Raw genomic sequence first — 57,671 nt, forward strand, 5'->3', positions numbered from 1 at the left:
AAATTCAGCTCCCGAGACGATGGTTTCTCCGGGATCAGGCAGAGCCTTGCGGTCCACTTTTCCATTTGGGGTGAGTGGAAATTCCTGCATCCGCATGTAGCGAGCGGGAATCATGTATGCCGGAAGAGTACGGGATAGAAAATTGCGCAAATCCACAACAGAGTGCTCCACATCAGACACGTAGTAGGCAGAGAGAAAGTCTGCACCGTCGGATGACTGACGAACCGTCACGGCTACATCGATGATACCCGGATATTCAAGGAGGTTATCCTCAATCTCTCCGAGTTCGATACGGAATCCTCGGATTTTGACCTGCTGATCGATTCTACCCAGGAATTCGATTTCTCCGGAGGGGAGCCAACGTGCCAGGTCTCCGGATCGGTACATTTTCGTTCCGGGGTGGAATGGGTTCGGTACAAACTTCTCTTCCGTCAGATCGGGACGGTTCAGATAGCCTCGGGCCAGTCCCAGTCCTGCAATATGGAGCTCTCCCCGAAGACCGATCGGAACTTGGTTTCCGTGTGGGTCAAGAATATGCACTTGGGTATTGGGCAGCGGTTTACCTATCGTGACCTGATCAAGGTCAGGACTTACCTCAGAGACCAGCACTTCGATGGTTGCTTCAGTGGGGCCATAGGCGTTGAAAAGCTTTTTGTGCTTAGCCCAGGAGGCGGCTGTCTCTTTTTTCAAAGCCTCACCGCCGCTGACTACCACTTCCAGATCCGGAAAATCCGACGGATTCAACACCGCAAGAACAGACGGTGGTGCGGTAAAGTGGGTGACTTGATACTTCCTAAGCGTATCGGTCAAGTTTTGGCCGAGCATCAGGTTTTCAGGCTTGACCATCACCAAGGAAGCTCCAGCGCAAAGGGAAAGAAGAATTTCCCACAGCGAGGTATCAAAACTGATCGAGGCAAACTGGAGAACCCTAGAAGAAGAAGTGATCGAAAACCGTTCTCGCTGCGCCAAAATCAGATTGACCAGCCCGCCATGCTCCAGAAGAACTCCCTTTGGCCTGCCCGTAGATCCCGAAGTGTAGATGATGTAGGCAAGGTCAGAACTGCTGTTGGATATGTTTGGGTTTTGAATAGGTTGCTTTATAAGCTCATCCTGAATATGTTCCCAAAAAACCTGATCCCCTGAATAGTTCCTTAATTTTTCTTCAATTTGTTTCTTACAAGGAAGGTGCGTTAGGAGATAATGACTTGAAGAATCCTCCAACATGAATTTCAATCGATCCGAAGGGTATTCGGGATCAAGGGGTAAATAAGCGGCTCCAGCTTTCCAAATTGCCAAGATGGAAATAATCAGCTCCGAAGATCGCTGCATGAAAACTCCAACAATGCTTTCTTTCTTAATCCCTGATGAAATCAGGTAGTGGGCAAGCTGGTTAGCTTGGTGATTGAGTTGGGAAAAGTTGAGTTCCAGGTTCTCAAAATGCAAGGCAGTTTGATGAGGAAACTCGAGGACTTTTGATTCAAAAAAATGAAGGGTATTTTCGTTTTTGGGAATTTCCTGAGAATCGTTGTTCCAAATTGATAGTGTTTTTTCCTCCACTCCTAAAATCAAAGGAATCGTGGAAACAGTTTTTTGCGGAACATTCACTACTATCCGCAAGACATTCAAAAAGCGATCAGCGAGAAGTTTGATCTGTTCAAGGCTAAAGAATCTGCACTTATACTCAAACTCAAAACCAATAGTTTCCTCATTTTCAAATCCACTCAAGGTTAGGTCAAACATGGGAGTTGTCTCCTTTTTTACACGGAGAAGATTGATTGATTGACCCCCGATTGCCTGATATTCGTAACCCGCCTGAAGGAGTGTAAACATGACCTGAACAGAATTCACATCAAACTCCTTTGCTCTGAGGTCAGAGATCAGTTCGTCATAGGGATAGGCGTCATTTTCAAAAGCAGAGAGTAAAAGTTGCTTGGTGTTTTCCAGAAAAGAACTGAACGGTAAGTCAGGATTTATTTGATTTCGGACGGCCAATGTATTGACAAACATACCGATCATATCCTCAGTCTCAGGTAGATTTCTGCCTGCTGATGTCGTTGCGACTACCACATCTTCAGACTGGACGTATTTCGAAATCAATAATGTGAATGCAGCGTAGAGGTAAATGAAAGGAGTGGTCCCTGTTTCTTTGCAATACTTTTTAACCTCAGCAAACAGCTCTTCCTCAAGATTGAAAAAATAAGTTTCTCCTTCAGAGTCTGGGATAGTCAGAGCTTGAAAATCAACTGGAAACTCGAAAGAGGGTATTCCTTGCGAATACATTGACTTCCAAAATCCAGACTGTTCTATTCGAGCCAATTTTTGATTTTCAGACTGTTGCCAGTGGGAATAATCAACGAATGAAAATGTATCAGCATGAAGCTCTTTTCCCAAATAAGCATCGGATAGAGCTTGAAAAAACGGCACATAGGACATTCCGTCCATGATGATGTGGTGGGTATCGATCAATAAAAATTGCTGACGCTCCGTCTGCCAAATCTCCATTCGAATCAAAGGGGGTCGACTCAGATCAAAAGGCTTTGATCCCCAGTTTTTGAGAGATTCCTCAATTTCATTCTCCAAAACAGTGTGCACAGGAATTTCGACAATCACCCGATCGAGAACCCGTTGCCGCAGAACTTCCCCGTCCATCAGAAACGAAATCCTGAAGGCATCATAGTTGTTAACTACTTCTTGAAAAGCCTTGGTAAGTAGTTGGTGATCAAGTAAACCCTCTACTTCGTAAACTGCCGGCAAATTATACAGCACTGAGTCGGAGCCCTGCTGAAGGGAATGAAGGTAGACCCGCTTCTGGGCTGAAGCCAGCGGATAGGAGTCCAAAACGGGCGCCTTTGTGATTTTTACAGTCTCTGATTTTCCCTTGGAGCTGATCAAGGCAGCTAATCCGCTTGCTGTAGGATTAGTGAAAATATCCTTTACCGAGATAAAAGTCCCAGTTTCCTGCGAAAGCCTTCCTGCTAGCTGGGCGGATTTCAAGGAATCTCCACCAAGGGCTAAGAAGCTATCTTTGGTACTGATCGATTCTGATACTAGACTTAATAGCTGTGCATAGAGTCGTATAATCCTTATTTCTAGTTCGGTTGATGGAGCCACAAATTCAGCCCCTGTCGTAATTGTTTCTCCTGGTTCGGGTAGGGCTTTTCGGTCAATTTTGCCGGAAGGGCTCAGGGGGAGTTTTTCCATGGCCACAAAGCGGGCAGGAATCATAAAGTCGGGCAGGGTCTGGCCAAGGAATCTTCTGAGTTCATCCACGGTCTTCTCTGTTTCAGAGACGTAATAGGCACAGAGATATTTTTCATCCTGGTGATCCTGACGGACGGTGACGGCAGCTTCGGTGATGGCACTCTCAGAAAGGAGCGCACTTTCGATCTCTCCGAGTTCGATGCGGAATCCGCGGATTTTGACCTGTTGGTCGATTCTGCCCAGGTACTCGATCTCTCCTGTGGGAAGCCATCGGGCGAGGTCCCCGGATCGGTACATTTTCGTTCCGGGGTGGAATGGGTTCGGTACAAACTTCTCTTCCGTCAGATCGGGACGGTTCAGATAGCCTCTTGCTAAGCCGGCACCTCCGATGTAAAGCTCTCCGGAAATTCCGATGGGAAGTTGGTTTCCTTCCGGATCCAATATGAGGCATTGGTAGTTTGGCAGAGGAACCCCGATGGTGATCCCGTCTGTTTTAGGATCCACCCTACACATGGTTGCACAGACAGTAATCTCAGTAGGGCCGTAGGCATTGATGAGTGTTTTAGCAGAAGCCCACTTTTGTGCCGTAGTCAGCGGGAGTGCCTCTCCTCCACTCAATACGGTGTCCAAGGAAGGTAGTTGATCAGGATTGAGTTGGTTGAGCGCTGTTGGCGAAAGCAGCGTGATGTTGACTTGGTGGCGATTGATGGTGTCAGTCAGCGCTGTGCCCGGCATGAGGTTTTCCTTGCTTGCCATGACCAGAGCAGATCCTGAGGTTAGCGCCAGAATAAGTTCAAGGACAGAAGCGTCAAAGCTGATGGAAGCAAACTGTAAAACTCTTTCTCCGGGCTTTAGAGCTATAAATTGATGCAGTGCATGAGCTAGATTGACGGCATTTCTATGCTCGATCATCACGCCTTTTGGCTTTCCTGTTGATCCGGAAGTGTAGATAATATAGGAAAGATCGGAATCTTCGATCTGGAGTGCTAAGTCTTGAGTTGGGTAGTTGACTAATTCTTTTTGGAGACTTTCCCAGACCAAAACTTTCCCACTGAATTTTTGAAAAAGTTGTTCAGAAGCAGTTTGGGTTGCACTATGTGAAAGAACGCAGCTGATGCCAGAGTCTTCCAACATGTACTGCAGCCTGTCCTGTGGATAATCCGGGTCAAGGGGTAAATAAGCACCACCAGCCTTCCATATTGCCAAGATGCTTATGATCAATTCCGGAGACCGTCGCATACAAATTCCAACTATACTTTCTTGACCAATACCCAGAGATCTCAGGTATAAGGCCCATTGATTTGCTTGGCCATTTAATTCGGAGTAGGTCAATTCTTGCCCCTCAAAAATTAGGGCGATATTAGAAGGAGTTTCAAGAGTTTGATTTTCGAATAGCTCATGAATCCCCATGTTTTGTTGATTAGTTAAGTTGAAAAGCATCGTATAAATGTTTTAATCTAGGGCTTATGATTTTGATGTGTTAGTTTGGGAGCGTTTTGGATCACAGAGAAATACGTTACCGAGACTGAGATTTAGACTGGGGTTTTCCGTAGTGAAAAACCGGGAGAAGCGGGTAAAAAAAAATGGTTGAGGAAGGGTCTTTGTAGCTTTCATAGTCAGATGGAAATCATACCTCTGAATTTACATTCATTACTTGCGCGCATTTTGAACTTGGGAAGAAGCTACATTTCTTGTCGAAGAAGTGTGAAAAAATGTCAATCCAGCAGACTATAAAATCTTGATCTGGCGTAGTAGCCAACTGTATTGAGGTCTACCAATTGGGATTTCTTTTCCCGCGATTTGGATGGACTCGGATTGGATACATTCAATTTTTTCCAAATTGATCATAAAGGATTTATGTACTCTGGCAAATCGTTTGTTATCCAGCTTTCCTTGCAGCTCCTTCATAGAGGCTCGGATGATATATTTTTTTTCTGTGGTAAAAACCTGAGTATAATTAGCGTCAGCTTCTAAATAGATAATATCCTCTAACTTGAGTTTTATTAATTGGCTGTTAGAACGGATAAACAGGTTCTCTTTAAAAATCAAACCATGGGAAGATTTGGGCTCCTTTGGCTCAATCAAGCTTTGGCAAGAGGATGGGATGGATGACCTATCCTCCGTCGTCTTCAACTGTTCCTTTTTGTCACCGGAATATCTGATGTTTCCATTATTCGATGCTTGCCTGTTTTTGAAATCTTTTGGTTCTTTAAGTAATGGGTTTTTTTCAAAAATAGGGTCAATTCTATTTGTATCGGACTTGATAGAGTTGACTTGGATATCCAAAACGGCAAGGGTAGCTGTGCTATCGTTAATAATTGTTAGTGCATCTTTTTTGGTTAAATCAAACCTTTTCACCGTACATCCAGCAGCGTTAAAAAGATCGCTAAGCAAGTCGAGTTGATTTTCTTCATTGGTTAGGATTATAATTTTAGGTGGCTCCATAGTTTTTCCTTCCAGGAAAATAGTTTTTTGCATGTGTCAGGTTAAAGAATAGGTACCGGGAATTTAGTTTTGGAATACAGGTGGTTGGTAAGAACCGTTGCTGAAAGTAAATTGGATTTGGTTGATTTCAGGTTTGTGACTGTCCATAGCATTTCGGTGGGGTAACTTGGACTTTCCCGTGATTTTCAAATCCAGGAATTGGGATTTCTAACGATTGAGGTAATGCATCAAAATAAAATAATCAGGCATGTGTCCGGAATGGAGAAATCGAGCAAAAAATGGTGGTAAAGTGCTTCTTTGAGGCGGGATTGAGATTTTCATGATTCAATGGATTTAATTTTTTCTTTAAGCCATTGAAACTATTTACAAATTTACCCTACATCTAGGTAATTGGGAGTAACTCCCATAGATTGTGAAAGAACAGACAAAAAATGTCAATTTGCACTTTATAACATTTTGATTTGCTGCAGAAGCCAGCTGTATTGATTTCGACTTATAGGAATCTCCTTCCCTGAGATGTAAACCGATTCGGCTTGAATACTGTCGATTTCTCCCAGGTTGATCAAAAAAGATTTATGAATCCGTACAAAACGATTTGGATCCAATTTTCCTTCCAGATCCTTGAGTGTAGACCGGACCACAAATTTTTTGTCTCTGGTATAAACTTGGGTATAATTTGCATCGGCCTCCAAGTAGATAATATCTTGGAGTTTGAGCTTTACGAGCATCCCATTGGTCCGGATAAATAGGCTATCGCTAAGTACAAAATCCTGTGCGGGATCTTCTTCTTTTTTTCTGTTTTGCGCTTTGCCAAAGTTTGCCATTGCCAGTTCAATCCCTGCTAAAATTTCCTTTTCATTAAATGGCTTGACCAAATACCCGTAGGGATTTACTTCTTTGGCTCTGTTGATCGTTTGGATGTCCGCATGGGAGGTCAACATAAGGAAAGGCAAATGATAATTCTCGTTGATCTCAGCAGCCAGTTCAATTCCGTCCTTTCCGCCTTTGATCTGAATGTCCAACAGGGCGAGATCGGGGGATTTTTCTTCGATTAAAGCCAAGGCTTCTCGACTACTGATAGCAATGCCACAAACCTCATAGCCTAATTCTTCAAGTGTTTCTCTCAGGTCTTCTGCGATGACCAGTTCATCTTCTACAATTAAAATTTTCAGTTTATTCAATTCTGTTGGGTTATAAATGGGTCGCTTTTAGGTAAACTTGTGTTCGGTAATTTCTTTTTCGAACTTAACTGAGGGGTGACAATTTCAACTTCCAAGACTTGGTTTAAAGTCCACTCTACAATGAATTATAGTCAAAACAGGAGTTGGGGGAATTGTCTATCATGCTGCCAAATTCTGCTCGCTGAAGTCGATCTCAAAAGTGGCTCCGGGTTGATTCATAATTCGAAGCTGCCCATTGATCTGCCTAGTGAGGGTTCTGACCAGTTTCAGTCCTAGGGATTTGGTCGTATCGATGTCGAGATTTCCATCCAGGCCTTTACCGGTATCAGTGATCAAAAGTTTAAAATAACCTGATTCCAGTCGAGTAAAACTAATTTTAATCTCTCCGTATTCCCGATCTTCAAAGGCATATTTTAGCGAATTTGATAGCAATTCATTGGTAATTAATCCCAAAGGAATAGCCGTATCCATATCCATATTGATGTCGGCTGCATCGATGGTTATTTTGATGTCTTTATCAGATCGATAGGTCTGTGTCAGGAATTCACTCAACTGCTGAAGGTATTCCTGCATGTTGATCTTGGAGAGGTTTTCGTATTGATAGAGCTTTTCGTGGATGAGGGCCATGGTCTTCACCCTGCTTTGACTTTCCTTCATTGCATCTTTCATTTTATCGTCTTTCAGGCTACGGGTTTGCATACTCAGCAGGCTTGAAATAATCTGAAGGTTATTTTTAACTCGGTGGTGAATTTCCTTCAACAATAATTCCCGTTCGGCATTTTGTTTGGCAATTTCCCTGTTTTTGGTTTCCAGTTCCCCGTTGTATTTTTTTCGTAGGGTAGATTGTCTGTAGAGTAATCCAGCAACTGCCAATAAAATCACCAGTCCACCAATACTTAGGTAGAGCTGCGCTTGTTGCTTTTGAGTTTGCAGCTCTTGAAGCTCCTTTTCCTGTTCTAGCGCGGCAATGGCTTGGTCTTTTTTCTCTGTTTGGTATTGAGTTTCCAGTTCCGCCAACTGTTTGTTTTTGGTTTCATTGAAGACCGAATCTTTGTAGGCCTGATAGAGGGTAAGGTTTTCGAAGGCCTTCCTGTAATCTCCGATGCGTTGATAGGTTTCTGCCAGTCCCTGATAGGACTCCTGAAGGTCTGCCGCGATATTGAGTTTTTTCCTGAGGTCAAGGGATTTTTCTAGAAAATCCAGTGCAGCTTTGGAATCGCCGAGCTTATTGTAAGCAAATCCAATGTTGAATAAGTACCCCGCGTAATCCTGCGAGTTTTGATCACTAAAATTGTCCAAAGCTTTTTTAAAATATGAAATAGCCGGGCCGTAATTTTCTTTCTGAAACTCCACATTGCCCAACATTCCATAAGTAACCCCCACCTCTTCGGTAAACCCGTATGGCTCAAAAAAAGCGAGGCATTTTTGTGCATAGTACACAGCCGAGTCCAAGTTTCCAGAACCGAAATGATAGCGAACAAAAGCTGAATTCAGATTGGCGATATCAAGCAAGTTTTGGCTTTCTTTCAATTTGGCTTTGGCGGTCATCAGGGCTTTATATTCTTTTTGGTCATCGCCCATAAAGCCGTAGGTGCCCGAAAGTTGGTAGTAAATCTTACCGATAAGGATCTCGTTTTTGTTATGCTCAGCAATTCTAAGTGCTTTTAGTAAGGCTTGAAGGCCTTCATTTTGTCGATTTAGTCCATCCAGCGCTAAGTGTATATTGGTGTAAAATCCAACCCATCGGGTGTCAAGCGAATCTAGGTAGGTGGCCAATAATGAATCCGCTTTTGCAAAAAACTCCAAAGATTTCTGGTATTCGGATCTTTTGACATAAGCAAACCCTATATTTTCATTGACACTAGCTAAGGATTCATTATCCTTTTGAATTTCAAAAATGGGTAAAGCCTCCTGATAGTTTAAAATAGCGGAATCAAAAAACCCGCCCTTTTCATGCATTACGCCGATATTCATTGCCATTCCTGCTGTTTGATTGAGCATTTCGGCTTTTGAATAGATAATCTTGGCTCTCTTGAAAGCCTCCTTGGCAGCAGTGATATCTCCTCTGTAATACTCCAAGGTGCCCAGACCAATTTCCAAATTACCCAAAACCTCAGGATATGGAATCTCCTTGGACCTTTGTAAGGATCCCTTGAAGAAATCAACTACCTCTGGGGTCAGCTCTGCAGAACCTTTGTCGATAATAGCATCAACTGTCTCTTTTGCCTCCTTAGACTTTTGGGATTTGACTTGAGACCAAAAGGTTTCTTCATAATAGCCCAAGGAATCTTCAGTCCATGATCTATCTTGTGAAAAAACATCTGTAAACTCTAAAAGCCCTATCATGAGGAGGACATATTTTCCCTTAAGTTTCATAACCTATGGTTTTTCAAAAAATAACATTAAGCTAACTAATATAGGTATTCTATTACATGTTTGTTTGAAATTGAATTTAAAATTAGAACTTTCTAACACATTTGGTAGAACTTTTCCAGTATATCACAAAGTTCTATTTAAAATTAATCTCGCTACTTAATAATAGGTTTTAAACTGGTTTATCTATTCATAACTTTATAACTGTTCTCTTTGTGAAAAGTATCCTTAACTTGATAGTCTGGTAATGCTTCCGGCATTGGGACTAAGGGTCTTTGAGATTTAATCCATCAATAAGTCGCTAGAAATTAATCTGATGGATGTTTAAATCGAAGATCGGTTATCCCAATTTCTCAAATATCCTTCTAAAGCTAGTCGCCTCTGCAATTCTTCCGTGAAGTTCGGCGATCGCTACACGCTCTTGCTCAGTGGTATCACGGTGACGGATGGTGACGGTATTGTCTTCCAAAGTCTGATGATCAACCGCAATACAGAATGGCGTCCCGATCAAATCTTGACGTGCATAGCGCTTACCAATCGAAGCTGCATCTTCATAGATGACGTTGAAGTCATATTTCAGCAATTCCATGATTTCCTTGCCTTTTTCAGGAAGACCGTCCTTTTTCACGATAGGAAAAATGGCGGCTTTCACCGGTGCGATCGCCGGATGGAACTTCAGATAGGTTCTGCTTTTTTCTTCCGAACGCTCTTCAGTAAAGGCATTGCAAAGTGTCAACAGGAACAGTCGATCCGCACCGATAGAAGTCTCAATCACATACGGAATGTAATTCTGATTGATCTCCGGGTCAAAGTATTGCTGCTTTTTGCGGGAAAATTCCTGATGGCTTTTCAGGTCAAAATCGGTACGGGAGTGGATTCCTTCCACTTCTTTGAATCCAAACGGAAACTCAAATTCGATATCCATTGCGGCATTGGCATAATGAGCCAATTTTTCGTGGTCGTGTTTTTTGAGCTTTTCTGCGGGGGTACCCAAAGCCAAATGCCATTTCATACGCGTTTCAGCCCAATAGGTATACCAGTCCATTTCGGTACCGGGACGGATGAAAAACTGCATTTCCATCTGCTCAAATTCCCGCATTCTGAAAATGAACTGACGGGCAACGATCTCGTTTCTGAAGGCTTTTCCGATCTGTGCGATACCGAAAGGAACCTTCATTCGGGCCGTTTTCTGCACATTCAGGAAATTGACAAAAATCCCCTGAGCAGTCTCCGGACGCAAATAAATGGTGGAGGAATCCTCGGCCACCGAACCCACCTGAGTGGAAAACATCAGATTGAACTGACGTACATCCGTCCAGTTGGAGGTGCCGCTGATCGGACATTTGATGCCTTCGTTAGTGATCAGGTCACGCACCCCATCGAGGTCTTCGGCTTCAAGTAATCTTGCTAAAGCAGCAGTAAGTGACTTCCCTTTTTCTTCCTGACCTTCTTTTTCGAGTTTGGCGGCATGCTCTTCGACGAGGACATCAGCACGGTAGCGCTTCTTGCTGTCTTTGTTGTCGATCATCGGATCGTTGAAAGAATCCACATGTCCCGATGCTTTCCAAGTGGTTGGATGCATAAAAATGGAAGCGTCAATCCCGACGATATTATCTTGCACGCGAGTCATGGTTTCCCACCAAAGTCGCTTCAGGTTGTTTTTCAATTCTACTCCGTAAGCCCCGTAATCATAGACCGCCTGCAGGCCGTCATAGATTTCCGAACTTGGGTACACAAAACCATACTCTTTGGCATGGGAAATAATATCTTTCAATTGAGCGTTTTCGCCCGGAGTTTCTGTATTTGCCATAGGCCGCAAAAATAAGGAAACAAATTGATTTGAAAGGTTATCTTCAGTTTTCAAAGGTCTTTAAAGCAGGATTTTTTGCCTTCTTATCTCAGTTTCAGGATCGATTTAGGTTTTAGAGAAAGAGAATTCGGCCTGTAAATTTTATTCAGAAAATTGTTAAAATTTTAAACTAATAAGTACAACCTCCGTTGGTGCAGATATTATTTAACTAAATTCCACACTACATGCACCAAAGACTTCTTTTCATTTTACCACTTTTGCTGCTTTCTTTTGGCAGCTTTGCCCAATTCGAGAAAGGAAATAAGCTGCTTGGAGGAACGCTAAATTACTCCTCTTCAACTTTTAATCCAGGATTGCCGGGCCAAATTAGTAAAACAAACAGTTTGAATATCAGTCCAATTTTGGGAGTATTTGTGTCTGATCGGACACTGGTCGGTTTGGTTTTCGATGCTTTATCTTACAATAGTGAAAACTCCTACAATGGGCAAGAATCTAGTTACGAATCCAATCGATTCGGTTTTGGGCCTTTTGTTCGACGATATTTTCCTGTCAGAGAATGGGTAGCTTTCTACGGTCAAGCCGATCTGGGTTACAGCGCAGGGAAAACCAAACAAACCTATTCTAATTCTCCTAACCAAAATTATGAACGGAGTCTCAACGTTTTTCATATCGGCACATCTTTAGGCTTGGCATTTTTTCCGACTAATTGGATGAGCATCGATTTGTCCATGAATCCGCTTTCATTTTCCCATACAGTGGATAAAAATGAAGTTGGTTCAAGTTTCGCTGACCAGAGAATTAATTCCTTTAATTTTAATCTAAGCACCGATGCATTTTTTATTGGGGCGCACTTTTTCTTGAATAAGAAATGAAGAGAATTACATTAGTTATTTTGGTTTTAAGCCTTTGGTCAATGGAGACCAATGCGCAGATGCAAAAAGGTTTCTGGATGCTGGAAGGAAGTGCGGGATTGGAAAGAAGCAGGATGACAAATCTTGCTGACGATGAAAAGTTTGATCCTACTACAGGTTACTCATTCCATCCAAAAGTAGGCTATTTTGTTGCCAACAACTATGCATTGGGAGTGTCAGGATTATTTGGAAATTCTTGGTTTAGAAACAAAGACTACGATCAGAACTTGCCTAATGAATTCAAAAAGAGCAATGAATTCACTTATGGAGGAGGTCTCTTTCTCCGGAAGTATATGCCAATAAATGAGGATCTATCGTTTTTTGCTGAAGCTGGATCGGAGATTTTCTGGGTTAAACCAAGAGTTGTTTACAATGAGCCAACGGGAGTGGAGTCGGGTCTATCTCGAAGAACCCTATCGGCACAAGCGGTTCTAGGATTGCAGTATTTGATCAGTCCTAAACTTGGAGTTCACATGCAAACCAATTTGATTCATTATGAAAAAACAAAGTTTTTACAAGAAGGAAACAGCTCTCAATCCGAATTCAAGGCTGGGTTTATGATTCAACCCCGTTTTGGAATCACCCTTTTTCTCTGACATGATAAAGCCTCCGAAATTGTCTTTCAGGAGGCTTTCTTCATAAAACGACTTCTAGTTAGTTGGATATCTGCTTTTGCTCTAGAAATGGAGCTAATTCGAGAAAATAAGAGCAAAGTTATATTTCAGCTTTTTCGGCCTATCACCTCCTGTCTTCCCTTCTATTTTTTACCTAAAGGTGTATTTAAATCCAATACCGCCACGCAGGTAGCTGCCGTATTCATCATAAAAGACCGGTGCAGCTTCGATCAAAAATCCAAAATTCTTATTGTCCAGGGGTTTGATCAATACTCCAAATGGAACGACCAAATAGGTTCCGTTATAGTACCTGTCCCGTCTGCTGTAATAATGATCAAAAAGACCGAGACCTACTCCCACATAAGCATTGACATCAGATTTTCTGACAAAATTGTATGCCCCCACCAGCTCCAAACCGATTGCCCTACCCAGTCCTAAGCGGGCTTCGCCGAAAAACTCCTTGTCAGGATCGGTTCCTATTGTGATGAATGTTCGGGTATTTTGAAAGTTGATACCGGCACTCACTTGAGCTTGTGAAATGGAAATAATTCCAAGAAAGAAGATTGAGAAAAAGAACAGCTTTTTCATAGGGTTTACATTACGTTGGTTAGGCCTTGCCTAAGACAAAGCCTAGGCCAAATAAATCACCAGTTGCTTTCGTTACTGGTGATTTTCCTTCCTTCCCCGGCACTTTTAAATGCCGCCTCAATGATTTTCAGTACAGAAATAGTCTGAGGCAAAGTCACTTGCAGTTCTGCCTCTTTACGTATTGCATCGGCGACATTTTGATAAAAAATCCGGTAATCGCCATTCAAAGTTGGGTAAGGAATCGTTTCATTTTCGAGATAAAGCTTTCCCCAGCGTTCTTCCGGATCTACTCCCCAATCCTTTCCTTCGGGAATTCTTCCATCTTTGAAAGCTTGTTCCTGCACATCGAGATAGAACTTTTGATAGCTCCCTTTTTGCCCCAAAAGTAAAAATTTCGGCGTCGGAGCATTTACCAGCACTCCGGCTGTCACCCGAGCTTTGAAGGAGGGATAGAAGAGTGAAATATCAAAATAATCGTCTGCAATGGCGTTTTTTCGTTGTTTCTGGATGTCTGAGAAAATGGAATCCGGCTTGCCAAAGAGCAGGACAACCTGGTCAATCAAATGCGAACCCAAGTCATAGGTTATGCCATTTCCGGGTACATCTTTTTCGCGCCAGTTTTCTGAAACGGTCGGACGAAACCGGTCAAAATGTGATTCCAGATAAACTAAGTCTCCAAGCGTCTGGTCTGCAACCAATTTTTGCAGAGTGCGAAAATCTCCATCGTAGCGACGGTTATGAAAGATGCTGCAGACCAGCTTTTTTTGAGCTGCAATTTCCTCCAATTCGGCTGCTTCATGGGAATAAATCGTAACCGGCTTATCTATAACGACATGCTTTCCGGCCAGCAAACACTGCTTTGCCATCGGAAAGTGAAATTCATTGGGCGTGGTGATGCAGATTAGGTCTGCAAAATCCCCTTCCAATAAGGCCTCGAGACTTCGAAAAGTCCGCACATTGGGGAATTTTTCCTCACATCGATTGCCGTTTCGCTCCACCACTGCCACAAAATCCAGGTCGGGACAGACCGATATCAGCGGGGTATGCATTTTTTCGGCAACGGAACCATAGCCTACCAGGGCAGTTCGAATGGGCGTATTCATAAGATAGGAGGTTAAAGGTGCATCTCGTTGACCTTTTTGATCAGTTCGACGCGGGAAGTGACTTGCAGTTTTTGATGGATATTTTTCCGGTGAGTCTCTATGGTCTGGACACTCAGGCTGAGGTTATCGGCGATTTCACGGTTGAGCATCCCGTCACTGATCATTCTCAGGATTTGGGTTTCACGTTTGGAAAGCCGGTATTTTTCCCGGAATGCATCAAAAAAAGGAGATAAATCAGCTTGCTGGATTACCCGTTGGAAGTCGATAAGATACCGGCCTTCATGGACCTCATTGATGGTGAAGATCAGTTCGTCCGGGTCAGCATCTTTAAGGATGAAAGCCTCTGCACCCAGTTTGATGCATTCCTTGAATATTTTCTCATCGTCATACATGGACAGGACGATGACTTTTAGTTGTGGATGATGTTTCTTGCAATGCCTTAAGACTCCAAACCCGTCGATTATTGGCATATTAAGATCGGTCAAAACAATATCCACGTTTGTTTCGTCAAGAAATTCCAATAATTCTTTCCCATTGGGGAAGAGCCCCTTTACCAAAAAACCATCATGTTCTTCGATGAGTCCTTCCAGTCCTTTTGCAAATAATTTATGGTCATCGGCAAGTGCGATTTGGATCATTTTATTAAGAAAATAGCGTAGTCAGTTGAGAGCGAGTGATTACTAAGGATTTTGGAATTTAAGTCTCTTAATTCAAAATGGCAACTCCAAAGTGATATGAGTTCCGTTTCCGACTTTGGATGTCAGAGAAAAGTGGCCTCCGATGGTTTCCATTCTTTTTTTTAAGTTAATCATCCCGCTTCCCTGGGATTGCTGACTGGTATCAAAGCCGGCACCATCGTCTACTATTTCGATTTTACGCAAGGATCGATTTTTGGCGATATGGATGGAAATCCGATTAGGATGCGCATGTTTTATGGCATTGTTGAGACATTCCTGTATCACCCGGATGAGGACCAGCTTTTGATTCTTACTCAATTCCAGAAAAGAATGGTCCGATTCAAAGGTGGTTTGACAAAACCCGGTGGACTGAATTTTTTCCAGCTGTTGGGAGATGAATTCATCCAAGGTGATGGATTCTACCCAATCCAAATTTAAAGTCTTGGATAAGGCCCTCACTTCTTTGATGATCTGCACGATGTATTCCTTGCCCTCTGCCTGTTTTTCAGGTTTGGAAGAATGTAGACTTATCTTGGCAAGAGATAGAAGCTGTCCTATGTTGTCATGAAGTTCACGCCCGATATGGGAGAGTGTTTCCTGCTGGATTTCATTTTCCACATGGAGGAGCATCTTCTCATTTTCGGCTTTCAGGTGATCAAGTTTCTGTCGATTCTGTACTTGCCGCTGTCGATGTAGTACCACCATCGAAACGATGAATGTGGACATCATTATGATAAGAAAAGCACCTCCAAAAAAAATCAAAGCGATTTGGCTTTCTTGCTCACTCATAAGACAGTTCTTTTGCTTTGAAAAAACGGGTATTTAGTAAAATTGTGAATAAGAACGAACATAAGACCAATATCCATGTGATTTTGGAAATCAGGTATAATGAGGACATGAGATTCATGCTGACACTGATGATATAATTAAAGGAAATTTCGAGTAAAAATTTAAGACTTTTATTAAACAAAATCACAGTTACCTGCCAAAACGAAAAGGCTTTCAAGGGATTGATTTCTAAATACCCGGGATGAGAGATCAATTCCATGAAGTAAAGTCCACAAGCAATAATCACCGCAGAATATCCTACAAAAATCGAGTAGGTCTGTTGCTCGAATAGTGATTCAATCCCCAGCGCCTGAAATATTACATAGGAAAAAATAAAGAAAAGTGACAATCCCTTGATTATGTTCTTTTTGAGGGGACTGAATAAGTAATGATAGATCAGCGCTAAAAAAAGGAGCGAGGTAATGTGATACCCAAAGAAATTATATACCCAGAGGTTGTAATTGTTTTCTTGAGGGTAATTAAAAATCCCGTAAAGCCATTTGTTAATTTCTATAAATTGTACAGTAGCCGCTGCCAAATATTCATAGAATACAGAGAGCAGGATCAAACTAAAGGAGAGGTAATATTCGGGCTTTTTCCTTTTGTTTTTTTCTAAAAAAAAGAATAGGATCACAGCCAGAATAAAAATCCCTGATAAAATGTAGAAGTACCAATTGTTGACTCTAGACCAAAAATCAAGCATTTCTCTTGGTCAAATCAAAATTGACAGGTAGGAGGACATTTCACTCCATCGTTATCATACTCCACATCTTCCTGATTTATTGATTCGACATCAACAGGCTTCCCGTTTTTGAGGTTGGCGGCCTTGAGCACAAGTGTGATACTCCCGCTGTACTCATCCGGATCCTTTGGATGCCACTGATTGGCCAGTGATTCGGTATATTCGGTAAGGTAAAATTTAATTCCGCCTGTTTTTCCATCTTGATCCGCTTGATCCAGGATGTTTTGAAGCGTTTCCCGATCAAAGAATACCCATTCTGTTTGTTTGGTGACATTGCCTTTTGGGTTTTTGCCGGGTTGTCCTTGTCCTACTTCCTCTTTGTACTTCTTCTGCATTTCGTCGAAATCTTTTTTGCTTATTTTCATTTTTGGTTGGTGAGATGAGTGTTGACTGAAAAATAAATTTGATTGTCAAAAGATACTAGATTTTGACGGTATCGAACAATAAAAAAAGGAGCGAGATGACTCCCGCTCCTTTAATTGGTTAGAATAGTATAGATTAAGCTACTTTTTTGGCATCCTTTGCTGTTGTAGCGCCTTCATTTTCGATCTCCCGCTTCATCAAATCCACCACTATTGGAGTGGCAATGTAGATAGACGAATACGTACCTACTACGATTCCGACAAACAAAGCAAAAGAGAACCCTCTCAGCACTTCACCTCCGAATAGTAGCAAGACAATCACCACAATCAAGGTCGTGAAGGAGGTGATCAGGGTTCTGCCCAAGGTCTGGTTGATCGAGTCATTGAAAACTTTCACCAGTTTGATCGTACCTCTGTTTTCGATGTTTTCACGAATACGGTCAAATACGATCACTGTATCGTTGATCGAGTATCCGATCACCGTCAATACTGCCGCAATGAAGACCTGATCGATCTCAAATGTGGCTCCGAATGCACTTGCAATAGCAAAGGCTGCAATTACAAACAGGGTATCGTGAATCAATGCCACGATAGATGCCAGAGAGAATTGCCACTTACGGAATCGCAACAGGATGTAGAGGAAAATCGCAATGAAAGCTACAATCATGGCTTCCAATGAAGAGGTCTTGATGTCATCGGCTACCGTAGCACCTACTTTGGATGAACCGGTGATGGAAAACTGACCGGCTCCAATTTGTTCAGGATTTTCTGCAAAAGTAAATCCGGTCACAGTAGCGATTCCTTCTTTTACTTTTGCTTCCACTTCTTTATTGGAGGCATCATCATCTTCATTGATCAGGTAGGAGGTGGTCACTTTAAGGGTATTGCTGGACCCGTAAGTTTTCACCTCTACTGAACCGTCAAATTCCCCGTCCAATCCTACTTTCAAATCTGAAGGAATTACAGCTTCATTAAATGTTACAATGTAAGACCGTCCTCCGGTGAAATCCACACCAAATTTCAATCCATTGATAGCAGCAATTCCGAGTCCGATTACAATGATGGAAGTGGAAATAAGATAAGCCACTTTTCTTTTTCCCATGAAGTCGATATTCAGACCGGAAAGTGCATTTTTCGCAAAAGGTGCGGTAAAATTGATGTTACTCCTATCGCCTTTGGAAGTCATCCATGATACGATCACCCGTGTAATAAACACAGAGGAAAAGAAAGAACAGGCAATACCGATCATCAAGACAATAGCGAAACCTTTAACAGGTCCTTGGCCCAATGCAAACAGGATTGCTCCGGTAAGGAATGTGGTGACGTTACCATCCAAGATAGCCGAAAATGCTTTGCTGTAACCTGCGTTGATTGCAGCCATAAGGCCGACTCCATTTCTCAGTTCTTCTTTGATTCGTTCAAAAATCAACACGTTCGCATCGATCGACATACCGATGGTCAATACAATACCAGCAATGCCGGGCAAGGTCAAAGCCGTGCCTAATTGAGCGAGGATTCCAAGAATAAAGAAGATGTTGAAAACCAATGCAGCAATAGCCACCAAACCGCCCTTGGCATAATAAGCGACCATGAATAGGACGACTAAGGTAAGTCCTGCAATCATGGAGAATACTCCCTGGTTTTGGGCCTCTTTACCCAATGTCGGGCCGATTATGCTTTCTTCCACAATCTGTGTAGGAGCAGGCAGCGATCCTGACTTTAGAATATTAGCCAAATCCTGTGCTTCCTGAATGGTGAAGTTTCCGGTAATCTCTGATTGTCCACTTGGGATTTCTCCATTTACCACAGGAGCAGTGTATACATAGTCATCGAGGACTACGGCGATTCTTCTTCCTACGTTTTGTCCCGTTAGATTTCTCCATTTTCTGGCGCCATCTGCATTCATCTGCATGGAGACTGCAGGACGTGAAGTCTGATCCAAGGTCTGTCTGGCATCAGTGATTACATCGCCTTCAAGCGGAGCCTGGTCAGATCCTCTGGTTGTTTTGATGGCGTATAATTCCAATAGTTCACTGCCATCTTCGGCCACGACGGGTTTTACACCCCACAGGAGCTTCAGATCTCTTGGGAGAAATGACTTGTATCGTTCATTTTGGATGATTCTGTTGATGGTGATGGTATCACGGACATCGTATACCAGGCCGTAATCAGCTTTGATCAAGCTGATAAGTGGAGAAACATTATTAGCGTTGTTAACTGGATCAAGTTGCTCCAATTGTTTTTCCAATGCGTTTCTTAAGGAATCTTCTGAAGAAACATCTCCTGCAGCAGTGGTATCTACCGATGCGGGTATTGCTTTTTGATCAGCAACCCAAGTGGAGTTGATTGTTTCGATTGATCCTCCATATTCATTTAGCTCCAAAACTTCCCAGAACTGAAGCTTTGCAACGCCCTGAAGCATATTTCTTACCCGCTCCTGGTTATCCACACCTGGAAGTTCGATCTGTATTCTGCCGGATCCTGCTATCCGTTGGATGTTAGGCTGGGAAGTACCGAATCGGTCAATCCGAGTTCTGAGGATATTAAAAGACCGTTCAATTGCATTCTCTACCTCAGTATTGATGATGTCCAGTATTTCGGAGTCCGAGGATTCCAATGATATTCTACCGCGGTTAGCCGCTGTTGCGAAAATACTGCTCAATGATTTACCCGGATTGTTTCGCTGAAATGCCGCGTAGAACAGGTCCACGTATCGGGTGTTGGAAGTTTTCGCTTCTTCGCGCGCTTCCATTACCGACTTGTTGAATGCCTCGTCTTTTGGATTACCGGCCAGTCCTTTTACGATCTCCACCGGAGAAACTTCGAGAGTGACGTGCATCCCTCCTTGAAGGTCAAGACCTAGTCCAAGCTCAGTTTCTTTGACCTCTTGATAAGTGAAATCACCGCCTAGGAAGCTGTATACCGGCTCTCTCCAGACTGAATCCAGATAAGCTCTTTTTTTGGCAAAATCAACGTTGCCGTTAGTGTCTGTGGCAAAAGCCTCAGCTTTTTGCTGAACATTGTTGGATACGAATGTGAACGACAGATAGTACAGACATAAAACTGTAACAAGCACTGTCAAAAACACAACTATGCCTTTGTTTTGCATAAGGGTTTAATTATTAAATTAATTGGAAAATACAAGTGAATACTAAGCCTGAAGAGGTTTAGTAAGAGGAATTAAGAAATGAAAAAAGAATTTCAGGGTCCTTTGGTAGATATGATCCGCTCAAAGAGAATTTCTACCAACTGATTGGGATAGAATGCGGAAACGGCCTGAAGACTGGGTAATTTCAGTTCAAAACTGAATAGTTGATAAATCAGGTAAAGAACCGTATTGGCTACATGAAGCACGAATGGAACCACCGCATCTACCGCTACACTTAAAAAAGTCTGGCTTGGATTTTCTGAAGATTGTTCAGTTTTGGTAGCATTTCCATCCTGAGGGATGTATTCCACACTGGAAATAAACAGGCAAAATAACAATGCCATCATCAGCGTCAGGCGCTGCTGGAATAGATTGTTATGGATGAACCTGTTTTTCACGTGTCTCTAATTTGATTTTCAACGGCCTCACCAGCTATTACCGTCTGGAAGGTGGAGTCTCGCATGATTCAGATCATTCCAGCAAAATATCTGTTGGGATGCTCTATTTCACGCGATGCAAATATAGACATTATTTGAAAATCAAGCTTTTTGAATTGCTTTTTTTGAATTATCTGCTTGATTTCACCCGGAGGTAGGTTCGGATGACATCCAGTGCCATGTCAAAACTTGAATTGTTTGGGACTATTAGATCAGCTTCATTCTTAAATGGGGCAATGTACTTTTCGTAAGTTGGCATTACGTGCATTTCATAGCGGTAGAGTACATCGTCCAGGTCATAGCCGCGCTCTATTTTATCCCGGATGATCCGGCGCTTTAGCTTGATGTGATCTTTTGCATCGATGAATATCTTCAGATCCAGCAGATCTGTCAGTTCGGGATAATAAAGCACAAAAATCCCTTCTACGACTACCACAGGCGCTGAAGAGAAGGTTAGCATTTTCGGTTTTTTAGCGGCGTTGTTGAAGGTGTATTCTTCACGATGGATGGTTTCCCCGTTCTGAATTTTGCGAATATCAATAGCGTATTGTTCAAAATCGATGCTGTGCGGTGTGTCAAAATTGTGAATACCTTGCGAATCGATCGGTTGCTGATGGCGTGGCCTGTAGTAGTTGTCCTGCGAGATGAGACAAATCTCCCCGGGGTCAAAACTACTGAGCAATCGCTCCAAAAATAATGTTTTGCCGGAGGCCGAACCTCCCGTAATCCCGACGATGAATGGTTTTTTCATTGGGGCCAAAGTTAAATCATTTTGGGCTTTATCTCAGTATTTTCTACTGTTAAGAAAGGAAATCAAAGCTTTGACGGCTTTTCCCCGGTGGCTGATTTCATTTTTTTCTGCCAAAGTTAATTGCGCAAAGGTCCGGTTGTACCCACTTGGTCTGAATATCGGGTCGTAACCGAATCCTCCCAAACCGACTTTTTCGGTCAGGATTTCTCCACTTGCAATTCCTTCAAAGGCATACTCTTTCCCGTCCAAAATTAATGCAATGACCGTACGGAAATTTGCATTTCGGTCAGTTTTCTCCTTCATCTTTTCCAAGAGCAGTTCAACGTTCCGCTCATCGCTCCTGGGTTCGCCTGCAAATCTTCCTGAATACACTCCCGGTGCACCGTCCAAGGCATCCACTTCTAATCCTGTGTCATCGGCAAAACAATCTACGCCATAGTTTGATTTGACATACCGGGCTTTTTGAAATGCATTGTATTCTAGCGTGTCACCTGTCTCAGGAAGTTCCTCATGACAACCGATGTCCTGAAGTGAAACGATTTCGAAATCAGCTCCCAAGGCGGCTTTTACCTCTTCTATTTTTTTAACATTATTGGTGGCGAAGCAGATTTTCATGGTTTGGATGTTTACTGTTGGAGTTGAGATTATTCTCACAAAGTTTGTGGAGAATTTGGAAAATGGTAGTGAGCATGTCATTTAATCCAGAAATTTGAATCGAATCGCACCGCTCTAAGTTAAACTTATCGTCAAGTTTATCTTTCAATGACCTTGCATGTCTGTAATGACAAAATCACTTATTTTCGAGGCATGAAGAAAATAACAATCTACTGCGGTTCCAGAAAAGGGAACAGTAGCGTTTTTGAAGCAGGGGCTCGGGCCTTGGTTCATGAAATGATCCGGAGAGACCATTCGCTGGTCTATGGTGCGGGAAGAGTTGGGTTAATGGGCGTAATAGCCGATGAAATGCTGGCAGCCGGCAAGGAAGTGCTTGGGATTATTCCTCAGAAATTGGTGGATCGGGAAGTGGCACACACAGGCTGTACGGAGCTGATCATCGTGGAGACCATGCGGGACAGAAAATGGCTGATGGCAGAGCGAGGGGACGGATTCATTGCCATGCCGGGTGGAATCGGGACGTTGGAGGAACTTTTTGAAATCATGACTTTGAATCAACTCCACTATATCCAAAAACCACTTGCTCTCTATAATGTCAATGGGTACTTTGATAAACTGATCGACTTTTTGAATCATGCCATGGAAGAGGGTTTTCTCTATCCCGAGCAGGAAGAAATGCTGATTATCTCCGATGATCCTGTGGATCTGTTGGATCAAATGTCAGCCTATCAAGCCAGACGGCCCTCGGATTGGTAAGTAATCAGAGATTATAAATTGACCGGATTTTATCCTCTAATCATCCAATTTTATAAGGCTTAGCCTAGTTTCGATTTGCAAATTCCCTCCCGGCTTTTCACAATTGAAAAAGATAAATTGTACTTTTGCCAGAACCCTGATCAAAGCATGATAGATAAGCTTTTTCCGCTGGATAAAAATTACATTCTCAGACAAGCGCAGTTCGTGTTGGAGGAGGAGTTGATGGATCAAATGATCTATGAATTAAAGCGGTCTTACACTTACCTGTATAATCCACTCCAGTTGATGGATCAAACCTACGCCAAGATTTTGGATACGTTTGATTTTCCAAAAGAGCGGGTTCAATTGATCTATCGGCAGCTTTGTGGGATCTATCGGTTCAAAAACCGGGACAATCAACTCGAGTTATTGTTCGATGGTCGGACTCACTTTGACAAGTTTAAAGAAGAATGGGAAGCAGGATTTATTTCCTGGATCAAGGAGCTCGGCCAGCATGAGCAATACGTCAAAACGATGCTTAGAATGACCTTGTTGTACGATACAGAATCCAGGGCAGAATGGGCTGAAAACCACTGCAAGGCCTTCATTAATCACTATTTTGAACTGAAAGTTGTGAAGCGACAGGGTGAACTGTGGCTGAAAGTCGGATAATCAAGGCTCAAAAAACAAAGGAGACAGCCTCTTTGGTTTTTCAATTCCTTAGAAGTTCGGACTCAGCAGGTATTTACCGTAGAACTCATCGATCACTTTTACCGCTTCGGTAGCATCGTCCACCACACAAAATAGATCCAAGTCTTCCTCCTTGATGTAGTTGTTTTCGGCTAGAAGTCTTTTTTTGATCCAATCTACCAGGCCTTCCCAATATGACTTGCCAACAAGAACGATAGGAAATCTGCCGATTTTGTTGGTTTGGATCAGCGTAAGTGCTTCAAAAAATTCATCCAAAGTGCCAAACCCACCGGGGAGCACTACAAATCCCTGGGCATATCGGATAAACATTACCTTGCGTACAAAGAAATAATCGAAGGTTAATAATTTGTCCCTGTCGATGTAAATATTGTTGAATTGCTCAAAAGGCAGAACGATGTTTAATCCAACTGATTTTCCTCCCTCGGAATAGGCTCCTTTGTTACCTGCTTCCATGATTCCCGGTCCGCCCCCGGTGATTACTCCATAGCCATGGCGGACTAGTTTGGCCGCGATTTCCTCAGCGATCTTGTAATATTCATGATCACGTGGAGTCCGAGCTGACCCAAAGATCGACACGCAGGGGCCGATTTTAGCCAGCTTTTCGTATCCCTCGACAAATTCAGACATGATTTTAAAAATCACCCAAGAATCTTCACTCCTGATTTCACTCCAATCACGCTTTTTAAAGGCTTTTCTGATTCTTTCTTCGGCTTCGTTATTTTCCAAATTGCTCATGTTTTTCGATTTTGTCCTCCAAAAAAACGATTCTCCGCATGAAATGATGGCATCTTCCGAGGTGTGGATTTTAAACTGTTGATTATCAGATGGAAAAATTGATGTAGGCCAACCATTTATTGGAGAAATCTTAAGCTACTTTTGTCCTTTGAATATTTAATTCATGAATCTATTTGAAAAATCACAAGCTGTCCGGAAGTTATTTCAGAAATTGGAAGAGGAGTCCAGGCAATTTCACGCCGAGTCGGGAATGGGGTGCATTTCCGGCTGTGGATTTTGCTGTGTCAATCCTGATGTCCCAGCATCTCCTTTGGAATTTTTGCCCTTGGCATTTGATCTCTATGAAAAGGGAATTGCGGAGGAAATCGCCAATCAATTGGCGCTACAGGATCAATTGGGAAACTGCGTAGTGTATCGTCCGCAAAAGGATGATCCGACCAAGGGTTTTTGCGGGAATTATGCCAATAGGGGCTTGATATGCAGGCTTTTTGGTGCCTCTGCCAGAAGAACCAAATATGGACAGAAGGAATTGATTACCTGCAAAATCCTCAAAAAAGAAAAGAAGGCGGCATTTGAGCTTACTGTTTCGAGGATCAATTCAGATCTGGAAATCCCCATGGCTACATCCTATTACACTCAGCTGGCAGATGTGGACGAATATCTGGCCAGTCAGTACCCGGTCAATCAGGCAATTTTGATGGCGCTGGAGTTGGTGTTAAGGTTCAAATTTTACGAAGATGCAGACTGAGGCGAGGTCTTGTGATTTTTTTACGGGTTAGTTTTCCAGTATATTCGATTCATTGAAAGTGAAAAATGGGCTGGAGTCCCTCAAAATTATGTTAAATATCAGCGAAATCGTCCAAACTGTAAAGGGAATCGTGGAGACCCGAATCGGACTCGTCAAGGAGGAAATTCAAGATGAGTTCTTAGGAATCCTTTCAAGAATTATACTTTTGACAGTCATTGGTAGTTTGCTGTTATTGGTTTTTCTGTTTTTGTCACTTTCCTTGGCTTTCTTCCTAAGTCAGGTTACCAAGAGTCCCTACATGGGTTTTTTGATAGTGGCTTTGATCTATTTCTTGATTGTGTTGGTGATGTTTCTTTCGAAAGATTCACTTCAAATACAGGAAAAGACTGAGGGGCTTTTAAAGCGTTTTATTTTTAAAAGGAAAATAAACGAAGACCAAAACAACGATGAGTAAAGAACTAGAAAAGAAGTCAGAAGAGCTCGAGCAAACACTGACAAAGCAGTTGGAATTGCTCAAAAAGGATTCTGAAGAATGGTTAAAGTTAGGTGCAGCGGTAGCGGTCGGAGTGTTGCTTGTCTATGGTATTGCCAAAGTCACCCGGAAGAAAAAAGTAAAAACTACCGACAAAGCCTTGGAAGTATTGGAAAAAGAAGGCTTGCTCAATGAGGAAATCAAAAAACGATTGACACAACCGAAGCCATCCACTTTTTGGCCCAACCTTACGCAGCGGTTGGTCATCCTTGGGCTTGCCTTGGCAAAAGACAAAATTTACAACCAAATTTTTTCTTCTTCAGCAGAAGACAAAGCAGGTGAAAACAGTAAGTAAACTCCTCAAGAACCTTTCAAAATCACGCAGAAAGGGGGTTGCCTGGTTGGTGGATCCTGAAAAGGAACTTGACTTGGAGCAATTTTCCTGGATTGGTAATTCCGGTTTGGATTTGATTTTGGTCGGCGGAAGTAGTTTTTCGGCAGGCTATTTTGACAAGACTGTTCAGCAACTTAGAAAGATAGGCCGATCTATTCCTATTTGTATTTTTCCGGGCTCTTATCTGCAACTTTCCCAAAAGGCTGACGCGATTCTTTTTATGGTTTTGATCTCGGGGAGGAATCCTGAGTTTCTGATTTCACATCAGGTAAAAGCTGCACTTGAAGTGCAGGAGTCGGGCCTCGAAGTGCTACCAACCGGCTACATTTTGGTGAACAATGGCGAGCTTTTAAGTGTCCATTCCGTAAGCCAGACACTTCCCCTCTCCAACGATGACCCTGATTTTGTGAAATCCACCGCTTTGGCAGGGAAATTTATGGGAATGCGATTTTTCTACTTGGATGCGGGAAGCGGAGCTAGTGTTCCGGTAAGTTCCGGAGTGATTTCAGCGGTAAAGAATGCGGTGAAGAGTCCCTTGATTGTCGGTGGGGGATTGACTGATTCAGAAAAAGTAAGAAAGGCTTTTGATGCCGGTGCGGATTTGATTGTCCTGGGCAACGCCATAGAAAAAGACCCCGGATTTTTGTCCGAGGTCTTGGATATCAAGCGGTGGTATAATCACTCACTGAACATTAATTAAGGAATCTCTCCTTCTCATTTTTCCGGCAGGGACCCCATACATCATTTTGAATCGGCGACAGAAATAAGCGGTATCCTTGTAGCCTACTTCTTTACCAATATCCCGGATGGATTTTTTGGATGTTCGAAGCAAAACGACTGCTGCTTCCATTCGCTGGTATTCGATGTAGTCCTGAGGATTAATTCCGGTGAGCATTTTGAAGTATTGCCCGACATAGTCTTCAGAGACATTTGCAACTTTGGCCAGGACCTTGTTTGACAGATCCCCACCGATATTCGCTTTGATGAAATTAAACAGGTCAATCAATCGGGGGTCTTTGAAATAAGTCGAATTGGTAGAGAGCTCTTCGGTGAATAGCCGGTTTTTAAGGATGTGCCTCAACAGTTCAATCACCAGAACCTCTGTCTGCGCTTTGAGCGAGCGTTCCTTTCCGACATTACTGACTTCAAGCTCTTTGATGATGTCTTCCACCAAAGTCGCTACGCGGTCATTGAAACGGATAATGAATGGAGGAATATCAAGGGAGTTAAAGAAATTCACCACGTCAAATACCTTGGACTCAAATTGGATGTGAGAAATGCAATCTTCTTCGGTGGTTTTGATTTCTTTGATGCTGAGGCTTTGAAAAAACTTCCGTTTATTGTCCAAAAACTGTTCGATATCCTGTTCATTTTTCTTCGTACCGGTACCAAAGGTGATTTGCGTTTTTTGACCCTTGGGAAGAAAGAGGACTTCACCTTCATTGACGAGCTCCTGGTCCTCGCCAAATTTCAACGTGCCATGGTGAAGCAAAATCAGTGAGTTTTCGCTTTCTACATAATTGGTCACTGTCACAGGCTTTTCGATTTTGAAGTTGTTGCCTTTCAAAAACCTAACATGTACTGATTCGATGACTTTGTTGTAATAATCCATGATGAACTGATAAAAGCTAAGTTACAAAAATATAATTTTTCCAAAGGTAAAACAGGAATATTTTGGAAATCTATGCAAAAAAATAAAAAAAGGGTATAATAATTTGCAATTATACCCTTTCAATCCTTGGATTTGCCTTTATTTTAATATTTTTCGTGAAATCACAATCCGCTGAATCTCCGAAGTTCCCTCATAGATCTGTGTGATTTTAGCGTCTCGCATGAGCCGCTCTACATGATATTCCTTCACGTACCCATAGCCTCCATGTACTTGTACCGCTTCCACGGTCACGTTCATAGCTACCTCTGAAGCATACAGTTTTGCCATGGCGGAGGCATATACATAATCTTCTCCCTGATCCTTCAGCCAGGCAGCTTTGTAGACTAACAGTCTTGCGGCTTCGATCTGAGTAGCCATATCTGCCAGCTTAAATTGAATTGCCTGATGTTGGCTGATTGGCTTGCCAAAAGCTTTCCTTTCTTTGGAATAAGCCAATGACATTTCGTAAGCTCCGGCAGCAATCCCGAGTGCCTGAGCGGCAATTCCTATTCTACCGCCATTCAGTGTTTCCATGGCAAAGGTAAAGCCAAAGCCTTCCTCGCCGATTCGGTTTTCGACCGGTACTTTCACATCAGTAAACATGAGCGAATGGGTGTCTGAACCCCGGATTCCAAGTTTATCTTCTTTTTTTCCGATGACAAATCCTTCCCAACCTTTTTCCACAATGAATACCGAGATACCCTTATGGCCCAGACTAGGGTTGGTTTGGGCGATGACGAGGTAGATACTTGCAGATGAACCGTTGGTAATCCAGTTCTTGGTTCCGTTGAGGATGTAGTGATCTCCATTCGGTTCTGCGCTGGTCTTTTGGGAAGTCGCATCTGAACCGGCTTCGGGCTCAGAAAGGCAAAATGCGCCCAAAACTTCGCCACTGGCAAGCCTGGTGAGGTATTTTTGCTTTTGGGCCTCAGAACCATACTTTTCCAAACCCCAACACACCAAAGAATTATTTACAGACATTGAAACCGAGGCAGAGGCGTCCACTTTTGACAATTCCTCCATCGCAATCACATAAGAAACAGTGTCCATCCCACCTCCGTTGTACTTGGGGTCTACCATCATTCCCATGAAGCCCAAATCGCCCATCTTTTTGATTTGTTCATGGGGGAATTTTGCCTCTGAGTCGCGCTCTATCACTCCGGGTAGCAGTTCTGATTGAGCAAATTCTCTGGCTGCTTCCTGTACTGCCAGATGCTCTTCAGTCAATTGAAAATTCATAAGGTTAATAAAATTTCGGGTTTAACTTCATCCCGAAAATATAGGCTTAAAAAAGAAAAGGGGCAAAAACTTGCCCCTTTCGGAATTTTATTTTGACCTGGATCAATCCCGATTGCCAAAGAAAACGAAGATGTAGTAAGCCAAGGTAGCTAAAGAAGCCAGTGCTGCAACCACATAAGTCATTGCGGCCCAATGAAGGGCATCTTTTGACATGTCATATTCAGCTCGGTTTACAATGTTTCGGGTCTGAACCCACGCAAGCGCTCTGTTGGAAGCGTCAAATTCAACTGGCAAAGTTACAAATGTAAACAAGGTCATAATTGAGTATGCACCAACTACAATGAAACCGACAGATTCATAGGGAATAATCGATGCAAATCCACCAAGTAAAGAAGCAATCAATACGATATTTAGAAGCTTACCGGAGATATTCTGGATTGGAACAAGTGCGGATCTCATTTTTAGCCAAGCATAAGAGGTAGCATGCTGAACCGCGTGACCACATTCGTGGGCTGCTACTGCTGTTGCCGCAGCATTTCTACCATAGAACACATCAGGCGAAAGATTTACCGTTTTGTTCATTGGATTGTAGTGATCAGTCAGTTGACCTTCGACACATACCACTTGTACATCATGGATATTGCTGTCGGCCAGCATAAGTCTTGCTATTTCGGCTCCTGAAAGGTTGGCCTGAAGGGGTGTCTGTGCGTATTTTTTGAATTTACTTTTCAGCTTGTTGCTGACAAAGAATCCAAGTCCTGCAAATACAACTACGATAACGATTAGAATAATCATCTTTTTATGGTTTAACTGGGTTTGAATACGAAGTTATAGGGTATCGGGTTTATTCCAAGCGGGAATTTTCAGCATGATAATCCAACTTACCAATCCGACGATCATAATCATAATGACCTGTGTTCCGTGGATGATGGCTGCGAAAATCTTTCCGTCAGTTTCCGATACACCAAACTGGATCAAAATGTACGCCACTAGTGCATGAAAGGTGCCGATTCCCCCCTGAACAGGTGCTACCATGCCAATACTTCCCATGACCATCACCAAGAGGACTTCTCCGGGTGCCAAGTTGGCAGTACTTTGGATTCCCAGCGATACGGTGTACATCGTCAGGAAATAGATCATCCAAATCAACACTGAGCTCGACCAGAATCCCAGAGGATTTTTCAGTGTAGAAATACTTTTGACTCCCGTCAGGAGCTGGCGTCCAAAATTTTGAAGTTTGTTGATGAAGCCGTGATTTCTGAACCGTTTGAAGATGAAGTAAAGGAAAATAAAAAAGACAATCAATCCCCCGGCAAAAATTGGAAAATTGTTCAAAAGCCCTTCAGTGAGACTGTTTAAGTCAATTAAATCGCCCGATAGTGCAAGAAACAGTTTGTTTTCAAGAAGAAAGGCGAGGAGGATCGTGCCGGTCAGAAAAAGTAAATCAATACTTCGCTCCAGGATCACTGTTCCGATCAACTGCCCGACAGCAATCCCGTTGGTCCTCGCAAGCACACCGCACCTGGCGACTTCCCCTGCTCTGGGTACGAGGAGATTGACCAGATAGCCGACCATGACCGCATGATAGGCCCTGTTTGCCGTCACCGGCTCCCCTTCATCACTCTGGATCAAAAGCGCCCATCTCCAGCCCCTGATCCAAAACCCAAGAAGGGAAATAACCAGTGAGGAAAGGATCCAAAACCAATTGGAGGACTTCACCTGCTCCGTCAGCGTGGCCAACTCGATGTCCTTGTATAAAAACCAAAAAATCCAGATGGCAACTGCTAGTGAAATTGCGACCTGGATTCCTTGCTTGACTTTTGGGTTGAGCATCAGATTAACTTATTTCTCTCGTCGGGGAAGATAAGAATAGGAGCATGTTTTTTTGCTTCTTCCAAATCCATTCCTGCGTAGGAAATAATAATGACAATATCTCCCACGGAAGCTTTTCTGGCAGCCGGACCGTTGAGACAGACTTGTCCGCTTCCCCGCTCTCCTTTGATCACATAAGTTTCCAACCGCTCGCCGTTATTGACATTGACGACTTGGACCTTTTCATTTTCAATGAGATTGGCAGCATCCATCAGGTCCTCGTCGATCGTGATCGAACCAACATAGTGAAGTTCCGCCTGGGTGATTTTTACCCGATGTATCTTGGATTTTAAGACCTGAATAATCATTGGTTTAGTTTTTCGGCCGCAAAATTAAGAAATTATCGGCATGTTGTCTATCAAACGGATCTCTCCGATAAAAGCTGAAATGCAGACAGAAGATTTTTGGCTGGAGTCGAAGGAAGAGTAAGTTTCAAACGAATCGGGGTGAATCAATTCAAAATACTCCAATTTGGCTACATGCTCATGCTCAAATTCTGATTCAATTTGGCGCTGAATTTCCAGCCAGTTTTTCCCTGAAAATAGTTCGGCTTTTGCTTTTTCCAAGCTGTGAAATAGAATTAGGGCTTTTTGCCGTTCCTCTTGATTAAGTCTCAAATTACGAGAGGACATCGCCAATCCGTCAGATTCTCTTTTCGTAGGAACTACTTCCAGTTTCAGGTCAAATGATAAATCATCTACCAGTCGCTTAATAACAGCGACTTGCTGAAGATCTTTTTGTCCAAAAAAAGCAACTTGGGGTCGGATAAGGTGAAAAAGCTTGGACACCACGATACCGACACCATTGAAATGACCCGGGCGGAACTCGCCTTCGAGCACGTGCTCTAAATCTCCAAAGTCAAATTTCAGCTTGGAGGGAAAAGGATACATGACTTTTTCCGTCGGCAAAAAGACATAATCCACTCCGGCCTGCTCCAATTTTTCAAGATCCTGATCTAGGGTTTTGGGGTATTTCTGAAAGTCCTCCGGATTGTTGAATTGGGTCGGGTTGACAAAAATCGAAACGACGGTCACCTCGCAGGTGGAGCGGGATTTTTTTACCAAATCCAAGTGTCCATCATGCAGCGCTCCCATGGTGGGGACGAGTCCGATTTGCTGATTAGTTCGAAGGTGATTGAGCCATAGGGGGTTCCATTCGGCCTGATTGTGGATTAGCTTCATGCGTAGGTATGATATCGGCTAATTGGCGCAAAACTAGATTAATATCCAGAATTACAATGCATATAGGCTTTTTTTATTTACCTTTGTGCCGTTGTTTATCACGTTCATTAAAATCCCTTTAATATGTCCAAATTACGTATCCTCTACGTTGCCAGTGAAATCAACCCCTTCTTACAAACTTCAGAAGTAGCCAATTTCTTACGATCCCTTCCTCAAGCTATGCAAGAGCGTGGAATGGAAATCCGCATTTTGGTGCCGAAGTTTGGGTTGATCAATGAGCGCAAAAACAGACTCCATGAGGTCGTAAGATTGTCAGGAATTAATATAGCCGTAGGTGAAGAAGAAAAGCCGCTGATTATTAAAGTGGCCTCCATTCCCAATGCCAAGCTTCAGGTTTATTTCATCGACAATGAGGATTATTTTCAGCGAAAGCATGTGTTTCATGATAAGCAGCAGAAATTCTACGAGGACAATGACGAGCGCGCAATATTCTTTTGCAAGGGAGTCATCGAGACTGTCAAAAAGCTCGGTTGGGCCCCGGACATCGTGCATTGTAACGATTGGATGACTTCCCTCATTCCGATGTACCTTAAAACTACTTACAAAAACGAGCCACTTTTTAAGGATACTAAAACGGTGTTTGCGATCTATAACAATGGATTTTCGCATACCTTTGGCGACGATTTGTTAAACAAGGTTAAGATGGTGGATATCGATGACACTATTTTGGCATCTTTGAAAAGCAAAGACTTCGCAGGCTTCATCAAGATCGGAATGGAATATGCCGATCTAGTGGTAAAAGGCAGCGGAATGTCAGCAGAATTAAACCAACTCATCGAGGATTTCTCAAAAGACAAACAGTTTGAAATTAGTATCGAAGAAGAGCAGCAAGCTCATGACGAGCTTTTCGGCATCTATAATAGCCTCGCTGGGTAAACTGGCAATTACCGCATTACTTTCCATTCTTCTTTTTAGTTCGTGCAGCGACCCGGCTTCGGTGGGGCTCGAATTGGCGCCTGGAAATAACCAAATCGGTGTATTTTACAGGGATTTCAACCTGGATGCGCAAGTAGTACTCTTGGATTCGTTTAATACCACTAATTCTACGGTTTTACTGGCAGGGCATGAAACAGATGGTTTTTTTGGTGTGACTGAGGCCGTAGCTCATTCGAGAATGTTCTTCGATGTAACAGTTGACAGACCTCGAAATGACGCAATTTTAGATTCCGCCTTTTTTGATCTGGACGTGGTGAGTGTTAACGGATCTAATTTGGACCAACCAAAAAAGTACGCTATTTACCAATTATCAGAACAAATTCTGGATACGGTTTACTACAATTTTGATCGATTGGCTTTTATGGAGAGCCCTATATCAAGTGGAGAAGTTTTATTCGGTGATGTTAAGGATACGACATTGAGATTTCCGTTGGAAGCTGATTTTTCGGATGAGATGTTTGTGAAAATTCGAAGCTCAAGGGATTTTCTTAACTTATTTGAGTTTAGGGAATATTTCCCAGGGTTTGTCTTAAAAGCAACTGCAGGAGACAATACAACAATAGGAATTGAGCCAGGATCGAATACAAAAATGTCCTTTTTCTATCATTACGAAGGTGATACCACTCCTTCTTCCTATGTGATAACGTGTAATTTTAGTCGCAGATTTAATGGAATTAACTCTGACAGATCGGGTACACCTACGTCAATCGTTTCTGAAAGAGGCAAATTTTACGATGTAGGTAATATTATAGGGATGAAAGCCGGGTTGGCGATGGCAATAAAAATTGATACTAGTCCAATGGATGAATTTCTCGATACCTTGTCGGGCATCACTTTCAATCAGGTTAATTTACGCTTGGGTCCGATAGAAAGTCAGGAAGAAGATAATAATCCGATTTCTTCTATGGTTTTGAAATTTCTTGATTTGAATAATAAAGTAATAAAAAGTACCGTTCCCCCGAATAACAATTTGCATGTTATTACAGACGGTCAGCCACAGGTAATTCAGGATCAAACCGGAAACCAGGTTCCCAATAATTTATTTGCTGCTTCTTCTTTTCTAGAGTACAATTCCGAAACAAAAGAATATTTGGCGAAGATTACCTCTTACACCAATGCTGTTTTTAGAAGTCAGATTCAAAGGCGAAATTGGCTATTGTTTGCTGATTCACCCGGTTCATTCTCTGATGGAGGCTTGAATAATAACAATTCGGACTTAGCAAGATCGTTAAGACAATTCAAGTTGGATAAGAATAAAATAAAGGTTGAAGTGATTTATTCAAAATCCAGGTAATACAAACGATTTCGAATAAGTACTGATAATCCACTCCTTCTTTTTAAGGAAGTGGATTATTTTTTTTGGCACGAAAGCTGTTTCTTTGTGGAAGTTTAAACCAACTTTTAAGAATTTTTCAATATGTGTGGAATTGTCGCGTATGTAGGGCACCAAGAAGCTTTGCCCATTATCCTCAAAGGTCTCAAAAGACTTGAATACCGTGGATATGACTCTGCCGGGGTGGCCCTTTTGGACCAAAATGGTCTGAGTATTTATAAGAAAAAGGGAAAAGTATCCGAGCTGGAAAAGCACCTGAATTCAAATGGGGAGGTAAAATCCAAAATTGGAATCGGTCATACACGTTGGGCAACCCATGGTGAACCCAACGACGTAAATGCCCACCCCCATTATTCCGCATCCGAAAAGTTTGCAATGATCCACAATGGCATCATCGAAAACTATGAGGTTTTAAAGCAAGACTTGCTTCAAAAAGGATACACGTTCGACAGTGAAACGGATACAGAGGTGTTTGTAAAATTCATTGAAGATATCTACGAACACGACCATTGCACTTTAGAGGAGGCACTTCGCCTTGCTTTGCATAAAGTTGTGGGGGCTTATGCCATTGTCTTGATCAACAAAGAAGAGCCAAACACACTCATCGCAGCAAGGAAAGGTTCCCCATTGGTAATAGGCGTGGGAGAGGAAGAGTACTTTCTTGCTTCTGATGCCACCCCGATCATTGAGTACACCAATAAAGTGGTCTATTTGGACGACTTTGAAATAGCGGTCATCCGAGATGGGAAACTACAGGTGAAAACTATCGAAAATGTAGAAACCAGTCCTTACATCAATCAGCTCGAAATGGAGTTGGAAGCAATTGAAAAAGGCGGCTACGATCACTTCATGCTTAAAGAGATCTACGAGCAACCTAAGTCGATTGCCGACTGTCTCAGAGGCCGTTTGGATGCGAAATCCGGTCGGTTGGTCTTAGGAGGTCTTCGTGATTACATGAATAAATTCCAAAATGCAGAGCGTATTATTATCACCGCATGCGGGACTTCATGGCATGCAGGATTGGTAGCCGAATATCTTTTTGAGGACTTTGCCAGAGTCCCTGTAGAGGTGGAATATGCTTCCGAGTTTCGGTACAGAAATCCGGTGATCAGCGAAAAAGATTTCGTAATCGCCATTTCACAGTCCGGTGAAACGGCAGATACATTAGCTGCTATCGAACTGGCAAAATCGAAAGGGGCCACAATCTTCGGAGTTTGTAACGTCGTGGGTTCATCCATTCCCCGAGCTACACATGCAGGATCCTATACGCATGCCGGACCGGAAATCGGAGTAGCCTCCACCAAAGCCTTCACCGCGCAGATCTCAGTATTGGCGATGATGGCCCTTAAATTAGGTTATCAAAGAGGTACTATGCCGGAGAATCGATACATCCAGCTATTGAATGAACTGGAGGCGATTCCGGCAAAAGTGGAGCGGGCATTGAAGACGAATGAACTGATCAAGTACATTGCATCAGAATACAAGGATGTGAGAAATGCCCTGTATCTGGGTCGTGGGTATAATTTTCCGGTGGCATTGGAAGGTGCATTAAAGCTTAAAGAAATCTCCTACATCCACGCCGAAGGGTATCCTGCTGCAGAGATGAAGCATGGTCCGATTGCTTTGATTGATGAGGAAATGCCGGTAATATTCATCGCCACTCAGGATAGTTCCTACGAAAAAGTGGTGAGTAATATTCAGGAAGTAAAAGCCAGAAAAGGTAAAGTAATCGCTGTCGTGACAGAAGGCGACACGCAAGTAAAAGCCATGGCTGACCATGTGATCGAAATTCCTGCAGTGGATGAGGCATTTGTGCCTTTGGTAGCAGTAGTTCCTCTGCAATTGCTGTCCTATCACATCGCAGTGATGAGAGGCTGTAATGTGGATCAGCCAAGAAACTTGGCCAAATCCGTAACGGTCGAATAAATCAAGAGACTGGCAGCAATGTCAGTCTTTTTTGCTACAGGCTCCTGATGTCCAGGATTTAAGCCCCGATCGGTCTGCAGCGCAGGCATTCCCGTAGGTATTGCCATCACATCCGCAAACCGGATTGTAATCCATCGTACAGGGTCCTGATGTGATCCGTTCAGGATCTATGCAATTTGTCATAGGTCTTTCTTCTTCACAGTGTGAAAGCATAAAAAGAGAACCAAAAAAGAAAATAACAGGTAGTTTTCTCATGCTTTCAAGACGGATTTTTCGATTTAAGCGCTACAACTTAGGTGTGTGAGTTGACAAAATTTTAAACTGCCCAGCCGATAAATTCCTTACTTTTGCGCAGCGATTAAAACCCATGCTGGACAAATTACAAGCCCTTAAAGACCGATTTGAAGAAGTAGGTCAACTGATCATCATGCCGGACTCGATGTCTGACATGAGCAAGTACACTAAGCTCTCCAAGGAATACAAAGACCTGGAAAAAATCGTCATAGCCTACGATGAGTACAAGCTGGTGCTTCAGAATATCGACAGCTCCAAAGAAATTTTGGATAAGGAGAGGGATCCGGAGTTTCGAGAAATGGCCAAAGCTGAACTTGACTACCTTCGAGAACGGAAGGAAACGCTGGAAGAGGAGGTGAAGCAGCTATTGATCCCTAAAGACCCAAATGATTCCAAAAATTGTATCCTCGAAATCCGGGGAGGAACAGGTGGAGACGAGGCTTCAATTTTTGCGGGAGATTTGTTTCGGATGTATGAGCGGTTCTGCGAAATGCAGGGTTGGAAGCTTACCGTCCTTGACTTAACCTTTGGATCAGCTGGCGGTTACAAGGAAATCATTGCTACGGTGTCCGGGGCAGACGTGTACGGGATGCTGAAATATGAATCGGGAGTTCATCGGGTACAACGAGTCCCAGCTACCGAATCCCAAGGGAGAGTGCATACTTCTGCTGCATCTGTGGCAGTTTTACCCGAAATGGATGAAGTTGAGGTCCACTTGGACATGAATGAAATCCGAAAAGACACCTACTGCTCTTCCGGACCCGGTGGACAATCCGTAAATACGACTTATTCTGCAGTACGATTGACACACCTTCCATCCGGCTTGGTAGTGACCTGTCAGGATGAAAAGTCACAGATTAAAAACTTTGAAAAAGCGCTCCAGGTATTGAGATCCAGGCTTTATGAAATAGAGCTTACCAAACAAAACGATGCTGTGGGTGCACAACGTAGATCCATGGTAGGCAGTGGCGACCGATCTGACAAGATCAGGACCTATAACTATTCCCAATCCCGTGTCACTGACCACAGAATCAATAAAACCGTCTACAATCTTCCCGAAGTGATGGACGGGCATATTGAAGAATTCATCTCAGCCCTGAGATTGGCTGAAAATCTCGAAAAAATGAAAGCCGGTGGAATCGAGTAAGTGGAATGGACTTTGAAGGATTGATTTAAGGAGGTATATTGAACAAACAAAAAACCAGCGGAAGAATAACCTAAGTACTTTTATGATAATAACCGGAGAAAAAGAAGTAAGCCTAGTCACTTGGAATGACTCCCATTTTCATGCTCTCTATCCGCTGGCAAATAATCCAAAAATCGCAATGAATTTGCGGGATAGTTATCCTCAGCCATATACCATTCATGATGCAAGACATTGGATAGAACATAATCAAAAGTTCAATCCACCACAGAATTTTGCCATTGAATACAAAGGCAAACTTGCGGGGTCAATCGGTGCAGAACGGGGGAAAGATGAGCTCCGTACCAACATGGAATTGGGTTTTTGGGTCGGTGAGCCCTTTTGGGGTAAAGGAATCGCTTCAGAAGCGGTGAAGCTATACACCGATTACATTTTTGAGAAATTCGATATTCAAAGACTTTTCGCTCAAGTCTACGAATTCAACGGAGAATCTATGAATGTCCTGGAAAAAGCAGGTTATATCCCTGAAGCCATACTGAAAAAGGCCTTTATCAAAAGAGGTAAAGTGGGAGATATATTCCAATATGTTAAGATTAGAGACGAGGAGTAATCTTCGTCTTTTTTCTTTGTTACTTCGAAAATCACCTCACCAGCACTTTCTCGGTCACTGCCCCGTTTTTCCCTTGAAGCTGAATCAAAAGTATTCCCCTTGGAAGTCCGTTTAGGAAAATTTCAGTCTCGCCGATCTTGATATTTTGACTTTCAACCAACTGACCCAAAGGATTAAAAACCAGTAGGGTTGACCAATTGTCCAGATTTTCAGAGGTTATGGTCAGGGTTCCGAAGCCGGGATTTGGGTAAATTTTCAAACCAAGATTGGTTTTGGGTTCCAGAGCTGTGATTATGTTGACATTTACTGAAAGGCTCTGTTTTGGGCCAAATCCACATTCGTTTTGAGCTTCCACGCTGAGTCCGAAATCACCCTCTTCTTCCCAATTAACGAGAACTCTGTGGCTTCCCTGCCCGGAGATGATCTTTCCTCCATCAGAAACCGTCCAGCGATAATCTAATTCGGATAGTTCTGCTATTTCATAGTATTGCTCGCCAAGCGCTACTTGACCTTCTCCCAGAATTTCTGAAGGCTGATCAGGAGCTGCCGAGATTCGTACAGACTTTTGAATAGGTTCTGAGGTTCCGCAGCGATTTTCCTGAGTTACTAAGATAAGTTGATCACCACTTTGCTTCCATTTGATGTCGATTTCACTTGATCCCTGACCGGAAATAATTTCACCTCCAGTGACCGTCCAGGTGTAGGCGGTTCCTTCGACGTTTGGCAATGAATAAGTTCCTGTACTTTCTACACATCCAATTCCTTCGCCTGAAACAAGCAGGTCACTCGGAGGCAAGGAAAGGACAATCACTTCCAAAGCAGAAGTTTCCCCATTTCCACAAAAATTTGATCGACTAACCAAAACAGCATTCCTGCCAGGAGCGGTCCATTTCACTTCAATTTGATTGGTCCCTTGACCCGATATAATTTCACCTCCATCCACTCTCCAGATAATCTCTGAACCGGGAGAAGGCATTTCCGAGATAGCGTAAGTTTCATTGGAAATGCAGGATTGCGAATTCCCGGAGATTTCTCCCAAAGACCCTAAAGGAGGAATGCAATTGTAAGTGATGATCGAGCCGTCCTCTCCTACAAAATAGGCCTTCGAATCGGTACCCACGCTAACACCGGAGAAATTTCGCAAGGTTCCGGTTTCTGGCTGAATCCAAGTTTCTCCACCGTCAAGTGTCACCATTGCCTGTCCTTCATCTCCGGCGATAAACCCGACATTTTTACCGAAAAAGTCAATGGAATTCAGATTTTTCAAGGTGCCTGATTCGATGACTCGCCAAGTTTTAGCTTGATCATCGGTTTTTAAAATAGTCCCGGCATTTCCAACCGCGATGGCACTGGTGGTATCCAGTTTTACCAAAGCATTCAGATTTTCGGTGGTCACGGAAGGTAAAGTTTCCCACTCATTTCCTCCAGCACTCCAACTGATTTGACCATTTTCCCCTATGGCAAATCCAATTACAGAATTAAAGAAAGTGATGTCTTTTAGATTTTTTGTAGTATTAGTTTTAATCGATTGATCCCAGGTGGCTCCGGAGTCGGATGATCGTGTGATGTAGCCGGAGTTTCCCACGGCGTAGACTACCGATGGAGCAAAGAGATAAAATCCGGTAAGGGTTCGATTCACCGGTAAAGGCACAGGAACCCATGCACTTCCTGAATTACCGGTTCGATAGACTTTACCTTCGGGAGCACTCGCATAGCCGAAGGATGTATTCCAAAAATCCAGGGTCTGAATGAGAAGAGCTTCGGGAATAGGGCGGCTAATCACCGTGGTGGCACCATTGGTAGTGACAAAAAATGCTCCCTTCTCTCCTCCTATAAAGCCTGTATTTAGGTTTTTGAAGTCCACCGAAGTGAAGTTATTTCGGATGCCTGCAAATTTCTGACTCCAATTGGCACCTGAATTTGCGGAGTTCAGCAAGTAGCCATCCTGTCCGATTGCCGAAGCAAATGCCAGATTAGGTTTGAATGCTATATTTTTGATGCTTCGGGTATTGGTAGCCCCTAAGTTTGGATAAGTGAATGTCGTGCCCGAATTCCCGCTTCTTACGACAGTCGCAGTATCGCCTACTGCTACTACTATCCGGATGTCCACAGGGCTGATGGCCACCTTTCTAAGTGTCCTTCCGGTGTTGATTACCAATTCTGTCCAAGTCTCTCCTCCATCTGTGGTTTTGAGATAGGTTCCATTTTTACCGACCGCATAACCAATCATTTCACTGGAAAATGCAATTCCAAAGAGGTCTTTATTTCCTGCAATAGTTACGGACTGCCAAGTACTGCCTTTATCAAATGACTTTAGGATTCGCCCATTGGCAGCTGCTACAAATGCCGTGTTTTCATTGATAAAAGTGATGTCATTAAGATCCAGGTTAGTTCCGCTGGAGACTTTTGTCCAGGTGGCTCCGGAATTGAACGATTGCAGAATTTCTCCGTTTTGGCCAATTGCCACAAGTTGCGTTGCCGAAGTTTTGGCTACGCTGGTGAGGGTATTTTGGGTGCCTGAATTTCGCTTTATCCAATTATTTCCAAAATCCGAACTGGTATAGATTGTCCCTTTTTCGCCCACCGCTACTCCGTTGCCATCACTTAAAAATGCCACATCGAGCAACCGGGCATCAACTTCCACCAAGACCTCATTCCAGGTTACCCCTCCGTCACTTGTCCGAATGATCAGATTCTCACCCACTGCCACTCCATCGGTTTCGCTTATCCAAACGATGGATTCTAAGTCCAAGCCCCAACTTTGCATTCGAGTCCAGGTTTGAGACCAGGAATCTGTAGTAATCAGGAGGATAAAAAAGAGCACAAGTATGAGTTTTCTCATTGCATAGATTATAAAAACATCCTTAAGATGGCAACTTGATCAAATCTTTGATTCATTAAGTATATCACAAACAGTTTTAAGTTAATCAAGTGTCTTGAACAGTAATTGAAGAATGGTTGATAAATTTAAAGTATAATTCAGATAATTATAATTTCGGGCAATCAGTAAGCCCAAAAACGGGATGATCAGAAGTCAAGCGTCTATCGGTAGCTAGGTTCCGGATAGTTTGTTTGATAGTTGAGAAAAAAATATGGATATGAAAAAAATAGTCGTTTTGGCCAATGCTGCCCTGTTATTGTATTCCTGTGGTCCTCAGGAGCGGGTTTCTAAAGAAACATTTGAAGCAGTCAATCAATCCATGGAAGTAAAACGCCTAACAGAAGTTGAGATCTTGAATGAAGCGATGCTATGGGGTGATTCTATTTCGACAGAGGCTCAAAATCAGTTGATAACCAGGCTCCAAAATGCAGTGGCCGAAAAGGGGGTACCCGGTGCAATAGAATTTTGCAATATTCAAGCCCTGCCAATTCTCAAGGAAGTAAGTCAAAAACATGGTGTAGAAATTCGCCGCGCTTCGAATCGCTATCGCAATCCCGCTGACCAACCTACTGAGGAAGAAAAGCCCCTCTTGGAGGCTTACGAATTTAATGCTGAGAATGGAAGCAAAAGTGATCCTAACATTCAAAAGTTCGAAAATGGTGAAGTCTTTCTTTATACGAAGGCTATTGTGATTCCCGGGGGCTTCTGCCTCAGTTGCCATGGGGAACCGGGGAAGGAGATCAATGAAGAGACCCTTAAAAAACTAGCTGAGCTCTATCCCCAAGATCAGGCCAAAGGCCATCAGGTGGGAGACCTCCGGGGTATGTGGTCAATCAGGATTCCAAAAAAGGAGGTAGTAAAAAGGCTGTAAGTTTTTACTTTGAGGAATTTTTTTTAGAAATCTGAAGTGTTAAATAATTTTTTTCAAATTTTGCCTAAAAGAAGAATAATTTAATTTTTCTAAGATTATTTTAAATTAACTTAATAATAGTTCTCAGAATTGACTTAAAACCCACCATGCCATTCATAGAAACAGCAGAATACAGTCAGTTTTAAGTTGTAAACAGTTAGATTTTTAGGTAAAATATATTGGAAATTGACATATCTATTCAATTGATAATTTTCATTAACCCAAAATTGCCTATGAAAATCTCTACCCCTGCCAGACTCTTAAGTCTGACATTTTTGATGTGCCTATTTTATTTAGGTACTGCACAGGCCCAGACCAAGGAGGTGTCTGGCGTTGTTATATCCGGCGAGGATAATCTTCCCCTTCCGGGAGTCTCGATCCTTGTAAAAGGAACCACTTCTGGTACTGTTACAGATGTTGACGGGAAATTTAAAATTTCCGTTAGTTCTGATCAGTCAGTTTTAGTATTCTCTTTTATTGGATTCCAAACACAGGAAGTAGTTGTAGGAGCCCAAAGCGAACTCAGTATAACCCTCGGAGCCGATATGAAATCACTTGAGGAAGTGATTGTGGTGGGCTACGGCGAGCAAAAGAAGGAGACTATAACCGGTTCTGTTGCCACTGTCAAAGGTGGTGAATTGGCAAAATCACCTGCTGTCAACCTGTCAAATTCCATTGCAGGACGTATGCCTGGTGTGGTTGCAGTCAACAGAAGCGGTGAGCCTGGTTATGATGGTTCGGCCATCCGAATTCGGGGTTCCAACACTTTGGGTAACAACGATGCCTTGATTGTAATCGATGGAATTCCGGCACGTGCTGGAGGTATCGATCGATTGAATCCAAACGACATCGAAAGTATCTCAGTACTGAAGGATGCATCGGCCGCCATTTATGGATCACGAGCGGCAAATGGAGTAATTCTTGTCACTACAAAAAGAGGAAAAAGCGGTGCTCCGGAATTGACATTTCAGGTAAACCAAGGATGGGCACAGCCGACAGTCATTCCTGATTTGGCAAATGCAGCACAATATGCCGGCATGTTGAATGACCTTGACATCTATGCATTGCCTGTAAATGAGTGGGATGCGGCAAATCAAGCCTATAAGCAAAATGGAGAATATCTTCGTCCCAATGGTCAAATCCGAAATGCTCCTTACACGCCCGATGAGTTAGAACTTTATCGGAACGGCTCTGATCCTTGGTTTTATCCAAACACGGATTGGTATGGAGAAACCTTGAAAACCTGGTCTCCTCAGACCAGAATGAATGCCCAATTGGTTGGAGGCAATGACAATGTACGATACATGACTTCGATTGGTTATCAGGATCAGGATGGATATTACAAGCAATCCGCTACCGGATTCAAGCAGTATGACATCCGATTAAATCTGGATGCCAATGTGAATAAATACATTAAAGTAGGTGTTGGTATCCTTGCCCGTGAAGAGCAACGATTCTTCCCGACTCGTGGCGCCGGTGCAATCTTCCGAATGCAGATGAGAGGTAAGCCAAATCAGCCTGCTTTTTGGCCAAACGGTTTGCCAGGACCTGACATCGAAAACGGTGAAAATCCAGTCGTAATCACCACCAATCAAACCGGATATGACCGGGACACCCGAGATTACTTCCAGACCAACGGAACACTGGAAATTAAAATCCCAGGTATAGAAGGTTTAAAAATTGTAGGTACTGCTGCGGTGGATAAGACTATGCAATTTAACAAGCGTTGGGAGACTCCTTGGACCCTGTATCAGCTGGGTTCTGGATTTGAGGATGATGGTGTTACGCCAAAATTGGTGGCTTCCCGAAGAGGACCTGCTGATCCTAGACTTACCCAGGCGAATAACAATACACTGAATATCCTTTTGGGAACAGTGGCAACTTATGAGAAAAAATTTGCTGATAAGCATGCTCTGACTTTACTTGCCGGTTTCAATAAAGAAACGGTTGAGGGAAACAACTTCAATGCCTTCAGAAGATACTTTATTTCTTCCGCTATCGATCAAATGTTTGCCGGTGGTGATTTGGAGAAGAATAACGGTGGTGGAGCATTCGAAAGAGCCCGATTAAACTATTTCGGTAGAGTAGCCTACAATTATCAGGAAAAATATCTGGCAGAATTTCTTTGGAGATATGATGGATCTTATATTTTCCCTGAGAATAACCGTTACGGCTTTTTCCCGGGAATTATGCTGGGCTGGGTAGTTTCCGACGAAAACTTCTGGAAGAATAGCCTTGGAAAAACCTTCGATTTCTTCAAAATCAGAGGTTCTTGGGGTCAACTCGGAAATGATCAGATATTCTTTGGTGGAGCACTACAGGAATACCAATTCCTTTCCACTTATGGATTTAGCTCCTATATCGCCAATGGGACTGAAGTCAAAACGTTGTTTGAGACTCGAGTTCCTAACAACAACATCACTTGGGAAATTGCCAACAACTCCAATTTGGGTTTTGAAGGTCAATTTCTTCAAGGCAAAGTATTCTTCGAGTTTGATCTGTTTTACAACAAGAGAACGAACATTCTTTGGAGAAAAAATGCATCAGTACCGCAAAGTACTGGGTTGATCCTTCCCGCCGAAAACATCGGTGAGGTCGAAAATAAAGGCTTTGATATTAATCTGGGCTACCGTGGAAACATCGGGGATATGACGTTCTCAGTAGGAGTAAACGGGGGTTATGCCAAAAACAAAATCCTCTTCTGGGATGAAGCACCTGGAGCGCCCGAATGGCAACGGTCTACAGGAAAACCAATGAATACATTCTTGGTTTACCAATATGATGGTGTGTTTGCTACTCAGGAAGATATCAGCAACAATCCACTTGACTATCGCGCGATTACCAATAACCTACGTCCTGGTGATATGAAGTACAAGGACATTGACGGAGATGGCAAGATTACACCTGATGATCGAATCAGAATGGATAATAACGATATTCCACTCTTCCAGGGAGGTATGACTTTGAATATGGCTTTCAGAAATTTTGATCTGTCAGTTCTATTTCAAGGGGCAGCAGGCGCCAGACAATACGTAAGTGCAGGTGAATCCGGAAATATTGGAAACTACCTGTTGGAAATTCATGACAACAGATGGACGATCGACAACCCAAGTAGCGTTCACCCAAGAATAGCCAACAGAAGTGATCAATATTATTCGGGAGGCAATACCTATTGGTTTAGAAATACGGATTATATCCGATTGAAAAACCTGGAGTTTGGCTATAATTTTCCGGCTCACATTTCTGAAAAAGTGGGTGTGAGAAACCTCCGCATCTATGCAAATGGACTCAATTTATTGACTTGGGATAAGTTTGGAGCATATGATCCCGAGACCATCAGCTCTACAGGTCAGTATTATCCACAAGCAAGGGTGATCAGCACAGGTATAAATGTCACATTCTAACATTTGACACTCATGAAAAAAATCAATAAATATTTTGCATTTCTGCTCGCTGCATCCTTCATGTTTACAGCATGTAATGATGAGTTTCTGAATACCAAACCATTGGGTGAGGTAGACGAAACAAGCGTTTGGACAGACCTTGCTTTGGCAGAAGCATTTGTAGTAGGAATCTATCAAGGTCTGGGAAATGGTGGATTTGACGAGCAAATGCTTGCATCACTGACAGACGAAGCAATGTTTACGCACCCGGGTCGGGGGATTAATACAATCACAGAGGCCCGTTCTAATCCGGCAGATATCGGTTGGGTCAACAATACCCTGGCATGGAACAACATGTACTCCCGTATTCGGGCTGCCAACCTGGCGATCGAAAAGTTGACGTCGCCGGACTTCCCCCATTCCGGGGAAATGGTAGACAGACTGATCGCTGAGGCTAGATTTATGAGAGCGTATTACTACCAGCAGTTGTTGAGATATTACGGAGGCTTCCCTATCATTGATTTTCCGTATACTTTGGACGCCGAGACATTTGAAATCCCTCGAAACACCTTTGAGGAATGCGTAAATTTCATTGTTGCGGATTTGGATGAAGCGGCTAATTTACTGGTTGGAAAATCAGCGATCAGGGGTCGTGCTACTCAGGCGGCGGCTTTAGCTTTAAAGTCACGTGTTTTGCTCTATGCGGCCAGTGATTTGCATGATGGTCCTACTGCTACCTCAAAGTCTGCCGATTTAGCCGCTTACGGAAATCTTCCGGTTTTAGCTTACACTTCAGGAAACAGAACAGAAAGATGGCAAAAAGCTCAAGCTGCAGCCAAAGCGGTTTTGGATATTACTACCGGAAACCAAATGGGCCTATCTGCTCCGGTTTCGCATGAGGCAGGTATTCAAAACTATATCAATAATGCCATGGCCAGAAATGGTGGAGAGGCAGAGATACTTTTAGGTAGATATTTCATTAACTTGAAAAATGAAAATGGCGGTCGTCAGGGGCTTTTCAATGGACCAAATGGTTACAATAACTGGGCTGGAAATACCCCCGTTCAATTGCTGATCGACGACTACGAAATGATGGACGGAACTTCCTTCTCATGGGATAATCCAACCCATGCGTCGGCTCCTTATGAGAATCGTGATGCCAGATTCTATGCTTCCGTACTCTATGATGGTGCACAGTGGAAGCCAAGATCTTCTGCAAATCAGCCTAGAGATCCATTGGGCCAAATTCAAACAGGAACTTATGAAGTGAACTCAGGTGGAGAGGTTGTACCTCACTTTGGTCTGGACACCAGAAACAGCCCGATTGAGGACTGGAATGGTACCTACACCGGATACTATTTCCGTAAGTTTATTGATGCGAATCCGGCAATTGTGGATCAAAATACTTGGCAACAAGTTCCATGGCCTGTACTGAGATACACTGAGGCGGTGTTGAATTACGTGGAAGCATCTATCGAACTAGGTCAGGAAGATGAGGCTAAGGCCTGGCTCAACCAAATCAGATTCCGAGTAGGTCAGCCGGCAATAACTGAGACTGGAGATGCCCTAAAGCAGCGGTACAGAAATGAGCGAAGAATAGAAATGGCCTATGAGGAACAGCGTTACCATGATGTACGTCGTTGGATGATTGCGCCTGAGACCCTGGGCAGACAGGCAAATGGCATCAATATTACAGGCACGTTCAAGCCAGGCCAATCGCTGGACCGATATAGGTACGATCCTAATATTTACAACTACGTGTACAAAGTGATTGATATGGATCCGGGTAAAGAAAACCGTAAATGGTTGGACAAAATGTATTATCTCCCGATCCATCGGGATGAAATAAACCGAAATGCACAATTGGTTCAAAATCCGGGATACTAAAAATCCTGATTAACTTGTCTGAGCTATCCCAATTGGGGTAGCTCAGACTTTAATATTATGAAGCGATTTCGATTACCCTGCTTGCTTATCACAAGTTTTTGGTTTCTTTTTTCATGTGATAAAGCCGAGCAAAAAAACATTCCCGAAGTTACTATTGCCTCAGATCCTATTTTTCGCTTGCTTTCTTCGGATTCCACGGGAATTTCTTTTTCAAACCTCATTGAAGAAAACCTGAATCTAAACGTATTAATGTATGAATACCTCTACAATGGTGGAGGGGTAGCAGTCGGAGATCTCAATCAAGACGGATTGGATGACATTTACTTTTCTGCGAATGTTGGTCAAAATCAACTTTACCTTAACGAAGGAAATCTCAAATTCAAAGATATAACACAAGCCTCCGGAGCCACAGGCCGGCCGGGTCCTTGGAAGACTGGAGTCGTACTGGTAGATATTAATGGGGATGGGAAGCTTGACATTTACCTTTGTCACTCCGGTACATTACAGCCTGAAAAACGTAAAAACGAGCTTTTTGTCAATCAGGGAAATGACAGTAATGAAATACCTCAGTTTAAGGAAATGGCGGAAGATTATGGAATAGCTTCTGAGGCCACTTCTACTTCTGCGGCATTTTTTGATTACGATTTAGATGGGGACTTGGATCTTTTTCTTCTGAATCATAATACCAAATCCATTCAGAATTTTGATCCAACGGTTACTAAGAAGCTACTCTTGGAAAAGCATGAGGCAGGGTCCCAGCTTTTTGAAAATCAAAATGGAAAGTTTGTTGAAGTCACTGAGAAAGCGGGAATCTCCAGCTCCAGCCTTTCCTATGGCTTGGGAGTATCAGTAGCGGATATAAATGGAGACGGCTGGCCGGATATCTATATTGGCAATGATTATTCCATGCCGGATTACCTGTATATCAATCAGAAAAACGGAAAATTCAAGGATGAAATTCAGTCCAGGCTGGATCATGTTTCCCATTTTTCGATGGGGAATGATATCGCTGATATCAACAATGATGGTTTGCTGGATATTTTTACCCTAGATATGCTGCCTGAGGATAATCTTCGGCAAAAGCTGCTTCTTTCTCCCGATAATTTCGAGATGTTCCAATTGAACCTGGATCGTGGTTTCTACTACCAATACATGAGGAATATGCTGCATATCAATTCAGGTGATGGCACTTTTCGGGAAATCGGTCAGCTGTCAGGTATTTCCAATACAGACTGGAGCTGGTCTGCGCTTTTTTCGGACTTTGATCTGGACGGGTGGAAGGATCTTCACATCACCAACGGCTATCTGAGGGATTACAACAATCAGGATTTTTTGAAATACATGGACAATTATGTCCGAACCGCAGGTGGCCAACTGAAACGGGAAGATTTGCTCAATCTGGTCAAGTCGATGAGTTCGTCCAATTTGAAAAATTATACCTTCAAGAATAATGGAGATCTGACTTTTGAAAACGTCAGTGCCTCTTGGGGACTAACTCAAAATGCCAACAGCAATGGGGCAGCTTATGCAGATCTGGATAATGATGGTGACCTGGACTTGATTATCAACAATATCAACGCTCCGGCCTTCGTCTACGAAAACCTGGCCATACAAAAAGAAAAGGGGAATTTTCTTAAAATCGAGCTAAAGGGCGAGGGCCAAAACACAATTGGACAAGGCGCTTTGGTCAAAGTATTCACAAATGGAAGCATGCAGGTCCAGGAGCAAAACATTTACCGGGGATTTCAATCCTCAGTATCGCCGATTTTGGTTTTTGGCTTGGGGCAAAATACCAAAGCAGACTCGGTTCAAGTGATTTGGCCTGGTGGTAAGTTGTCCCAACTTTCAGCTCCACAGACAAACCAAAAACACGTAATCTCTCAAGCAGAGGCAAGCAAAATCAAACCTAAATCCGTTATTAATTCAATGCCCTTATTGACGCAGGCAGGAAAAATCACAGTACCAAAATCAAGTGAAGTCAATGATTTCAAGCGTCAACCCTTATTAAGTTTTGGAATATCCGGTAATGGCAAAGCACTGGTGGTGGAAGATTTTGATGGGGATGGAAATCCTGACATTTTCTTGGGAGGAGGAGCAGGAATCAGCGGGAGATTGTTTTTTGGTAAAGGGAATGGACAATTCGATAGACCAGACTCTGCTGCATTTGTATCTGCCGCCTTGTCGGAAGATACGGATGCATTGAGTTTTGACGCCAATGGAGATGATTTTCCTGATCTCTTGATTGGAAGTGGCGGAATGCATCAATTTTTTGATGGAGAACCTGGACTTCAGGATCGGTTATACCTGAATGACGGAAATGGAAAGTTTACGATTTCGGCAGACGCGCTGCCAAATGAGGCATTTTCAACAGGATCTTTGACTCAGGGGGATTTCAACACTGATGGCATTACCGATATTTTTGTCGGGGGAAGAGTGGTTCCTGGCCAATATCCTATCGCTCCTGGTGGGAGGATTTGGATAGGCGATGGCAAGGGCAAGTTTACTGATCAAACAGCATCTTTGGCTCCGGATTTTAAGAATCTGGGGATGATCACCGATTCAGGTTGGGCAGATCTTGATGGGGATGGTCAGGACGAACTGATTCTAGTCGGCGACGCCATGCCGATTACGATTTTTTCCAAATCAACAGATACTTGGAAGAATACCACATCAGCATATTTTGAATCGCCACAAGTGGGGTTTTGGTCAGAATTACTCATTGAGGATTGGGATGGAGATGGGAAGCCTGAGCTGTTCGTTGGAAATCATGGTGAAAACTCCCAACTTTTTGCAAGTGATACCCAGCCGATGGAGTTGCTTTACAAGGATTTTGACGCAAATGGTTCGATAGACGCGATTTTATCCTATTACATCCAAGGTGAAAAATATCCTTCACCCAGCCGTGATGAAGTGCTTGGGCAGGTTTTGTTTTTGAAGAAAAGGTATTTGGATTTCAAAAGCTTCTCTGAAGTCAAAATGGATGAGCTTTTTACTCCTGAGGAGCGAAAAGACAGTCGCTCGATATTTATCAATCGACTGGAAACAAGCTACTTTGTCTTGGGTCAAAATGGAAAGTTCCAACCCAAATCCATTCCCCTTGAATCCCAATTTTCGCCGGTCTTTGCCGCTGCATCAGCAGACTTGGACGGGGATGGTAATCTTGATTTAATCCTGGGGGGAAATCTCTTCGATACCAAGCTCAAGTTTGGCAGATATGATGCGAATCACGGGACGATTTTACTGGGAAAAGGAAACGGAGAGTTTGTGGCCCAAACCCCGCTTGACTCAGGATTGTCACTTAAAGGCGAAATAAGAAAAATAGAAGTGCTTGGTGATTATTTGCTTTTTTATATTAAAGACCAAGGGATTTATCTTATCAAGCACCATTTATCAAAATAATCAAGTCAATAGAATCAAAATCAAGTAATTTTAATTTGTCATTGCTTCTAGCTTAACTATGAAATCGAGCATGACTCTAAGTGATACACAGCGGTATGCCCCGATAGCTATCGGGGAATACATGCGAAGATTTTCCCGATAAAAATCGGGACAGGCTATGTGGCCTTGAAAAAAAAATTATAAACACATGAAAAAGTACCTTGCTGCATCGGGCCTACTACTCATGAGCTTTCAGTTAAACCAAGAGGTTGTATTTGAACCCTACACCCAAAAAATTCCGGGAACTGAAGTGACCTTTGATCTCACTCCAATTCCAGCCGGATCATTTATGATGGGCTCGAATGATCCGGCATTTCCGGATCAGAATCCTGGCCATGAAGTTGCTGTTGATGCGTTTTGGATGGGAGTTCACGAGGTGACTTGGGATGCATTTGAGCTTTTTCTTGACAAGCACTACGAGGAGTCTATGACTGAAGGAGGCTTAGATGAGCGGGTGGATGGATTGACAAGACCGAGTTTGCCCTATCTGGATATGACTTTTGGCATGGGAAAAGAAGGAAAACCCGCAGTGGGAATGACCCAGTATGGGGCCCTTCAGTTTTGCCACTGGTTGTATCTGAAAACAGGGATGTTTTACAGGCTTCCAACGGAGGCCGAATGGGAATATGCCGCTCGTGCAGGTTCAAAGGAGCGCTTTTTCTTCGGGAGAGATGCTTCGAAACTTTCTGAATATGCCTGGACCCATGCCAATAGTCAAGGCAGTACGCAACCTGTCGGCCAGAAGACGCCTAATCCCTGGGGGCTATATGATATCTATGGGAATGTACAGGAATGGACAATGGATCTCTATGAGCCCGATTATTACGCCAGGTCAGAAAAGGATAATCCTTTCAATCCTGCTTATAAACTTTATCCTCATGCAGTACGCGGAGGAAGTTTTAAGACTACGGAAGATCAAATTGGTTCGGCCTTTCGAAGCTCCTCTGATCCCGCTTGGAAACGAATCGATCCTCAAATTCCGAAAAGTCAATGGTGGTTTCCTGAGGCTCCATTTATTGGATTGAGAATCGTAAGGCCGTTCATTTCGCCATCACCTGAAGAAATTCAGGCCTATTACAATCAAGAACCTATTGCTGATTATTAACCCTAATTAACCAAAACTATGAAAAATCTAAATTCCCGAAGGGACTTTATCAAAACCTCCGCTCTGGTTACAGGCGGGATTTTGGCACCCGCTTTTATCGTTCCGGGAGCTTATGCAGCTCCTGCAAATGAACTCAAACTCGCTGTAATCGGCTGTGGAGGTCGTGGGACTGGAGCTGTATTTCAGGCATTTGCGACAGGGCATCCCATCAAATTAGTAGCCATGGCTGATGCATTTGAAGATCGAATGGAGAGTAGTTACAAGGCGATCTTTGACAAGCACGGGGCCGACAAAGTGGATGTTCCAAAGGAGAAAAGATTCGTTGGGTTTGATGGATACAAAAAAGCCATAGCAGAGGCAGATGTAGTAATCTTGGCCGCACCTCCGGGTTTTCGCCCATCTCATTTTGAGGAAGCAGTGAATCAGGGGAAGCAGATCTTTGCAGAAAAACCAATGGCAACCGATGCCGCAGGTATCCGGAAAGTATTGGCAGCAGCTGAAGTGGCAAAAGCCAAGAAATTAAACGTCGTGGTAGGTCTTCAGCGTCATTATCAGAATAATTACCGAGAGGTAATGAAGCGAATCCACAATGGTGACCTTGGCGAAATCGTCAGCGGTCAGGTGTATTGGAATGACGGCGGAGTATGGGTCCGCGAGCGCAAGCCGGAGCAAACAGAAATGGAATACCAAATGAGAAACTGGTATTACTTCAACTGGCTCTGTGGAGATCATATTGTGGAGCAGCATGTGCATAACATCGACATTGCAAACTGGGCAAAAAACTCCTATCCGGTGAAAGCTGAAGGCACAGGAGGTCGAGCTGTCCGCACAGGAAAAGATCATGGGGAAATCTTTGACCACCATGTGTTGACTTTTACTTATGCAGATGGGTCAGTGATCCATTCTGAATGTCGCCACTTCCCCGGTGCAGCCAATCGGGTGGATGAAACATTTCAAGGAACGAAGGGAAGGGTTTTCCTCAGTGCAGGCAATCATGGGGTGATGACAGATTGGAAAGGCAATCCTATTTATACCCACGATCGAGAAAATCAGCCAAACCCCTATCAGCAAGAGCATGATGAGCTTTGGGCCACCCTGGTAAAAGGGGAATACAAATTTGCCGATGCTGAAAATGCCGCTAAATCGACCATGACGGCCATCATGGGACGCTATGCGACTTATTCCGGCAAAGTGTTGACTTGGGATGAGGCATTGAACGGAACGGTGGATCTGTTCCCTGACACTTTGGCTTGGGATGCCATGCCTAAAATTCTTCCGGAAGCTGATGGTTATTATCCACATGCTATTCCGGGTAAATCTAAAGTAGTTTAATTATGGAAAGAAGAGGATTTATCAAACGAATGAGCCTTGGAAGTGCCCTTTTGGGTACAGCGGGCGCGATGAGTATTCCATCATTTGGAGCAGAAAAAGGAGCTGCACCAACTTTCAACATGGACTTTGCTCCACATTTTGGGATGTTTAAAAATTCCGCACCGGGAGGTATTGTGGAGGAATTGAAATTCATGGCAGATCAAGGATTCCGATCCTTAGAAGACAATGGAATGCTACGGAGATCGGTTGCTGATCAGGAATTGATTGGCAAAACACTGAATGATCTCGGCATGAGAATGGGAGTTTTCGTAATCGATGGGGGTGATAATTGGAAAGTTTCCCTGACTACGGGCAAGCAGGAATTTTTGGATGTTTTCTTGAAGACCTGTCGTGAATCAGTGGAAGTGGCCAAGCGAGTCGGCGCAAAATGGGCAACGGTCGTACCCGGGTATTTTGAACGGAATCTCCCGATGGGAGTGCAAACCGGAAATGTGATTGAAGCCTTGAAAAGAGGTGCAGAAATACTCGAACCTGCTGGCTTGACGATGGTTTTGGAACCCCTGAGTGACAATCCGGATCTATTTCTTCGACATGCCGATCAGACTTACATGATATGCAAAGCGGTGGACAGTCCGAGCTGTAAAATCCTCTATGATATCTATCACATGCAGCGAAATGAAGGTAATTTGATTGCTACCATGGAAAAAACCTGGGGCGAAATAGCCTATATTCAGATTGGTGACAATCCAGGGAGAAAAGAGCCTGGCACTGGAGAGATTCATTATGGGAATGTGTTCAAATACATCCATTCCAAAGGATTCACCGGAGTGATGGGAATGGAACACGGCAATGCCCTTCCTGGAGTAGATGGAGAAAAGGCCCTCATTGAAGCCTATCGGAAAGTGGATATTGCATGAAGCTGATTGCCCTTTTGTTCCTCGGATGGGTTTGGGTAGGAATTTCCCAGGCCCAAAATCTTCAATGGAAAGAGTTTAATACACCTGTGAAAGCCTCCTTAAGGGGGCTTTCACCCGTTTCGGACAAAGTATGCTGGGCAAGTGGAAGCAGCGGAACCTGGCTAAAGACCACTGATGGTGGTGAAACTTGGGAATTCGGAGTAATTGCAGGCTTGGATTCAGTGGATTTTCGCTCGATTCAGGCTTTTGATGAAAATACGGCTGTTGTTGCTTCTGCAGGTCAGCCGGCTGTCATTTACCGAACAGAAGATGGTGGGAAAAATTGGGGAAAAGTACATCAGGAAGGTTCAGAAGCATTTTTTGACGGGATTTCATTTTTGGACAAGGAAAGGGGCTTCATCCTCGGGGATCCTGTCGGTGGGAATTGGATGATTTTGGAGACTTCAGATGGAGGGAAAAGCTGGAAGACAATGGAGAATTTGCCTCCGGCAGAAATAGGTGAGGCGGCTTTTGCAGCCAGTGCCTCCTCTTTAGTCGCTTTTGAACTGGGTTTGATCTTCGGAACCGGTGGATTAGTTTCCAATCTTCACTTTTATGACTTTAAGAATGAAGACTGGGAAAAAATAGAAACACCGATTCTTCAAGGGGAGGCATCACAGGGAATTTTTGCACTTGCAAAAACTAAAACCAACCTTTTGGCAGTGGGTGGAGATTATACGAAACTTGACGGTCAGGATAAAAATGCATTTCGATTCAGTAATCAATCCTACGAGCTACCCGTGATCCCTCCTCTTGGGTACCGATCTGGAATAGCCTATTTGGAAAAAGATAATCTTATAATAGCCGTAGGTCCCTCAGGATCCGATTATTCCAGAGATGAAGGGAAAATCTGGAAGAATTTTTCTACTACCGGATACCATGCGGCTAAAATTTCCTGTCACGGTGAAACTGCCTGGGCTTCCGGTAGTAATGGTCGTGTAGCCGTTTTATTCCTTCGGTAAGAAAAAGCAATTTTTGTTGGATAAGGTTTAAAAAATGAGTCATATCTTTTCTGAAAATGTAAAGTTTTAGCCATACCTGCTTTTAATCCAGCCTGTCGGTAGTATATTTAAAACCATAAACAACATTTTTAACTTATATACCCAGACGAATTAATAATCCCATGTTTGAAATAATCCCCTCCATTTGGATAATTGAAGGAAAATGTGTCCGGTTGAAACGGGGTGATTTTGCGACCCAAGAAGTGATTTCCAACAACCCTTTGGAAATTGCCCAGACCTTTGAAGGAATCGGGGTTAAGCGACTTCATTTGGTTGACTTGGATGGCGCAAGACGAGGAGAGCCCAAGAACTATCACATTTTGGAAGCGATCGCAGGCTACACGGATCTTCTGGTTGATTTTACCGGCGGGATTTCAACCGATGGAGATGTGATTAAGTGTTTTGAGTTTGGAGCCAAAACTGTAACTATTGCCTCCGCAGCGGCCAATCACCCGGAGCGATTTGCTCAATTTATTCTTTCTTACGGCAGAGAAAAAATAAACCTAGCCGCGGATACCAATCCCTCAGATCATCGGATTAAAATTAAGGGATGGTTGAAGAAGACCGAAATTGATCTTTTTGAACACATTGAGTTTTTCTACGATAGGGGCTTGAAATACCTTAAATGCTCCGATGTGACCCGAGATGGAGTGATGCAGGGTCCAAATTTTGAACTCTATAAAGAAATCATGGACAAATTTCCATCCATCCACCTAGCCGCATCAGGTGGAGTGAGAGGCGTGGATGATTTCAAAATGCTACGGGATATGGGATTAACCGCCGCAGTTTTTGGCCGGGCTTACTACGAGGGGAAATTGAGTTTGGGAGAACTTGAAAAGTTTATTGCGGAGAACTAAAACGGAAAAAGAGGCTTTAATCCTCTTTTTTATGCTTTAGCTTTTTATAAGTAGATTTTTTTAATCAGCTTTAAATTTGTCCACGATGTACAGAAAAAGATTAAAAGAAAGTGTGGAAGGAGGAGATTCGTTCTTTTTTAAATCCCGGTCTGAAAGATTTTCTCCTGAATTCTGATCTCTTTTTATTACTGTAGTAACTGGCTTTTGAATCACATTTGGTTTAGCAGGGGTCAATCGTAAGGAGGAATTATCCTGGATTAAAGTATGATCCTCTAAAATTACCCGATCATTTCCTTTAGGATAGATTTCTTCTACTTTTTCATTTTCTGACTGTGCAGATGCATCCATTCCAATAAACATCAAACCAAGCACGCCAATGCTTAGAATGATCGGTTTTCTTAAATGAAATCCTGAGAATTTCAACATGATTTGTTTTTGATCTAGTAAGTTAAACTCGGGGATTGCAAAAATGTTCCTAAAATTAGGAAAAAAAACCACTATGCAAACGATTGACATAGAAGATTTCAACAAAATAGATCTTAGGGTAGGGACAGTTATTCAGGCTGAATTATTTGAAAAAGCCCGAAAAGCAGCATATAAAATTTGGATTGACCTAGGACCTGAACTTGGAGTCAAAAAGTCTTCTGCACAAGTGACAGATTTGTATCTACCAAAGGATCTAATCGGTAGGCAAGTGATTTGTGTTTGTAATTTTAAGCCTCGGCAGATAGCAGATTTTATGTCTGAGGTTCTGGTGACAGGGTTTTCATTGGCCGAGAGTCAGATTGTGTTGGCTTCCGTAGAGCGGGAGGTTCCGAATGGCACAAAGCTTCACTGAATGTCAGGGTAAAGTGATGGTTAATCCTTTTTCGGATAGCCGGCAAGGAAAAGTCTCGAGATCCGGACAATCGCCCGCTCTAGAGCGACCACTCTGTAATTCGAAACGATAGTGATGAAGCGGGCAAATGATTTCGCCCGAATGGATATTCGCCTGAATCAATGAGGCGCCGCGGTGGGGACAAAAAATATCAAATCCATAGATTTTTTCACCCATCCGGACGATCGCAATTTCACGATTGTCAAGCCGAACCTTCTTTATTCTGAAATCAGGTAGCATCTCAACAACCTCAGCAATTGAATTTCCCAATTGAAATTCCTTCATAATCCATTTCTTTTCTTTGATTCTGTCAAGTTACCAATTGCCAATAAAAGATTGGAATTCTGTACTTTGTTCATGAATTTTAATGGAGATGAAATGCCCATGAGAATAAATCTCACACAGGGGGATGATTATCCAGGGCATTCTCCCGATGAAAGATCGGGACAGGCTATGTGGCCATTGAGAAACAAATTATAAACACATGAATTTAACCCATTTAGTTATGAAGAAATATTTGCTTTTGCTTTTTCTGTTTTTGACGGGATGGGTATCCGGTCAAAGCCTGGAAGGATCTTGGAAACTAGTAAGCCAAAACGGGAATGCGGTTTCGGACCAAGAATATATTAAGATCTATCAGGATGACTATTTTGCTTTTGGAGTGAAGAATGTCGCTGACAACGCATTCATTGGAGCAGGTGGGGGACCGTTCAAGTTTGAGAACGGAAAGTATTCGGAAACCTTGGATTTTTTCACCTTAAATCCCCTTCAAGTAGGGACTACCACACCGTTCAAGATCGAACTGGATGGCAGCAAGCTGATCCTGTCTGCAAATACCAACAATGGGATGCTCGTGGAGATCTGGGAGAAAATATCGGATGCCAGAGATGATCTGACCGGGAATTGGGTGATCACCGGCCGAAAGCGGGACGATCAGGTCTCTCGTTCTACACCAGGAGCCCGACGGACTGTAAAAATCTTAAGCGGAGGCCGCTTCCAGTGGATTGCTTTTAATTCTGAGACGAGGGAGTTTTCCGGAACCGGTGGAGGAACCTATTCAGCGATGGATGGAAAGTATACCGAAAATATCACCTTCTTTTCCCGTGACAATTCCAGGGTCGGTGCAAAATTGGGATTTGACTTTGAGGTGATTGACGGGGAATGGCATCACAGCGGATTGAGTTCAACCGGAGCTCCAATTTATGAGATTTGGACTC

At 43.1% G+C, this 57,671-nt stretch carries 50 protein-coding genes (1 of these 50 running past the window's edge); 24 read left to right on the forward strand and 26 right to left on the reverse strand.

Annotated elements, in window-relative coordinates; genetic code table 11:
• The 5 genes from C4S61_RS15980 to C4S61_RS16000 form a co-directional block, all read right to left on the reverse strand.
• On the reverse strand, positions 1–4,641 hold a 4,641-nt coding region (locus C4S61_RS15980; protein ID WP_146064424.1), incomplete at its 3' end, for a non-ribosomal peptide synthetase.
• 288 nt (positions 4,642–4,929) lie between these two features.
• Entirely contained in the window at positions 4,930–5,679 is a 750-nt protein-coding gene (locus C4S61_RS15985; protein ID WP_103925811.1) for a LytR/AlgR family response regulator transcription factor, read from the reverse strand.
• Between the two features lie 413 nt (positions 5,680–6,092).
• Complete coding sequence (locus C4S61_RS15990; RefSeq protein ID WP_103925812.1) at positions 6,093–6,827, reverse strand: LytR/AlgR family response regulator transcription factor; 735 nt, start codon at positions 6,825–6,827, stop codon at positions 6,093–6,095.
• Positions 6,828–6,986: 159 nt separating this feature from the next.
• Positions 6,987–9,203: a histidine kinase dimerization/phosphoacceptor domain -containing protein gene (locus C4S61_RS15995; protein WP_103925813.1), complete on the reverse strand. Its 2,217-nt coding sequence runs from the start codon at positions 9,201–9,203 to the stop codon at positions 6,987–6,989.
• Positions 9,204–9,540: 337 nt separating this feature from the next.
• Positions 9,541–11,010 (reverse strand): glycine--tRNA ligase, encoded by a 1,470-nt coding sequence (locus C4S61_RS16000; protein WP_103925864.1) that lies wholly within the window; start codon positions 11,008–11,010, stop codon positions 9,541–9,543.
• A 224-nt stretch (positions 11,011–11,234) separates the two neighbouring features.
• Between C4S61_RS16000 and C4S61_RS16005 the strand changes: the two genes are divergently transcribed.
• Both C4S61_RS16005 and C4S61_RS16010 read left to right on the forward strand, forming a co-directional pair.
• On the forward strand, positions 11,235–11,882 hold the full coding sequence (locus C4S61_RS16005) for an outer membrane beta-barrel protein (protein WP_103925814.1): 648 nt from the start codon (positions 11,235–11,237) through the stop codon (positions 11,880–11,882).
• The gene (locus C4S61_RS16010) at positions 11,879–12,517 is read left to right on the forward strand and encodes an outer membrane beta-barrel protein (protein ID WP_103925815.1); all 639 of its coding nucleotides are present in this window, start codon (positions 11,879–11,881) and stop codon (positions 12,515–12,517) included. Before C4S61_RS16005 ends, C4S61_RS16010 begins: the two co-directional genes overlap by 4 nt.
• Before the next feature lie 168 nt (positions 12,518–12,685).
• Here C4S61_RS16010 and C4S61_RS16015 read toward each other — a convergent pair whose 3' ends face one another.
• The 10 genes from C4S61_RS16015 to C4S61_RS16060 form a co-directional block, all read right to left on the reverse strand.
• Positions 12,686–13,123 (reverse strand): outer membrane insertion C- signal, encoded by a 438-nt coding sequence (locus tag C4S61_RS16015; RefSeq protein WP_103925816.1) that lies wholly within the window; start codon positions 13,121–13,123, stop codon positions 12,686–12,688.
• A gap of 56 nt (positions 13,124–13,179) precedes the next feature.
• The gene (locus tag C4S61_RS16020) at positions 13,180–14,226 is read right to left on the reverse strand and encodes a Gfo/Idh/MocA family oxidoreductase (protein WP_103925817.1); all 1,047 of its coding nucleotides are present in this window, start codon (positions 14,224–14,226) and stop codon (positions 13,180–13,182) included.
• 11 nt (positions 14,227–14,237) lie between these two features.
• A complete protein-coding gene (locus C4S61_RS16025; RefSeq protein WP_103925818.1) occupies positions 14,238–14,864 on the reverse strand; it encodes a response regulator transcription factor in 627 nt (208 codons plus the stop codon).
• A 72-nt stretch (positions 14,865–14,936) separates the two neighbouring features.
• Entirely contained in the window at positions 14,937–15,692 is a 756-nt protein-coding gene (locus tag C4S61_RS16030) for a sensor histidine kinase (protein WP_103925819.1), read from the reverse strand.
• Positions 15,685–16,434, reverse strand: a complete 750-nt coding sequence (locus C4S61_RS16035; RefSeq protein ID WP_103925820.1) for a hypothetical protein — start codon at positions 16,432–16,434, stop codon at positions 15,685–15,687. Before C4S61_RS16035 ends, C4S61_RS16030 begins: the two co-directional genes overlap by 8 nt.
• A 14-nt stretch (positions 16,435–16,448) precedes the next feature.
• Positions 16,449–16,838: a molecular chaperone DnaK gene (locus tag C4S61_RS16040; protein ID WP_103925821.1), complete on the reverse strand. Its 390-nt coding sequence runs from the start codon at positions 16,836–16,838 to the stop codon at positions 16,449–16,451.
• A gap of 133 nt (positions 16,839–16,971) precedes the next feature.
• The gene (gene secDF, locus C4S61_RS16045) at positions 16,972–19,944 is read right to left on the reverse strand and encodes a protein translocase subunit SecDF (RefSeq protein WP_103925822.1); all 2,973 of its coding nucleotides are present in this window, start codon (positions 19,942–19,944) and stop codon (positions 16,972–16,974) included.
• A gap of 92 nt (positions 19,945–20,036) precedes the next feature.
• Complete coding sequence (locus C4S61_RS16050; RefSeq protein WP_103925823.1) at positions 20,037–20,381, reverse strand: hypothetical protein; 345 nt, start codon at positions 20,379–20,381, stop codon at positions 20,037–20,039.
• 169 nt (positions 20,382–20,550) lie between these two features.
• Entirely contained in the window at positions 20,551–21,171 is a 621-nt protein-coding gene (udk, locus tag C4S61_RS16055; RefSeq protein WP_103925824.1) for a uridine kinase, read from the reverse strand.
• Positions 21,172–21,204: 33 nt separating this feature from the next.
• On the reverse strand, positions 21,205–21,786 hold the full coding sequence (locus C4S61_RS16060) for a non-canonical purine NTP diphosphatase (protein WP_103925825.1): 582 nt from the start codon (positions 21,784–21,786) through the stop codon (positions 21,205–21,207).
• A 192-nt stretch (positions 21,787–21,978) separates the two neighbouring features.
• Here C4S61_RS16060 and C4S61_RS16065 point away from each other — a divergent pair, with 192 nt between their 5' ends.
• The gene (locus C4S61_RS16065) at positions 21,979–22,542 is read left to right on the forward strand and encodes an LOG family protein (protein ID WP_103925865.1); all 564 of its coding nucleotides are present in this window, start codon (positions 21,979–21,981) and stop codon (positions 22,540–22,542) included.
• 147 nt (positions 22,543–22,689) lie between these two features.
• The gene (locus C4S61_RS16070; RefSeq protein ID WP_103925866.1) at positions 22,690–23,193 is read left to right on the forward strand and encodes a hypothetical protein; all 504 of its coding nucleotides are present in this window, start codon (positions 22,690–22,692) and stop codon (positions 23,191–23,193) included.
• Positions 23,194–23,241: 48 nt separating this feature from the next.
• Here C4S61_RS16070 and C4S61_RS16075 read toward each other — a convergent pair whose 3' ends face one another.
• A complete protein-coding gene (locus C4S61_RS16075; RefSeq protein WP_103925826.1) occupies positions 23,242–23,967 on the reverse strand; it encodes an LOG family protein in 726 nt (241 codons plus the stop codon).
• Positions 23,968–24,130: 163 nt separating this feature from the next.
• Here C4S61_RS16075 and C4S61_RS16080 point away from each other — a divergent pair, with 163 nt between their 5' ends.
• The 4 genes from C4S61_RS16080 to C4S61_RS16095 all read left to right on the forward strand — a co-directional run bounded on the left by C4S61_RS16080 (position 24,131) and on the right by C4S61_RS16095 (position 26,281).
• The gene (locus tag C4S61_RS16080; RefSeq protein WP_103925827.1) at positions 24,131–24,715 is read left to right on the forward strand and encodes a YkgJ family cysteine cluster protein; all 585 of its coding nucleotides are present in this window, start codon (positions 24,131–24,133) and stop codon (positions 24,713–24,715) included.
• A gap of 88 nt (positions 24,716–24,803) precedes the next feature.
• Complete coding sequence (locus C4S61_RS16085) at positions 24,804–25,169, forward strand: phage holin family protein (protein ID WP_103925828.1); 366 nt, start codon at positions 24,804–24,806, stop codon at positions 25,167–25,169.
• On the forward strand, positions 25,162–25,542 hold the full coding sequence (locus C4S61_RS16090) for a hypothetical protein (protein ID WP_103925829.1): 381 nt from the start codon (positions 25,162–25,164) through the stop codon (positions 25,540–25,542). The genes C4S61_RS16085 and C4S61_RS16090 overlap by 8 nt, the downstream gene beginning before the upstream one ends.
• Positions 25,526–26,281, forward strand: a complete 756-nt coding sequence (locus C4S61_RS16095; RefSeq protein WP_103925830.1) for a phosphoglycerol geranylgeranyltransferase — start codon at positions 25,526–25,528, stop codon at positions 26,279–26,281. The genes C4S61_RS16090 and C4S61_RS16095 overlap by 17 nt, the downstream gene beginning before the upstream one ends.
• Here C4S61_RS16095 and C4S61_RS16100 read toward each other — a convergent pair.
• The 6 genes from C4S61_RS16100 to panC form a co-directional block, all read right to left on the reverse strand.
• Positions 26,264–27,193 (reverse strand): AraC family transcriptional regulator, encoded by a 930-nt coding sequence (locus C4S61_RS16100; protein ID WP_103925831.1) that lies wholly within the window; start codon positions 27,191–27,193, stop codon positions 26,264–26,266. The two genes, C4S61_RS16095 and C4S61_RS16100, sit on opposite strands and share 18 nt — an antisense overlap.
• 138 nt (positions 27,194–27,331) lie before the next feature.
• Entirely contained in the window at positions 27,332–28,471 is a 1,140-nt protein-coding gene (locus tag C4S61_RS16105) for an acyl-CoA dehydrogenase (RefSeq protein WP_103925832.1), read from the reverse strand.
• Positions 28,472–28,573: 102 nt separating this feature from the next.
• The gene (locus tag C4S61_RS16110) at positions 28,574–29,266 is read right to left on the reverse strand and encodes a zinc metallopeptidase (RefSeq protein WP_407640578.1); all 693 of its coding nucleotides are present in this window, start codon (positions 29,264–29,266) and stop codon (positions 28,574–28,576) included.
• Between the two features lie 33 nt (positions 29,267–29,299).
• Positions 29,300–30,304: a lysylphosphatidylglycerol synthase transmembrane domain-containing protein gene (locus tag C4S61_RS16115; protein WP_103925833.1), complete on the reverse strand. Its 1,005-nt coding sequence runs from the start codon at positions 30,302–30,304 to the stop codon at positions 29,300–29,302.
• Positions 30,304–30,651 carry an aspartate 1-decarboxylase gene (panD, locus tag C4S61_RS16120; protein ID WP_103925834.1) on the reverse strand — a complete coding sequence of 116 codons (348 nt, stop codon included), beginning with the start codon at positions 30,649–30,651 and terminating at the stop codon, positions 30,304–30,306. The genes C4S61_RS16115 and panD overlap by 1 nt, the downstream gene beginning before the upstream one ends.
• Before the next feature lie 24 nt (positions 30,652–30,675).
• Complete coding sequence (gene panC, locus C4S61_RS16125; protein ID WP_103925835.1) at positions 30,676–31,524, reverse strand: pantoate--beta-alanine ligase; 849 nt, start codon at positions 31,522–31,524, stop codon at positions 30,676–30,678.
• Positions 31,525–31,647: 123 nt separating this feature from the next.
• Here panC and C4S61_RS16130 point away from each other — a divergent pair, with 123 nt between their 5' ends.
• The 3 genes from C4S61_RS16130 (at position 31,648) to glmS (ending at position 35,779) form a co-directional block, all read left to right on the forward strand.
• The gene (locus C4S61_RS16130; RefSeq protein ID WP_103925836.1) at positions 31,648–32,460 is read left to right on the forward strand and encodes a glycogen/starch synthase; all 813 of its coding nucleotides are present in this window, start codon (positions 31,648–31,650) and stop codon (positions 32,458–32,460) included.
• The gene (locus C4S61_RS16135) at positions 32,420–33,814 is read left to right on the forward strand and encodes a DUF4270 family protein (protein WP_103925837.1); all 1,395 of its coding nucleotides are present in this window, start codon (positions 32,420–32,422) and stop codon (positions 33,812–33,814) included. Before C4S61_RS16130 ends, C4S61_RS16135 begins: the two co-directional genes overlap by 41 nt.
• 123 nt (positions 33,815–33,937) lie before the next feature.
• Complete coding sequence (gene glmS / locus C4S61_RS16140; RefSeq protein ID WP_103925838.1) at positions 33,938–35,779, forward strand: glutamine--fructose-6-phosphate transaminase (isomerizing); 1,842 nt, start codon at positions 33,938–33,940, stop codon at positions 35,777–35,779.
• Between the two features lie 21 nt (positions 35,780–35,800).
• Here glmS and C4S61_RS16145 read toward each other — a convergent pair whose 3' ends face one another.
• Positions 35,801–36,034, reverse strand: a complete 234-nt coding sequence (locus C4S61_RS16145; protein ID WP_103925839.1) for a Kazal-type serine protease inhibitor family protein — start codon at positions 36,032–36,034, stop codon at positions 35,801–35,803.
• Between the two features lie 112 nt (positions 36,035–36,146).
• On the opposite strand from C4S61_RS16145, the gene prfA reads away from it, so the two are divergent.
• Entirely contained in the window at positions 36,147–37,220 is a 1,074-nt protein-coding gene (prfA, locus tag C4S61_RS16150; protein ID WP_103925840.1) for a peptide chain release factor 1, read from the forward strand.
• Between the two features lie 82 nt (positions 37,221–37,302).
• The gene (locus C4S61_RS16155; RefSeq protein ID WP_103925841.1) at positions 37,303–37,827 is read left to right on the forward strand and encodes a GNAT family N-acetyltransferase; all 525 of its coding nucleotides are present in this window, start codon (positions 37,303–37,305) and stop codon (positions 37,825–37,827) included.
• A gap of 31 nt (positions 37,828–37,858) precedes the next feature.
• On the opposite strand, the gene C4S61_RS16160 is transcribed toward C4S61_RS16155, so the two are convergent.
• A complete protein-coding gene (locus C4S61_RS16160; RefSeq protein WP_103925842.1) occupies positions 37,859–40,669 on the reverse strand; it encodes a YCF48-related protein in 2,811 nt (936 codons plus the stop codon).
• 256 nt (positions 40,670–40,925) lie between these two features.
• Between C4S61_RS16160 and C4S61_RS16165 the strand changes: the two genes are divergently transcribed.
• The 9 genes from C4S61_RS16165 (at position 40,926) to C4S61_RS16205 (ending at position 55,577) form a co-directional block, all read left to right on the forward strand.
• A complete protein-coding gene (locus C4S61_RS16165) occupies positions 40,926–41,579 on the forward strand; it encodes a Tll0287-like domain-containing protein (protein WP_103925868.1) in 654 nt (217 codons plus the stop codon).
• A gap of 272 nt (positions 41,580–41,851) precedes the next feature.
• Positions 41,852–45,022, forward strand: coding sequence for a SusC/RagA family TonB-linked outer membrane protein (locus C4S61_RS16170; protein ID WP_103925843.1), 3,171 nt, complete (start codon positions 41,852–41,854; stop codon positions 45,020–45,022).
• Between the two features lie 12 nt (positions 45,023–45,034).
• The gene (locus tag C4S61_RS16175; RefSeq protein ID WP_103925844.1) at positions 45,035–46,888 is read left to right on the forward strand and encodes a RagB/SusD family nutrient uptake outer membrane protein; all 1,854 of its coding nucleotides are present in this window, start codon (positions 45,035–45,037) and stop codon (positions 46,886–46,888) included.
• A 57-nt stretch (positions 46,889–46,945) separates the two neighbouring features.
• A complete protein-coding gene (locus C4S61_RS16180) occupies positions 46,946–50,287 on the forward strand; it encodes a VCBS repeat-containing protein (protein ID WP_103925845.1) in 3,342 nt (1,113 codons plus the stop codon).
• Between the two features lie 187 nt (positions 50,288–50,474).
• On the forward strand, positions 50,475–51,431 hold the full coding sequence (locus C4S61_RS16185; RefSeq protein WP_103925846.1) for a formylglycine-generating enzyme family protein: 957 nt from the start codon (positions 50,475–50,477) through the stop codon (positions 51,429–51,431).
• Between the two features lie 18 nt (positions 51,432–51,449).
• On the forward strand, positions 51,450–52,763 hold the full coding sequence (locus tag C4S61_RS16190; RefSeq protein ID WP_103925847.1) for a Gfo/Idh/MocA family protein: 1,314 nt from the start codon (positions 51,450–51,452) through the stop codon (positions 52,761–52,763).
• 2 nt (positions 52,764–52,765) lie between these two features.
• On the forward strand, positions 52,766–53,680 hold the full coding sequence (locus tag C4S61_RS16195) for a hydroxypyruvate isomerase family protein (protein WP_103925848.1): 915 nt from the start codon (positions 52,766–52,768) through the stop codon (positions 53,678–53,680).
• Positions 53,677–54,681 carry a WD40/YVTN/BNR-like repeat-containing protein gene (locus C4S61_RS16200; RefSeq protein WP_103925849.1) on the forward strand — a complete coding sequence of 335 codons (1,005 nt, stop codon included), beginning with the start codon at positions 53,677–53,679 and terminating at the stop codon, positions 54,679–54,681. Before C4S61_RS16195 ends, C4S61_RS16200 begins: the two co-directional genes overlap by 4 nt.
• Before the next feature lie 161 nt (positions 54,682–54,842).
• Positions 54,843–55,577: a 1-(5-phosphoribosyl)-5-[(5-phosphoribosylamino)methylideneamino]imidazole-4-carboxamide isomerase gene (locus C4S61_RS16205; protein ID WP_103925850.1), complete on the forward strand. Its 735-nt coding sequence runs from the start codon at positions 54,843–54,845 to the stop codon at positions 55,575–55,577.
• Between the two features lie 60 nt (positions 55,578–55,637).
• On the opposite strand, the gene C4S61_RS16210 is transcribed toward C4S61_RS16205, so the two are convergent.
• Entirely contained in the window at positions 55,638–56,003 is a 366-nt protein-coding gene (locus C4S61_RS16210) for a hypothetical protein (RefSeq protein WP_103925851.1), read from the reverse strand.
• Between the two features lie 73 nt (positions 56,004–56,076).
• Here C4S61_RS16210 and C4S61_RS16215 point away from each other — a divergent pair, with 73 nt between their 5' ends.
• Positions 56,077–56,415: a tRNA-binding protein gene (locus C4S61_RS16215; protein WP_103925869.1), complete on the forward strand. Its 339-nt coding sequence runs from the start codon at positions 56,077–56,079 to the stop codon at positions 56,413–56,415.
• Between the two features lie 3 nt (positions 56,416–56,418).
• Here the strand turns inward: C4S61_RS16215 and C4S61_RS16220 are convergent, their stop codons facing one another.
• Positions 56,419–56,739, reverse strand: a complete 321-nt coding sequence (locus C4S61_RS16220; RefSeq protein WP_103925852.1) for a Rieske (2Fe-2S) protein — start codon at positions 56,737–56,739, stop codon at positions 56,419–56,421.
• A gap of 220 nt (positions 56,740–56,959) precedes the next feature.
• On the opposite strand from C4S61_RS16220, the gene C4S61_RS16230 reads away from it, so the two are divergent.
• On the forward strand, positions 56,960–57,671 hold the 5' portion of the coding sequence (locus C4S61_RS16230) for a lipocalin family protein (protein WP_103925854.1). It continues 32 nt past the right edge of the window; only the first 712 of its 744 coding nucleotides appear in the window; the start codon lies at positions 56,960–56,962; the stop codon falls past the right edge of the window.

The sequence above is a fragment of the Algoriphagus boritolerans DSM 17298 = JCM 18970 genome (assembly GCF_900108085.1).
In the GTDB taxonomy this organism is placed as follows: Bacteria; Bacteroidota; Bacteroidia; order Cytophagales; family Cyclobacteriaceae; genus Algoriphagus; species Algoriphagus boritolerans.

Excerpts from the sequence above, each read along its gene's own strand:
- secDF (WP_103925822.1), bottom strand. The coding sequence starts at position 19,944 with ATGCAAAACAAAGGCATAGTTGTGTTTTTGACAGTGCTTGTTACAGTT.
- udk (WP_103925824.1), bottom strand. The coding sequence starts at position 21,171 with ATGAAAAAACCATTCATCGTCGGGATTACGGGAGGTTCGGCCTCCGGC.
- C4S61_RS16170 (WP_103925843.1), top strand. The coding sequence starts at position 41,852 with ATGAAAATCTCTACCCCTGCCAGACTCTTAAGTCTGACATTTTTGATG.
- C4S61_RS16025 (WP_103925818.1), bottom strand. The coding sequence starts at position 14,864 with ATGATCCAAATCGCACTTGCCGATGACCATAAATTATTTGCAAAAGGA.
- C4S61_RS16030 (WP_103925819.1), bottom strand. The coding sequence starts at position 15,692 with ATGAGTGAGCAAGAAAGCCAAATCGCTTTGATTTTTTTTGGAGGTGCT.
- C4S61_RS16040 (WP_103925821.1), bottom strand. The coding sequence starts at position 16,838 with ATGAAAATAAGCAAAAAAGATTTCGACGAAATGCAGAAGAAGTACAAA.
- C4S61_RS16205 (WP_103925850.1), top strand. The coding sequence starts at position 54,843 with ATGTTTGAAATAATCCCCTCCATTTGGATAATTGAAGGAAAATGTGTC.
- C4S61_RS16215 (WP_103925869.1), top strand. The coding sequence starts at position 56,077 with ATGCAAACGATTGACATAGAAGATTTCAACAAAATAGATCTTAGGGTA.
- C4S61_RS16100 (WP_103925831.1), bottom strand. The coding sequence starts at position 27,193 with ATGGATTATTACAACAAAGTCATCGAATCAGTACATGTTAGGTTTTTG.
- C4S61_RS16175 (WP_103925844.1), top strand. The coding sequence starts at position 45,035 with ATGAAAAAAATCAATAAATATTTTGCATTTCTGCTCGCTGCATCCTTC.
- C4S61_RS16180 (WP_103925845.1), top strand. The coding sequence starts at position 46,946 with ATGAAGCGATTTCGATTACCCTGCTTGCTTATCACAAGTTTTTGGTTT.
- C4S61_RS16020 (WP_103925817.1), bottom strand. The coding sequence starts at position 14,226 with ATGAATACGCCCATTCGAACTGCCCTGGTAGGCTATGGTTCCGTTGCC.
- C4S61_RS16015 (WP_103925816.1), bottom strand. The coding sequence starts at position 13,123 with ATGAAAAAGCTGTTCTTTTTCTCAATCTTCTTTCTTGGAATTATTTCC.
- C4S61_RS16085 (WP_103925828.1), top strand. The coding sequence starts at position 24,804 with ATGTTAAATATCAGCGAAATCGTCCAAACTGTAAAGGGAATCGTGGAG.
- C4S61_RS16195 (WP_103925848.1), top strand. The coding sequence starts at position 52,766 with ATGGAAAGAAGAGGATTTATCAAACGAATGAGCCTTGGAAGTGCCCTT.
- C4S61_RS16155 (WP_103925841.1), top strand. The coding sequence starts at position 37,303 with ATGATAATAACCGGAGAAAAAGAAGTAAGCCTAGTCACTTGGAATGAC.
- C4S61_RS16220 (WP_103925852.1), bottom strand. The coding sequence starts at position 56,739 with ATGAAGGAATTTCAATTGGGAAATTCAATTGCTGAGGTTGTTGAGATG.
- C4S61_RS16135 (WP_103925837.1), top strand. The coding sequence starts at position 32,420 with ATGACGAGCTTTTCGGCATCTATAATAGCCTCGCTGGGTAAACTGGCA.
- C4S61_RS16210 (WP_103925851.1), bottom strand. The coding sequence starts at position 56,003 with ATGTTGAAATTCTCAGGATTTCATTTAAGAAAACCGATCATTCTAAGC.
- C4S61_RS15985 (WP_103925811.1), bottom strand. The coding sequence starts at position 5,679 with ATGCAAAAAACTATTTTCCTGGAAGGAAAAACTATGGAGCCACCTAAA.
- C4S61_RS16145 (WP_103925839.1), bottom strand. The coding sequence starts at position 36,034 with ATGAGAAAACTACCTGTTATTTTCTTTTTTGGTTCTCTTTTTATGCTT.
- C4S61_RS16105 (WP_103925832.1), bottom strand. The coding sequence starts at position 28,471 with ATGAATTTTCAATTGACTGAAGAGCATCTGGCAGTACAGGAAGCAGCC.
- C4S61_RS16110 (WP_407640578.1), bottom strand. The coding sequence starts at position 29,266 with ATGATTATTCTAATCGTTATCGTAGTTGTATTTGCAGGACTTGGATTC.
- C4S61_RS16065 (WP_103925865.1), top strand. The coding sequence starts at position 21,979 with ATGAAGAAAATAACAATCTACTGCGGTTCCAGAAAAGGGAACAGTAGC.
- C4S61_RS16005 (WP_103925814.1), top strand. The coding sequence starts at position 11,235 with ATGCACCAAAGACTTCTTTTCATTTTACCACTTTTGCTGCTTTCTTTT.
- C4S61_RS16060 (WP_103925825.1), bottom strand. The coding sequence starts at position 21,786 with ATGAAAATCTGCTTCGCCACCAATAATGTTAAAAAAATAGAAGAGGTA.
- C4S61_RS16165 (WP_103925868.1), top strand. The coding sequence starts at position 40,926 with ATGAAAAAAATAGTCGTTTTGGCCAATGCTGCCCTGTTATTGTATTCC.
- panD (WP_103925834.1), bottom strand. The coding sequence starts at position 30,651 with ATGATTATTCAGGTCTTAAAATCCAAGATACATCGGGTAAAAATCACC.
- glmS (WP_103925838.1), top strand. The coding sequence starts at position 33,938 with ATGTGTGGAATTGTCGCGTATGTAGGGCACCAAGAAGCTTTGCCCATT.
- C4S61_RS15995 (WP_103925813.1), bottom strand. The coding sequence starts at position 9,203 with ATGAAACTTAAGGGAAAATATGTCCTCCTCATGATAGGGCTTTTAGAG.
- C4S61_RS16185 (WP_103925846.1), top strand. The coding sequence starts at position 50,475 with ATGAAAAAGTACCTTGCTGCATCGGGCCTACTACTCATGAGCTTTCAG.
- C4S61_RS16070 (WP_103925866.1), top strand. The coding sequence starts at position 22,690 with ATGATAGATAAGCTTTTTCCGCTGGATAAAAATTACATTCTCAGACAA.
- C4S61_RS16115 (WP_103925833.1), bottom strand. The coding sequence starts at position 30,304 with ATGCTCAACCCAAAAGTCAAGCAAGGAATCCAGGTCGCAATTTCACTA.
- C4S61_RS16200 (WP_103925849.1), top strand. The coding sequence starts at position 53,677 with ATGAAGCTGATTGCCCTTTTGTTCCTCGGATGGGTTTGGGTAGGAATT.
- C4S61_RS16160 (WP_103925842.1), bottom strand. The coding sequence starts at position 40,669 with ATGAGAAAACTCATACTTGTGCTCTTTTTTATCCTCCTGATTACTACA.
- C4S61_RS16080 (WP_103925827.1), top strand. The coding sequence starts at position 24,131 with ATGAATCTATTTGAAAAATCACAAGCTGTCCGGAAGTTATTTCAGAAA.
- C4S61_RS16090 (WP_103925829.1), top strand. The coding sequence starts at position 25,162 with ATGAGTAAAGAACTAGAAAAGAAGTCAGAAGAGCTCGAGCAAACACTG.
- panC (WP_103925835.1), bottom strand. The coding sequence starts at position 31,524 with ATGAAGCTAATCCACAATCAGGCCGAATGGAACCCCCTATGGCTCAAT.
- C4S61_RS16190 (WP_103925847.1), top strand. The coding sequence starts at position 51,450 with ATGAAAAATCTAAATTCCCGAAGGGACTTTATCAAAACCTCCGCTCTG.
- C4S61_RS16035 (WP_103925820.1), bottom strand. The coding sequence starts at position 16,434 with ATGCTTGATTTTTGGTCTAGAGTCAACAATTGGTACTTCTACATTTTA.
- C4S61_RS16000 (WP_103925864.1), bottom strand. The coding sequence starts at position 11,010 with ATGGCAAATACAGAAACTCCGGGCGAAAACGCTCAATTGAAAGATATT.
- C4S61_RS16010 (WP_103925815.1), top strand. The coding sequence starts at position 11,879 with ATGAAGAGAATTACATTAGTTATTTTGGTTTTAAGCCTTTGGTCAATG.
- C4S61_RS16130 (WP_103925836.1), top strand. The coding sequence starts at position 31,648 with ATGTCCAAATTACGTATCCTCTACGTTGCCAGTGAAATCAACCCCTTC.
- C4S61_RS16075 (WP_103925826.1), bottom strand. The coding sequence starts at position 23,967 with ATGAGCAATTTGGAAAATAACGAAGCCGAAGAAAGAATCAGAAAAGCC.
- prfA (WP_103925840.1), top strand. The coding sequence starts at position 36,147 with ATGCTGGACAAATTACAAGCCCTTAAAGACCGATTTGAAGAAGTAGGT.